The following is a 57,174-nucleotide window of genomic DNA, read 5'->3' as shown; positions in this document are numbered from 1 at the left end:
GTTCCGGGACTATCAGCATCCTTGCTAAACTTGAAGTATGACTGCCCGACGCCGCTTCACCGTGCCTGCCTCCACGCAGGTCCTGTCGGCGTACCTCAAGCGGCTGCTGCTGGCCAAGCGGGCCAGCGGCACCAACGGCTGGATGAGCTCCTGGGGCACCAATGCGCACGGCGAGATTGCCGGCTGCCCGCCGCCACGTATCTAGGAAGCACCTGCGTTCTTGGCCTTCTTTGCTGAGGACGGACAGGTGCACTTTGCCCTGCCCTGATACCACGCGCGAAAGAACCAGCCATGTCCCACTCTTCCCCTGCCCTACCCAAAAACCAGCAGCCGCACGCAATCTGGCGCGGCGTCCATCAAACCCTCGCCAAGGACACTACGGGCGGCGCCCTGCTGCTGGGTGCCACCATACTGGCTCTCATTCTTGCCAACTCCGCGCTCTCGGGCGTCTACGAAGATGTCCGGCAGTTCACCTTCGGGCCTGAAGCGCTGCACCTGAACCTCAGCGTGGCGTCCTGGGCAGCAGACGGCCTGCTCGCCGTGTTCTTCTTCGTCGTCGGGCTTGAGCTGAAGGAAGAGTTCGTCGCCGGCAAGCTCCGTGATCCGCGGACGGCACTCGTACCCATCGTGGCCGCGATCGGCGGCGTCGCCGTTCCTGCGCTGATCTTCGCGCTGATTAACCGGAACGCCGGCGGGGACGCGCTCAACGGCTGGGCGATCCCGGCGGCCACGGACATCGCCTTCGCCGTCGCCGTGATTGCCGTCGTTGGACGGTTCCTGCCACCGGCGCTGAGGACATTCCTGCTGACGCTCGCCGTGGTGGATGATTTGCTGGCGATCTCCATCATCGCAGTCTTCTACACCGACGGCATCGCCTTCCTTCCGCTGCTCGTCGCCCTCCTGCCGCTGGCAGTTTTCGCCGTTCTGGTCCAGCGGGGCATCCGCTCCTGGTGGATCCTGATTCCGCTCGGCGTCGCTGTCTGGACGCTCATCCATGCCTCGGGAATCCACGCGACAGTAGCCGGCGTCCTGCTTGGTTTCATGGTTCCCGTGATCGCCAAGGGCCGGGCCAAAGTCCGTGTTGGCGCCAAGGACGACGGGGAACCCCTCTTTGAAGGAATGGCCGCCCACTTCGCGGACAAGTGGTCCGTTTTCTCCAGCGCAGTCGCAGTGCCCGTGTTCGCGTTCTTCTCCGCCGGCGTTACCGTCGGCGGCTTTACCGGCCTGTTTGATGCGCTGGGCAGCAGTATCGCCCTCGGCATCATCGGCGGCCTCGTTCTGGGCAAGGCGGTCGGCATCACCGCGGGGACCTTCCTCGTTACCCGGTTCCGCGGCATCACCATCGACAAGTCCCTGGCCTGGATCGATATCCTGGGCATGTCCTTCATCGCCGGTATTGGCTTCACCGTTTCACTCCTGGTCGGTGAACTCTCCTACGACGCCGCAAGTGCTGCATCGGACCACATGAAGGTGGGCGTGATCGTGGGATCCATTATCTCCGCGACCATTGGTGCCGCAATCCTGACTGTGCGGAACCGGTATTACCGTGCCGCTGGATCCGCTGGCGCCGAAGCAGCTGAGTCCCGCCAGTGCTGAAGCTACGAGCCGGCGTCGAGGCCCGTCACCGGTTCCCCCGTGCGGTCATAGACCAGTCGGAGGACACCGGACGGAAAAACCTGCGGTGGCTCCGCGAGCGTGAACGCCGCCGGGACGCCGCCGTCGCCTGAGAATATCCGCTTCCCCGTGCCCAGCGTTATTGGATATACAAAGAGGTTCAGCCGATCCAGGATTCCAGCCGCAAGCAGTGATCCGGCGAGGTCTCCACTGCCCACAATATGGATCTCCTTGTAGTGATCCTTGAGCTGTGCAGCCTCCTCCCCGGCGGCCAGTACCGTGGTCCCGTCCCAGCTGGCATTGTCCAGCGTCCGGGAAACCACAAACTTGTCCATCGAATTGAACTTGTCCGCTATGGGGTTGGAGTCCTCGCGCAGCGGCCAGTAGCCCGCGAAGATGTCGTAGGTCCGCCGTCCCAGCAGCAGCGCGTCCATCCGGTTAATTCCTGACATGATCGCCGCGCCGGATTCGGCATCGGCGAAGGCGGCTTGCCAACCGCCGAAGGTAAACCCGCCGGAAGTGTCCTCATCGGCACCCCCAGGGCCCTGATAGACACCGTCCAAGGTCATAAACAGATCCAGCGAAATCGTTCCCATGATTCACTCCGCTTCGCCCGGGCTATGGGTGGCTGCGGGTCCGGTGCCGCGCGCGTCGTAAGCGGCGCGCTCCGCGAACACCTCATCCATGTGCTGCTCTGCCCATCCCTTGAACCCACAAAGCAGGTTGTGAAGGGAGAGCCCGAGGGCCGTGAGTTCGTAGGAAACAGTCACGGGGACAGTGGGCGTTACCGTACGGGTGAGCAGCCCATCGCGCTCCAGCGAACGCAGGGTCTGGGTCAGCATTTTCTGGCTCACTCCGGCCAGGACCCGGGACAGCTCAGAAAAGCGCATCGGCTGCGGACTCCCGTCACAACCGGGCCCGCTCCCCAGAGCTGAAAGAACCAGCATGACCCATTTGTCCGAAATACGGTCCAGCAGCTGGCGGCTGGGACATGCGGCCAAGAAGGCGTTATACCGGGCCTTGGATTCTTCCCTTTTCTCAGCCGCCGTCATCGTTGCCACTGCATGACTCCTGTTCCTTCCGGGTTACCTAGGCACCCTCAGGTGCCCTCTTCCACACGCAAAGTTCCCTGCCCATAGTGGAGTAACCCACCCCAGAACACCACCTTTCCCCAACGAAATGGCAGGACATGGAATCTTCGACAACAACCCTCCCAGGCGGCACCTGGACCCGCGGCGGCCTTGCACTCACCCGTTTCGGCTACGGTGCGATGCAGCTGGCCGGACCGGGAGTTATGGGCCCGCCAGCTGACCACGATGCCGCGCTCGGCGTGCTGCAGGAAGCTGCTGCAAGCGGCGTTACACACATCGACACCAGCGGAGCCTACGGACCGCGCATCACGAATCAGCTCATTCGCGAAGCGCTTTATCCTTACCCGGACGGACTCCACCTGGCCACGAAAGTCGGAGCCGAACGAGACGAACAGGGCGGGTGGCCGACTGCCCGGGAGCCGGAGCAGCTGCGCCGCGCCGTCGGCGAAAACCTTGAAACGCTAGGCCTTGACACCCTGGACCTGGTCTATTTTCGTGCTGGAGACGCGCAAGGTACTGTTCCCGGGCCCGTTGCGGCCGCCTTGGAGACACTGGCTGAGCTGCAGCAGGAAGGGCTGATTCGCCATCTGGGCGTCAGCAACGTCCTTCCCGAGCAGGTGGCCGAGGCGAGAAGCGTTGCATCCATCGTCGCTGTGCAGAATATGTACAATCTCGCCTTCCGCCGGGATGACGCACTCATCGATTCGCTGGCCCGGGACGGCATCGCGTATGTTCCGTTCTTCCCGCTGGGCGGGTTTAGTCCCCTGCAGTCAGCCGCGCTGTCTGCTGTGGCTGCAAGGCTCGGAACCACTCCGATGTCGGTGGCACTGGCCTGGCTGCTGCAGCGTTCCCCCAACATCCTGCTGATCCCGGGAACCTCGTCTGCAGCACATCTACGGGAGAACATTTCCGGTGCCTCGCTGGAGCTCTCCGCTGGCGACGTCACTGAGCTGGACAGCATCGGTGGCTAGGCGCCGTCGGCAGCTGCAGCCTTACTTCATATTCTGACGGCGGACCATTTCGGTAATCCAGATTGGTGCGTAGGGCGAGGTGCAGTTCGGCGGCGTGGGATAGTCCTTGAGCACTTCCAGACGTTCGCCGATGGCTATGGCCCGGGAGCGGAACTCGGGGTGCGCGATGCCGATCTGCGCCAGGCAGGTGTTCATGGCCCATTGCAGCCGGTCCGGAGCCTGCTGCATCTGAGACTCGATCGTGTCCAGCAGGGCCTTGAGGTCCAGCCCCTCAGGACTTTTGGACACCCGCTCGCTCGTCAGCGCCCAGCCGGCACTGGCCACCACAGGGTCACGGTCGCTGAACCATGCCTGACGCAGGTCGTCGGCGTGGGGACTCTTCTTGACCACGTAGTTCACCAGCCAGTCCTGGACCTTGGGACTGCGTGCCTCACGCATCATCGCATCCAGTTCGTCCTTGTCGAATGACTTGGGCCGGCAGATCAGAAGCGACAGCAGACGTGCCGCGGTGTCTCCGGTCTGCCAAAGCTTCAGGGACAGGTCCTGCTGTGTCTTGAGCTCCTTCGCGAGGGCGCGGAGCTTGCCGAGGTTCACGCCATGGTCATCGCCATGCTTCTCGTTGACGGCCCGCATCTTCGAGTCCTCGAGGGAAGCCAGCCGTTCCATCACCTCATCGACGGTGGTCCAGGTGCCTGTCGCAGCCATGCTGGAGTTTCCTTTCATGTCCAACGGTGGACCCCGGGGACTTCTGCGGAATCGCTGCCGGCTCGCAGTACCCTGTTCCGCAGCGCCACCGCAGCGGGGACGAGCGCCAGTCCGGCAAGAAGCCCCAGCAACATCGCAGGGCCGCCGATCGCTTCAACAAACCCGGCGTGGGCGCAGATCCCGGCGAGGGTTATGCCCGTCAGACCGAGCGAAAACGCCAGCACGTTTGCCCATTTACTCGCGCCGGGGGTCAGTGCACCGTCTGTCACCACCGATGTGAGCATCTGCCACGCGGCCAGCAGTGCCACCTCAAAGCAGGCAGTCGCCGCAATGACGGCGAGGGCGTATGGTGCCGCGAGGTTAGCAACTTCGGGGTAGGCCTCCGCGTACTCGCCGGCGATACGCGGCAGCAGCGCTGTCTGCGACAACAGGGCCAGGACCCCGAGGGCAGCAAGGACACATCGGAGAGGCAGCGCTTCCTGCTTGGTCATAGCGCAATGCTCGTCAGGTCCGTTGCTGCTGTCAACCCACACGTTTGCAGCCCTGTCTGCCTCTGTGCAGCATCCAGCCCCCTGCGGGCTGGATGCTCCGGGCAGCCCATCCGAACGCCCGTGGAACCGACGCCCCGAGGAGACTCCACCGACCCCGGTGACATGATCCTGGGGCGTCTATATGCTCGGTCCGTGACCAGCGACCAGAATGCATCCCGGAAACCCGGCCCAGGGCTCCTGACGTTGTTCTGCATCATGGTGGCCACCGTGGCGCTGTACTCGCTGTATAGCGTGCTGCCCTACCGTGAACCGTGGACCTGGCTGCTGCTGGGAGTGGTTGTACTGTCGGCGGCAGCCTTTCTGGTCTCGCTTGCCCGCTTTGTCCTGGCCCAGCGTGAAGACTACTGCCTCGAACGCGGCAGGGATCCTAAGAACCCAAAAGCTCCAAGCACGAACGATCCCGGCGCCTAACCATTCCCCGCATCTCACTGGACCGAGCCGCCAAAGCCCGGCCGACCCACGTCAGAACTCAGCGGACCCGCTTCAGTGCCTCAGACAAATACGGTGCCGTCCGCGACGTCTCGCACGCAGCCACGTCATCGGCTGTGCCGGAGCAGACAATCCGTCCGCCGTCGTCTCCACCGGCTGGCCCCATGTCGATCACCCAGTCCGCAGACGCCACCACATTCATCGAGTGCTCAACTACCACCACGGTATTTCCGGCCTCCACCAGCCGGTTCAGCTGGGCCAGCAGCAGCTGGACGTCCTGCGGGTGCAGGCCGGTGGTCGGCTCGTCCAGCAGGTAGAGGGTGTGTCCGCGCCTGGCGCGCTGAAGCTCAGTAGCGAGCTTGATGCGCTGTGCCTCGCCCCCGGAAAGTTCCGTGGCGGGCTGGCCGAGCCGCAGGTACCCGAGTCCGACGTCCAGCAAGGTGCTCAGGCTGCGGGCTGCCGCTGGAACGTCGGACAGGAACTCTGCCGCCGTCTCAACCCGCATGCCCAGGACATCCGCAATGGACTTGCCCCGGTAGGTGATCTCCAGGGTCTCCTCGTTGTACCGGGCGCCGTGACAGTCGGGGCAGGGACCGTATGTGCCTGGCAGGAACAGCAGTTCGACGGCGAGGAATCCCTCGCCCTGGCAGGTTTCACAGCGGCCGCCAGCCACGTTGAAGGAGAATCGTCCGGCGTTGTAACCGCGCGCACGTGCTTCGTCTGTCCCGGCGAAGAGCTTCCGGACGTGGTCGAAGAGACCCGTGTAGGTGGCGAGGTTGGACCGCGGTGTCCTCCCGATGGGACGCTGGTCCACTTTCACCAGGCGGTCCAGGTGTTCAAGGCCCTGTATGCGCCGCACCTGGACACCGGGGTCGGCGCTGCGCGCATCCGCCGCACCGTCGTCATCCTCGGCTTCCGGCGGAGCCCCGTTGACCTGGGTGCCCACGGCCTCTGCCAGGACCTGGCTGACCAGGGTGGACTTACCGGATCCGGATACCCCGGTGACTGCCGTGAGCACACCCAGCGGGATGTCGGCGTCGAGCTCCCGCAGGTTGTGCCGCGAAATGCCCTTCAGGGACAACCAGCGCTCGGCACGGCGACGCGCCGGGGAGATTTCTTCGGCTTCACCGAAGAGGAAGGGCCGGGTGGCGCTCTCCGTCACCCCAGCCAGACCCGCGACCGGGCCGCTGTAGAGCACGGTTCCGCCGCCGTCGCCGGCCTGCGGACCGACGTCGACAATCCATTCGGCGCTGCGCACCACGTCCATGTTGTGCTCAACCACGAACACCGAGTTCCCGGCGTCCTTCAGCTCCTGCAGGACGGCCAGCAGCGGTTCGGCGTCGGCCGGGTGCAGGCCAGCGGAGGGTTCATCCAGCACGTACACCACACCGAACAGGCCGGAGCGCAGCTGCGTGGCGATGCGCAGCCGCTGCATCTCGCCGGGCGAGAGCGTCGGCGTGGCGCGGGACAGGCTGAGGTAGCCCAGGCCCAAAGAAATCAGGATCTCCAGCCGGGAAAGCAGGTCCCGGGTGATGGTGACGGCAACCTCAGTGTCCTCATTCGACGCCGCGGACCGGGACGCCGTGCCCGCCGCCTTGAGTTCCGCCGTCGGCCGGATGATTTCTGCCAGCTCGCCGAGAGTCGCTCCGTTGAGTTCGGCGATGTTCCTCCCGGCGAAGGTGACGGCAAGCGCCTCCGGACGCAGGCCCGCCCCGCCGCAAACCGGGCAGGGGCCGGAGACCATGTACTCCAGGACACGTTCGCGCATCTTTGCGCTCCCGGAGTCAGCCAGGGTGTGCAGCACGTAGCTGCGTGCGCTCCAGAACCGGCCCTTGTAGGGCTTGGCTACGCGGTCGCGCTGCGGGGTTATGGTGACAACAGGCTGTTCTTCCGTGAAAAGGATCCAGTCGCGGTCCTTCTTCGGCAGTTTCCGCCAGGGCACATCGACGTCGTACCCAAGATGGATCAGGATGTCCCGCAGGTTCTTGCCCTGCCAGGCCCCGGGCCAGGCGGCAATGGCGCCCTCCCGGATGGTCAGGGACGGGTCCGGAACCAGGGACTCTTCCGTGACGGTGTGGGCAATGCCCAGTCCGGAGCACTCACGGCACGCACCGGCAGCGGTGTTGGGCGAAAAGGCATCGGAGTCCAGGCTGCCGGGCTGGGCATTGGCCGGGTAGGTACCGCCCCGGGAGAAGAGCATCCGCATTGAATTGGACAGTGTGGTGAGCGTGCCCACCGTCGAACGCGAACTGGCCGTACCGCGGCGCTGCTGGAGCGCGACGGCGGGAGGCAGGCCCGTGATGGCCTCCACCTTCGGATTGTGCCCCTGGGAAATCAGACGGCGGGCGTACGGGGCAACCGATTCGAAGTACCGTTTCTGTGCCTCCGCGTAGATGGTGCCGAACGCCAGTGAAGACTTGCCGGATCCCGAGATGCCGGTGAACGCGACAATCGAGTCCCGGGGAACATCAACGTCGACACTGCGCAGGTTGTTTTCCTGCGCACCGCGGACACGGACCATGCCGCGGCTGGCGGGATCGGGCGTGGGTCTGGGAGCGGACTGGACATCGGTTTTAGTGCTCACCCATCGACGCTAACAGGCAGTGTGCTTCCAAATCTGCGAATCCGGCTTGGTTTCACCAACGGCGTGATCGCCGCGCAAACGGATAGGTTGGAAACCATGAAGGACCAGATAAAGCAGATCCTGGCTCAGTGGACGGCGGAACGGCCGGATCTTGATGCTTCCCCCATGGCCGTAGTAGGCCGGATCTCCAGGGTGTCGCGGAAAGTGGATACCCGGCTGGCAGCGACCTTTGCCTCACACGGCCTCGACGCGGCTGCTTTCGATGTCCTTGCGACCCTGCGCCGCTCCGGCGCCCCATACACCCTGAGCCCGTCTGAGCTGACGGCCAGTACCATGGTGACCTCCGCCGCCATCGCACAGCGGCTGAACCGGCTGGAAGAACGCGGACTGGTATCCCGTACCAAGAACACATCCGACGGGCGGGCCAAGCGCGTGGCCCTCACAGCGGAAGGCCTCGCCCTGGTGGAGCGGGCCCTGCCGGACCATCTGAAGACTGAGGTAGGGATCCTCGGTGGGCTAAGCCCGCAGGAACGTGACCTCCTGGCCGGCCTGCTGGCCCGGATTGAGGCAACTCTGGACCAGCAGTAGTCTCCCCTCCGCGGCGGCACGGCAGTCTGCCGCCCCTTGGCCACATCGCCGGAGCTGTACAACCTCCGCCCGCGCTGGTTTAGTACCGGTCATGGCTTCACGAAGCAGCACTTCCGTCTGGCCCGCAGTGCACGAGGAACGCCGCGCACTGCTTGCGGACTTGGCGGACCTGCCCGCGGATGGCTGGCAAACGCCGTCGTTATGTCCGGGCTGGAGCGTCCACGACGTCCTGGCGCATCTCGTGGACACCGCACTCACCACCCGGCTGGGATTCCTGCGCGGCATGGTCACCGCCCGGTTCGATTTCGACCGCAGCAATGACGCCGGCATACGAAAGCACCGCGGAAACAGTCCGGCTGAAACGCTGGCAGCGTTTCGCTTGGTCCAGCAGCGGACGAGCGGACCCCCGGCGCCCCTCGCCACCCGCCTGGTGGAGGCAGTGGTCCACGGCGAGGACATCCGACGGCCTCTGGGAATCGACCGCACCTATCCCCTCGACGCCGTTACCGGGGCGCTAACTCACCAGACAGAAACATCAGTGAAGCTGGGCGGCGGCAGGGAGCTGGTGGAAGGCCTGAGCCTGACGGCGGACGACGGCGCCTTCCGGCACAGCAGCGGCGCTGAGGTCCGCGGTTCCTCCCTGGCACTGCTGCTCGCGGTCTCCGGGCGTCCAGTTGGGGATGATGAGCTTTCCGGACCGGGTGCGGGCACGTTCCAGGATCGCCTCTCAGCCAGGAGGAGCGCCTAGCCGTTCGGCGTCGGCCATGGCCTCGCAAACTTCCGGCCGGCCGCATCCTGTGTGGCAATAGCGCTGTTCCGAAGGCTTCCCGGAAATCCTGTGCTGCGATAACGCTGTCACGCCGCTCCGGGAAGGACGTTACTGCGACACAGGACGGTCAGACGGACCCCAACCGACGTTATTGCGACACAGGACGGCAGAGCAGGCCGGTTGCCAGGAAGGGGCCGCAGGTCTGTAAGGCCGGAGGGCTGGGAAAACGCCTCCGGCCTTACAGAAAGAACGCCTAGAACAAAGCAACCTTCGGCGTCTGCGGGAAAATCCGGTCCAGTTCTTCAAGGTCCTTCTCCGACGGCACCCAGGAGGCTGCCTCAGCGTTCTGCTTTACCTGCTCCGGCTTCGTGGCTCCGGCGATGACGGAGGAAACCGATGGCCGGGATGCCAGCCAGGAGAACGCCACCTGCACCTCGGTCAGACCGCGGTCCCGGGCAAAGTCGCCGAACTCGCGCAGCTGGTCGTAGTCGGCGTTCTCGAGCAGGTTGGTGCGCGAGTGCGTCAGGCGGCTTCCCTCGGGCGCCTGTCCGGAACTGTATTTGCCGGTGAGCAGTCCGTTGGCGAGCGGGAAGTACGGCAGTACGCCAAGCCCGTAGGCTTCGGCTGCAGGAGTGACTTCCAGTTCGGCGCGGCGGTCCAGCAGGTTGTAGTGGTTCTGCGCCGAGATGAAGCGGGTGCTGCCCTTCATGCGCGCCGTGAATTCTGCTTCGGCAATCTGCCAGCCGGTCCGGTTTGAGTGCCCGATGTAGCGGACCTTTCCGCTGGCCACGAGGTCTTCGAGCGCAGCGAGTGTTTCGTCGATGGGCGTCAGCGGGTCCGGGGTGTGGAACTGGTACAGGTCGATCCAGTCAGTACCGAGCCGGCGGAGGGAAGCCTCAACGGCGGTCACGATGTAGCGGCGGGAACCCCGTGCACCGAAGTCGGGGCCATTGGCGCCCTGCATGTCCATGCCGAACTTCGTAGCCAGGACAACGTCCCCGCGGCGGGAGCCCAGGGCCTTGCCCAGGCGGATTTCGCTCAGTCCGGGTTCTGCGCCGTAAATATCAGCCGTATCGAACAGGGTAATTCCCGCGTCAATCGCGGCATGAACGACGGCGTCCGTTCCCTCCTGGGATTCGGTTGCGGTGCCGCTTCGGCCCAGGTTGTTACAGCCCAGCCCAACCGCTGAAACGGTGAGGCCGGAATTGCCAAGTCTGTTGTAGGTGGTCATCCTGTAACGCTATCAATTGACGCTGCGCGGATTGGCTGCGACAGGCTAGGCCCCGAAGACGCTCATGGGGCCGTTGGGGCTGGGCGGCTTGTCCGTCTCGAGGATGTACTGGATGGGAATGGGGCCGGTGGGAAGCATCCCGGGGTAAATGCTCTCGTGGTTCCGGCGCCGCGGATGGTTGCCGTTCTGGCGCAGCTGGCGCGCAAACGCTGTTGATGAGACAGGATCCTGCTGGCCCTGCTCACACCAGATGATGTACATCCCATACAGGTCTGCGGCCGGGGTGGCTTCGCTCTCGCTGAGCCCGGTGATGGTGCATTCCTGGAGAAAGTCCGTAACGGGACCGGATTGTGCCTGTTCCATACCTCCGACACTAGCCACGCTCCCCCGCGGCTGGGAAGAGTCCCTAGGATGAACTCTTGCCTTCGCTGCGCAGGTAATCTTCAAGGCTCACCGGCGCTGTACCGGTGAGTTCCGCGACGTCGTCACTTACCCGGTCCATCTCACCGGTGGCGATGGCAGCGTAGCTGGTGGCCCAGGCAAGGGCCTGCCACTGCGAGGCTCCCGCCGCGAGGCGTGATTCAACGGCTTCGTCCAGGGATTCTGCGTAGTAGGTGATGCGCTGGCCCGTTACGCGGGAGAGAATCTCAGCTACCTCCGACATGGAGAGGGTCTGGGGCCCGGTAAGCGTATAGGTCCGGCGGGCATGCGGCACGGGGTCGGCCAGGATCCGGGCAGCCGCCTGCGCGACGTCGGTCCGCGCCACCGGGGCGAACCGCCCGTCGCCCGCGGGGCCGCGGATCACGCCGTCGCGCCCCGCGAAGGAGGGAAGGATGTCCTGGTAGAAGGCATCGCGCAGGAACGTGAACTCGAGGCCCCGTTCGCGGATGTACTGTTCGGTGTCCCAGTGGTCGCGGCCCAGGGTGAAGACATCGTTCTCCGAGGCCCCCATGAATGAGGTGTAGACAATGTGCCTCACCCCGGCGTCAACCGCAGCGTCGACGAAGGTACGCTGGTCCTGGGCGCGGTAGGGGTTCTCGGCCGCGGAGACCATAAAGAGGGTCTGCGTTCCCCTCAGTGCCCGCTCGGCATGTTCCTTGTCCGCGTAGGACACCGCGAAGGTGGGTGTGTCCGGCTGCTGCGTAACCCGGGCGGTATGCCGCGCCAGCAGGCGCAGGGGTATGCCCTGCTCCGCCAGCAGCTGCGCCACCATGCCGCCGAGCGCGCCGGTGGCTCCCGTAACGGCGAGGGGAGGTAGGTTGTTCGGCATTGGCGCCACCTGCTTTCCTTGCCCCGCCGGGCCTGCGGAGCTTACTTGATCTTGGGTATCTGTCCTGTCGGGGCCTGCTGTCCGGGTAGCGGCCGGGCGAAGGGAACCTTTGTTCCCAGCACCTGGGCCACGACGTCGTTGGCTACCTGGCGGGCCGTGAGGCCTACGCGCTCCATGACTTCGGCACGCGTCCCGTGATCCAGGAATTCCACCGGAAGCCCCACTTCGTTCAGGGCGGTGTCCACTCCCGCGGCGCGCATCTCCTGGCGGATCCTGGAGCCAACTCCCCCGGCGCGGACGCCGTCCTCGATGACGATGACGATCCGGTGTTCGGCCGCCATGCAGACGATCGAACGGGGAACGGGAAGGACCCAGCGCGGATCAACCACGGTGGAGCTGATTCCCTGGTCGCCGAGGCGGTCCGCCACTTCGAGCGCCATTTCTGCCATGGCACCCACGCTGACAATCAGGACGTCGTTGCTGGCATCGCCGGAGGGACGGCGGGCGAGGATGTCCACGCCGTCCTCGGTGCGTTCTTCAGCCTCGACGTCCGGGCCGACGGTTCCCTTGGAGAACCGGACAACGCTGGGGGCGTCGGAGATCGCAACGGCCTCGCGGAGTTCTTCCCGAAGGCGGGTGGCATCGCGGGGAGCTGCCAGGTGCAGTCCCGGGACGATCTGCAGCATGGACATATCCCACATGCCGTGGTGGCTGGCGCCGTCGGGCCCGGTGACGCCGGCACGGTCCAGGACGATGGTGACCCCGGCCTTGTGCAGGGCGACGTCCATCAGCAGCTGGTCGAAGGCGCGGTTCAGGAACGTTGCGTAGAGCGCGACGACGGGGTGCAGTCCCCCGTAGGCCATGCCCGCGGCCGAGGTGAGGGCGTGCTGCTCGGCGATGCCGACGTCGAACACCCGTTCCGGATGCTTCTCGGCCATGCGGTGCAGACCCACCGGGATCAGCATGGCACCGGTGATGCCCACAATATCCTTGCGCTCATCGGCGATGTCTGCGATCTCGCTGGCGAACACGGAGGTCCAGGACTGTTTTCCACCGGCCGACACCGGTGCGCCGGTCTCGGGATCAATGACGCCGACGGCGTGGAACTGGTCCTCCACGTGTGCGCGGGCCGGGGCGTAGCCGTGCCCCTTTTCGGTCATCGCGTGGACGATCACCGGTCCGGCGAAGTTCTTGGCCTTTTCCAGCGCCTGCTCCACGGCTTCGAGGTCATGGCCGTCGATCGGTCCGACGTACTTCATGCCGAGGTCTTCGAAGAGGCCCTGCGGCGCCCACCAGTCCTTGACGCCCTTCTTCGCCGCGTGGAGGCTGTGGTACGCGAACCGGCCTACCGGTCCCCCGTTCTGCAGCCGGCCCTTCCACCAGTCCATGGTGTTCTCATACATGTGGTGGGTTCGCACGGCGTCGATGGTCGGCCGCAGCGAAGCAAGGTAATCGGCGACGCCGCCGATTGTGGGCGCGTAGGAGCGTCCGTTGTCGTTGACCACGATCACCACGCGCCGCTTCTGGTCTGCGGCAATGTTGTTGAGCGCTTCCCAGGCCATGCCACCGGTGAGGGCGCCGTCGCCCACCATGACCACGGTGTAGCGGTCGCCTTCGCCATTCAGCTGGCGGGCGCGGGAGATGCCGTCGGCCCAGGAGAGGGAGGACGAAGCGTGGGAGCTCTCCACGATGTCGTGCACGGACTCAGCCCGGGACGGGTAGCCGGAAAGCCCGCCCTGCTGGCGCAGCGTGGAGAAGTCCTGCCGTCCGGTGAGGATCTTGTGCACGTAGGACTGGTGCCCCGTGTCGAAGACGATGCTGTCCCGCGGGGAATCGAAGACCCGGTGGATGCCCATGGTCAATTCAACGACGCCCAGGTTCGGTCCCAGGTGCCCGCCGGTCTGGGCCACATTCGTGATGAGGAAAGTGCGGATCTCTTCAGCCAGCGCTGAGAGCTGGGAGTTGCTCAGCTTGCTGAGGTCCCGTGGATCACGGATGGTTTCCAGAAGTCCCAAGAGGGCGCCTCCCTTGCGTCATAGGCAACGGGCAAACGCACCGTCACAGCTTTTAACTCTAACGCCTGCCCCGTGTCCCGGGTTTCCACCCCCACGCAAAACGCCCCGTTTCCTTCCATTCGAAAGGAAACGGGGCGCTGTGCCTTGGGGCTTTGCAGGCCTACTTTGCCGAAATCTGGCGAAGCACGTACTGCAGGATGCCGCCGTTGCGGTAGTAGTCGGCCTCACCCGGGGTGTCGATGCGCAGAACCGCATCAAAGGTGATGGCTTCACCGTTCTCCGGCACCGCGGTGACCTTGACGGTCTTCGGGGTGGTGCCGTTGTTCAGTTCAGTCACACCTTCAACGGAGAAGGTCTCGGTGCCGGTCAGGCCCAGGGACTCGGCGTTGGTGCCGGCCGGGTACTGCAGCGGGAGAACGCCCATGCCAATGAGGTTGGAGCGGTGGATACGCTCGTAGCTCTCGGCAATAACGGCCTTGACGCCCAGCAGTGCGGTGCCCTTGGCTGCCCAGTCACGGGAAGATCCGGAACCGTATTCCTTGCCGGCCAGGACCACCAGCGGGGTGCCGGCTGCCTGGTAATTGACCGATGCGTCGTACACGGTGTTCTGCGGGCCCTCGGGCTGCGTGAAGTCGCGGGTGAAGCCGCCCTCCACGCCGTCCAGGAGCTGGTTCTTGATGCGGATGTTCGCGAACGTACCGCGGATCATCACTTCGTGGTTGCCGCGGCGGGAACCGTAGGAGTTGAAGTCCTTGCGGGCCACGCCGTGCTCCAGCAGGTACTTGCCGGCCGGGGTGTCGGACTTGAAGGAACCTGCCGGGGAGATGTGGTCGGTGGTGACCGAATCGCCCAGCTTGAGCAGCACGCGGGCGCCTTCGATGTCCGAGACCGGCTCCGGCTGTGCCTTCATGCCCTCGAAGTACGGGGGCTTCCGGACGTACGTAGACTCCGAATCCCACTCGAAGGTTGCGCCTTCGGGGGTGGGCAGGGACTTCCAGCGGTCGTCACCCTCGAAGATGGTGGCGTAGGAATCTGTGAACATTTCCTGGCTGATGGACGCGTCGATGATCTCCTGGACCTCGGACGGGTTCGGCCAGATGTCCTTCAGGAAGATGTCGTTGCCCTCGGAGTCCTGGCCCAGCGGGTCGTTCTCGAAGTCGAAGTCCATGGAACCGGCCAGTGCGTAGGCGACTACCAGCGGCGGGGAGGCCAGGTAGTTCATCTTCACGTCCGGGTTGATGCGGCCTTCGAAGTTACGGTTGCCGGAGAGCACGGCAGTAACAGCGAGGTCCGCTTCGTTGATCGCGGTGGAGATTTCGTCCTCCAGCGGACCCGAGTTGCCGATGCAGGTGGCGCAGCCGTAGCCGACCACGAAGAAGCCGAGCTTCTCCAGGTACGGGATCAGGCCGGACTTCTCGTAGTAGTCGGTGACTACCTTGGAACCCGGAGCAATCGAGGTCTTGACCCACGGCTGGGCGACGAGGCCCTTTTCGACGGCGTTGCGTGCCAGTACGGCTGCGGCCATCATCACCGACGGGTTGGACGTGTTGGTGCAGGAGGTGATCGAGGCGATCGTCACGGCGCCGTGGTCCAGCTCGAAGCTGCGGCCGTCAGGCATGGTGACCGGAACCTTGTTCACCGAGCGCTCGGCGGGAGCGTCGGATTCCTTGACCAGGTCGTGCTCGGCGTCCTTGATCTGCGTGCTGCCCTCGGTGAAGGACGGGGCGTCGGAGGCCGGGAAGGTTTCTTCCAGCGCCTCGTCGACGGTGCCGTTCTGCGCTTCCACGGTCTCGTGGACGTAGTTCTTCAGGTCCGCGCGGAACTGCTGCTTTGCGCTGGTCAGCTCAACGCGGTCCTGCGGACGCTTCGGACCGGCGATCGAGGGAACCACGGTGGAAAGATCCAGCTCGAGGTACTCGGAGTACTTGACCTCGTTGGACGGATCGTGCCAGAGGCCCTGTTCCTTGGCGTAGGCCTCGACGAGGGCTACGTTCTCCTCGGAGCGGCCGGTGAGTCGCAGGTAGTCCAGGGTGACGTCGTCGATCGGGAAGATCGCGGCGGTGGAACCGAACTCGGGGCTCATGTTGCCGATGGTAGCGCGGTTGGCCAGCGGCACGGAGGCGACGCCTTCGCCGTAGAACTCCACGAACTTGCCCACAACGCCGTGCTTGCGCAGCATCTCGGTGATGGTGAGGACGACGTCCGTGGCGGTGGCGCCGGCCGGAATTTCACCGGTGAGCTTGAAGCCGACAACGCGCGGGATGAGCATGGAGACGGGCTGGCCGAGCATTGCAGCTTCGGCTTCGATGCCGCCAACGCCCCAGCCGAGCACGCCCAGGCCGTTGACCATGGTGGTGTGGGAGTCGGTACCGACGCAGGTGTCCGGGTAGGCACGCAGGACGCCGTCAACTTCACGGGTCATGACGGTGCGGGCCAGGTACTCAATATTGACCTGGTGGACGATGCCCATTCCCGGGGGAACAACCTTGAAGTCGTCGAATGCGGTCTGGCCCCAGCGCAGGAACTGGTAACGCTCGCCGTTGCGCTGGTACTCGATTTCCATGTTGCGCTCGAGGGCGCCGGCGTTGCCGAACGCGTCGATCTGCACGGAGTGGTCAATGACCATTTCGGCCGGTGCCAGCGGGTTGACGCGCTTGGGGTCGCCACCGAGGTCGGCGACAGCTTCACGCATGGTTGCCAGGTCCACGATGCAGGGAACACCGGTGAAGTCCTGCATGATCACGCGGGCAGGCGTGAACTGGATTTCGGTGCTGGGCTCTGCGTTTGCGTCCCACTTGGCCAGGGCACGGACGTGGTCCGCGGTGATGTTGGCACCATCTTCGGTGCGCAGCAGGTTTTCCAGCAGGACCTTGAGGCTGAACGGAAGGCTCTGGGCGCCTTCGACGGAATTCAGCCGGAAAATTTCATATTCGTTTCCGTTGACGTCAAGGACGCCTTTGGAACCGAAGCTGTCCACATTACTCATAACAGGACTCCTCTCGCCACCGTTTTATCTTTGTCCAGTGATCCGCCGCACGCTAGTTAGGATTTCCTAACCGGCACAGCTGTTGGGCCCGGCCGGGAAATGGTGGGTGATTTCCCGGGCTGGCAAGTCCCCCCTGCCGTGCAAACGTATGGCGGGAATCCCTTCGGCACGGAGCCGGACAACTGTTTCCATCCTAGCCGGATGCGCGTCCGCCGGACCGTTCACCGCGCCGGATACCGGTATATGGCCCGCCACACACCGGCCGGGCTGCCCGCTTCGGGCCGGTGTCAGGGGCGGCGCAGGACCGCGAAGGACTCCATGTGGTGGGTGTGCGGGTACAGGTCAAAGACGCGCAGCATCTCCAGCTCCCAGCCTGCTTCACCGAACCAGGCCAGGTCCCGCGCAAAGGAAGCCGGGTCGCAGGACACGTAGCCAACCACCCGCGGTGAGGCGGCACTGATCTGGTCGACAACCACCCGTCCGGCGCCGGTCCGCGGCGGGTCCAGGAGGACTGCGTCCAGGCGGCCTTCATGGTTGCGCAGCACGCGGTCCACGCGGCCCTGGACAACCTCCACCTGGGGCATGGCGAACAGGTTTTTGCGGGCATCGCGGCTGGTCCCGGGCGACCCCTCAACGGAAAGGACATGCCCCTCGGTTCCAACGGCCTCCGCGAGCGGAGCGGTGAACAGGCCCGCTCCGGCAAACAGGTCTGCGGCGCGCTCACCGGGCTGGAGGTCCAGGCCCTGCACCACGGCCTGCACCAGGGTCCCGGGGGCACTGCGGTGAATCTGCCAGAACCCCGCTCCGGTGACCCGGTAGTCATGCCCTTCGGCCTGTTCCCGGACCCAGGTCCGGCCGCGCAGCCGCGTCAGCTCATGGCTTTCCGGATCCCAGGCGGCCACCGATACGGTCTCACCGGCGGCCGGATCCGCAACGGTGCCGATTTCGGAGGCAATGCGAGCCAGCGTCCGCGGACGGGTTCCGCCGGCGGGGATAAGCAGGACCAGCGGCGGACCGCCTGCAGCGGGTGCGGCAACCTCGACGCGTTCGGCACCGGTGAAGTCCACCTCCCACAGCTTCAGTGCATTGATGGCGGTTGAAGCGAGCGGCATCTCCTGGACCGGTACGAGGTCTTCGGACCGGTGCGGATGCATGGCGAGGTGCCCGCCCGGAGCTACCGAAAAGCTGGCACGGGTTCGCCAGCCCAGCCCGTCAGGATTTTCTTCGGCAGCCGCTTCAACGGTAACTTCGCGTTCGATGCCGGCAAGGCGCCGAAGCTGCTCGGCAAAGATGCCGGCCTTCAGCCGGCGCTGTTCAGCCAGACCGATGTGCCCGAATTCTGCCCCACCCACCGGAAGCCTGCCGCGTGATCCTGCCTTGAGCGCGTCCGCCGGTGCCCAGAAGTGCGGAACGCGGGCCGGCGCAGGTTCCAGGACCTCCACGACGTCGGCACGCCAGAACTTGGCCTTCTCCCCCGCGTCCGTGAGCCTCGCCCGGACGCGCTCCCCCGGCAGGGCATGCCGGACGAAAACGACGCGGCCTTCGTGACGGGCAACGAAATGCCCGCCGTGGGCGGCCGGACCGATTGTCAGTTCAAGATCACCGGGGGCGGATGCACCCTGCGGGGTTTGGGGGGTCATAGTTGCGTTCGAACTTCCGTGTTGGAGCTAAAACACCATCACACCACGATTTCACCTGCGCACCGGACTATGCTTTCCTTTGGCCCGGAGCGGGATACGGCAGTACGCGGGAAATCCCGCCAGGAACATGAGGTAGGACACGGTGGCGCATTACGTGATCATGGGCTGCGGCAGGGTGGGAGCCATGCTGGCCCATACCCTGGACAACGCCGGACATACCGTGGCGGTCATTGACCAGGATCCGCGGGCGTTCCGGCGGCTGCGGCCGTCCTTCACCGGCTCCCGGGTCACCGGCGTCGGGTTCGACCGCACCACCCTGGAACAGGCCGGCATCGAGGATGCCTACGCATTCGCCGCGGTTTCCAGCGGCGACAACTCAAACATCCTTTCTACGCGCGTGGCGCGCGAGACTTTCCATGTGCCCCACGTCGTGGCACGGATCTATGATCCGGGACGCGCTGAGATCTACCAGCGGCTGGGCATTCCCACCGTCGCCGCCGTTCGCTGGAGTGCAGACCAGGTGCTGCGCCGCATCCTGCCCGAGCAGAGCATCAACGGCGACTTCCGGGAAGCATCGGGCCGGCTCATCCTGGGCGAGCTGTCGCTGGAGCCTTCGTGGCTGGGCCGTCCCCTGCACGAGGTGGAGTCCGCGGCCGGCGTGCGGATCGCGTACCTGACCCGCTTCGGCGAGGGCGTGCTTCCCCGCGCGGACACCAGCTACCAGCAGGGCGACGTCCTGCACGCAATGATGCAGGTAGGACGAACCGCGGAGATCAGCAGGATCCTCTCCGCTCCGCCAATGAAGGAGAACTCGTGAAGGTAGTGATTGCCGGAGCCGGCAGTGTTGGATCCTCGATTGCCCGCGAGCTGCTCTCCCACGGACATGACGTGCTCCTCATCGACGAAAAACCCGAAACTGAAAGCCGGAGCGAACTGACCGGTGCGGCGTGGCTGATCGGCGACGCCTGCGAACTGACCACCCTGAAGGATGCCGGGATGGACAGTGCCGACGTGGTGGTCTCCGCAACGGGCGATGACAAGGTGAACCTGGTGGTTTCGCTGCTCGCCAAGACGGAGTTCGGAGTGGCGCGGACCGTAGGCAGGGTCAACAACCCCAAGAATGACTGGATGTTCGACGACTCCTGGGGCGTAGACGTTGCCGTCAATACGCCCCGCCTCATGACGGCGCTGGTGGAGGAAGCAGTCGAGGTCGGTGACCTTGTACGGCTCCTGACCCTGCAGACCGGAGTCGCTTCGATGGTCGAGTTCACCGTCCCGGCCGCCTCGCCCATGCTGGGAGCGCGCGTGGGGTCCGTTCCGTGGCCGCAGGATTCAACCCTGGTTGCCATCCTGCGCGACGACGCTCCCATCACCCCCACCGGCGACGACGTCATAGAGGGCGGCGACGAGCTGTTCTTCGTCACGACCATTGCGGCGGAAGATGAGCTGCGGGCTCTGCTGGCCCCCAAGCCCTAGTTCCTGCGCCGGCTGCACTTCGCCGCCGGCGCAGGAACTAGGACGCGCGGACGGTTGCCGGCCGGGAAATGACCCAGGCCAGCCAGAGGCCCAGCGCGTACAGCGGCACGCCCATGGCCAGCCGCATGGTGCCCAGGGCCGCCACGTTGTCTGCCAGGTACAGGGGAAGCTGCACTGCGAGCCGCAGCGCAAACACGGAGATGATGATCCAGGTGGCCAGGGAGTAGGCGCGCAGGCGCTTTGGCTCACCGCGCCAGGACAGGTTCTCGCCCCGGATAAAGCCGAACAGGAGTCCGGCAACCGGCCACTTGACCAGAACTGAGACGGCAAAGGCAAGGATGTACACGGCGTTGAGGTAGAACCCCGGGAGGAAGAACGTGGTGCCGCTGCCGCTTCGCAGCGCAAACACGGCGCAGATTGCGACGCCGATGACGCCGGTCAGGGACTGGACCAGCGGCCGCTTCTGGATCAGGTTGGCTACGGCGAAGGCTCCGGCCGCGACCACTGCGGCCCCAAGGGACAGGTACAGTCCCGCGGTGATGGTGTAGATCAGCGTGAAGAGCAGCCCGGGGAGGATTGCCTCGGCGAGTCCACGCACGCCGCCGACGGATTTCAGCACGTCTATCTGCCCGTCATCGCCGCGTTCGACGCCGGATCGGGCTGCGTACTGTCCGGCCAGCTCGCTCATCGAAGGCTGGCCGTCGGGGCGGCCCTTGCCTTCGGGGTCTGGGCTGGTGCTCATATTTCGCCTTCCGGACGTCCGATGATTTCGTACCGCGGATTGAAGATGGTGGGCTGGCCGGCGACGCTGCTGACCATGCCCTCGAACGCTACCTGGGTTCCCGCCACTATGCCGGGAATCCGCCGCTGGCCGATCCAGACCAGGCGGACCCGCCGCCGGGCCTGCGCAGCCGCCGGATCCCGGTAGGCGCCCTGCAGGTCCGCCACAACCGCGGTGAACCGCGGCGCAGAATCCGTCGGAACCAGGGTGACTGATTCAACGTAGCCGGTGCTGTGTGCGCGTCCACGGCCCGGCAGATCGGCAATGCGGAGCCGGGCCGGTGCGCCGGCTGCGGCCGGAGTTGTCTGCTTAGCCAATGGTGGTAATTTCCGGCCCGCGCCGGGGCGGTTCCGGCTTGGCTGACTCTTCACCGCGCTTGGGCAGCGGAGAAGCGTCCCGGGGCAGGTTCAGCTGCAGCAGGTCCCGCGGAGGCAGCGGCGCATCGCCGCGGACCACCACAACGTTGCGGAAGACTTCTTCCAGCGGACCGGCTGCATCAGGGTTCATGGCCGCCGGGCCGCCGAAGACGCCGCGGAGGAACCAGCGGGGACCGTCGACTCCAACGAACCGTGCCACACGGTAGCCCTTGGAACCGTCCTGCGCCTGAGCGGGTACCCGGGCAAGCAGTTCGGTGCCCAGCCGTCCCTCAAGCTCGTCAGCCGTGCCGCCCTGGGAGGAGACCGATTGAACGATCTGTGCGCGGATTTCGTCCCAGAGGGTCTCCGACTTGGGTGCTGCGAAGGCCTGCAGCTGAAGACTGGAACCGTCCAGATCCAGGGTTACGGCCACAACGCGCTTGGTCTTTTCTTCTACTTCCAGGCGCAGCGCCAGCCCCTGTGTGGCAGCAATGCGCAGCGCACCCAGGTCCACGTAACCCTCCTCCGAAGGCCGGTCAGCGACGTCGTACGGGCCCTGGGCCGGTCCGTCCGCGGCACCGGCAGCTTCTTCTGCGGTGTCCTGCTCCCCGGGCACGTACCCGGATTCCGCCCGGTCTTTCCTGCGGCGTCCAAATGCCATCGCCTGGTCCTCTTTCCTTCTGTGGTTCCGGGCAGGTGAACCCGGGATGTGGCGGCCTAAGCCGTTGCTGTGCCGAATCCGCCGGTGGAACCGAATCCTCCGGCTCCCCGTACCGAGTCGGAGAGCTCTGCAACGGGTTCGAACTCCGCAATTTCAACGCGCTGGATCACCATCTGCGCAATCCGGTCCCCGCGCTTGAGCCGGATGGTCTCGGCGGCGTCCGTGTTTAACAGTGTGACGGAAATTTCACCGCGGTAACCCGCGTCAACGGTACCGGGTGCATTGACGATCGTGAGTCCGTGCCTGGTGGCCAGACCGGAGCGCGGGTGGATCAGGGCCACGTACCCAAACGGCAGGGCAATCGAGACGCCGGTGGGCACGAGGACGCGCTGGCCCGGAGCCAGTTCGACGTCGACGCGGGCCCGCAGGTCCGCGCCTGCGTCTCCGGGGTGGGCGTAAGACGGCGCTTCGAGGCCGTCGTCGAGCATTTTCAGCTGGACTTTCACGCTGGGTCCTGCTTGCTGCACAGCTGTCTCCGGGATCTTTCTGGAACGGTTTGGGAGCACCGGCAGCCAGGGACCGGCGGCGCCTTGATTACTTTAGCGCGTGCCGACTCCCCCGTGCCGTCCCGCCGCGCGGGCCGCACCAGGGGCCGGGAAGGCAAGATGAAAAGCCGGAACAAAGATGGAAAGCTAGGAGTATGTCAACACCCGCTGCCCACAGCCCCGCCCAGACCGTGCTCTACTCGGAGAGGCTGCTGCCGGCATTCTGGATCTGGCTGGTTGTGGCAGGCATGTCCGGGACCTTCGTCCTGGCCTTCATTCCCATCAGCCTGCTCGTGGGAATCCTGGTGGCCGCAGTGGCGGCCGTGGTACTGACCGTGCTTCTGCTGATGTCCACCCCGGTCATCAGGGTGACCGAAGAGACCGTCCAGGTGGGCCGTGCCCAGATTGAACGCAAGTGGATCGGCGCGGTGGAGGCATACCGCGGGGACGACGCGACACAGCAGCGCGGGCCCGCGCTCAACGGCACGGCGTACCTGTGCATCCGCGGCTGGATCAGCCCGGTGGTCAAGATGGAAATCACTGACCCGGCTGACCGGACCCCGTACTGGCTGACCTCCACGCGCAACCCGGAGAAGCTGGCAGCTGCACTGCAGGCGCCGCGCAGCTAACCCGCTCCGCCGCAGAATCGGACCGGGCCTACCCCTCGCACTCGATGCAGTAGTAGAGCCCGTCCTTTTCCTTGGCAATCTGCGAACGGTGCCGCACCAGGAAGCAGGACGCACACGTGAACTCATCCTGCTGGGCGGGAAGCACCCGAACCATGAGCTCTTCGCCGGAAAGGTCCGCGCCAGGCAGTTCGAAGCTGTCCGCTGCCTCCGCTTCGTCTTCATCCACCACGGCCGACTGGACGTTGGTCCGCCGTGTCTTCAATTCCTCGATTGACTCTTCACTGGCGTCCTCGTCGGCCTTGCGCGGCGCGTCGTAGTCTGTCGCCATATTTCTCATCCCACCATCGGTGTCAGTACTTCACGGGTAGATCCAGGCACGTACTCCGGCCCCGGGCACCTGTCCCGAAACCGCAGCGCGGCTCGGACTACACAACGCCGCGGCCCCTGCGTTTGTGCCCGCAGTAGAGAGATTTTTGTCCGCCCTGAACGAAATAGCCACGCCTGCGCGGCGTGCACCGTGCCCGCAGGCCAAGAATCCTTGCAGGCGCAGGCCCTGGATCCGCGCCACACCGGGCTAAACGGTAGGAAATCCGGTGCCCGGATGGCATTGTTTCAGGAAGGAGTTGCTATCGATAGCGAGGATTTTTTCATGCAGGATCTACGGCTCGTGGGTGTCCATGAGGGCGGCGAACATCTGCTGCTGAGCGGACGGGGCGGCGAAACATTCCGGCTCCGCATCGACGAAGCCCTGCGTGTTGCTGCTTCCCGCCCCGCGCGGCGTGCCGGACAGGCTGCCGAGCCCGAGGCGGGGCCCACCATGACTCCCCGCGATATCCAGGCACGGATCCGGTCCGGTGCCAGCGCCGAGGAGGTGGCTGAGCTCTCCGGCCACGACATCGCACACATCCGTCGGTACGAAGGACCCGTGCTCGCTGAACGCGAGTACATTGCCCGCCAGGCCCAGTCCGTCGAGGTGGCAGCTCCCATGAGCGCTGCACAGGACAGCCACCGCTCAGCCTTCGGGGATTCTCCGGTGAACCTGGGCGACATGGTCAACCACCGCCTCCGCGCCTTCGGCGTGGACCCGGAAACCGTCGTCTGGGATTCATGGCGCCGCCCCGAGGGTTCCTGGGATGTAGTCGCCAGCTTCAGCCTCGGTGAGAACTCCCGGGTATCCGTCGGCGAGGAGCCCCCCGCCCGCTGGACCTACAGCCCGCTCCGCCGCCAGGTGACCAACGCCAACCGCTGGGCACAGCTGCTCAGCGAACTCGCGCCGGTGGACTCCCCGGTCCCGGCACGCAGGCTCTCCGCCGTCGCGGACCGTGTCTTCGATTTCGAAACCGACACCGCCCCCGAGGAGCCCCTTCCGGTCTCGGACGAAGAGACGGATGAGCTGTTGAACGTCCTGCGGTCCCGGCGCGGCCAGCGCCTGGGCACGGATGAAGACGCCGACGACGCCCTGGCCGCCCTGCTTGCCAAGGGCAGCATCCCCGCAGCCCACCCGCGTGACGGGCAGGCCGAGCTTGAGGACGAGTCCTCGGTCCGTCCGCGCACCGGCAAGCTGAGCCTGGCACCCGTACTGCCCGAGGAGCCGGAAGCACCTGCCGAGCCGGAAGCGGAAGAGGATCCATCCGATCCGCTGCGCCTGGATGATGGCATCAGCACCTCAACGCGGGAAATCAGTATCCTCGCCCGGCCGGTTCGCGGTTCGCGCGGGACGGATGCCGGAAAGCCTCCGGCCGAGCCGGAGGAGCCTTCCGAGACCCCCGAGGCGAAGGAACCGGTGACCGAGCGGCGGATCAAACCCAAGCGTTCCTCGGTTCCCAGCTGGGACGAGATCGTCTTCGGTACCAAAGGCGACTAACGCCGAGGGCGGTCCGGAAGTATGGCGGACCGCCGGTGCAGCCTATTCCCGGACTGTGCCAACCGCGCAGATGTCCGGATCTTCGCCGGTTCCGGCGTACCGTGCGGCCTGCTGCGCACCCATGCGCCGCATGTAATGCCGCCGGCAGAGCGTTTCGTAGCCCACCACCGGCGGCGCGCCGGCTTCCTCGGGCTCAAAGAGCGCTTCGGGTCCGGGATCGGCCGGCCGCTTGTCCACGTCGCCCACCACAACCTGGTCACCGGTGACCACCATGACCCCGTCCACGGTGCGCGCGTTGTGCGTGGCGCGGCGCCCGCACCAACAGAGCGCGCGGACCTGCAGGACCTCGATTCGGTCGGCCAGTTCGATCAGCCGCTGCGAGCCCGGGAACAGCCGCGTACGGAAGTCCGTGGCGATGCCGAAGGCGAATACATCGACTTCCATCTCGTCCACGATCCGTGCGAGCTGCTCAATCTGCTCCTCGCTGTAGAACTGCGCCTCGTCGCAGATGAGGTAATCCACCCTGTCCCCCGCACCGCGGGTCCGGATCACCTCGTCCCAGAAGTCGGTGTGGTCCGTGACCTCAACGGCGCGGGTCTTCAGGCCCAGCCTGCTGGAGATCATCGCGTTGCCCGCGCGGTCATTGCGGCTGAAGAGAATTCCTCCGCGTCCGCGGGCGCTGTGGTTGTAGTCCATCTGCAGCGCCAGAGTGGACTTGCCGCAGTCCATGGTCCCGGAGAAGAACACGAGTTCAGCCATAACCTACTTCCGCCCGCCCTTTGCCGGACGGGCCAGCGTCAGGAGCGGGACTTCACGCTCGGCACGGGTTAGCGAGCCGTGCTGGCCCACCATCTGCAGGGCCGACGGGCTGGCCCGCCGGGTATCAAAGAGTGCAATCGGCTCACGTGCGGCAATCAGCAGGTCGCCGATGCGGGGCAGGATTTCCGGGCGGACGGGCCCAAACAAGCCTGCCGCAACGGCTTGGTCCCGGGTCAGGATCCATGCCCTGGTGCCCAGTGCCTGCTGCCACGAGGCCGTGAGCCGCTCCAGGGTGCCGGCCGGTGCATCCGTTTCAAGGTACAGCTGCACCATGCGCGGATCACCGGCGGTGTGCCGTACACCCTCGATTAGGTCCGGGTACGCCGAGTAGTCAATCCGGTGTTCCGGGGCGGTGTCCACCATGCCGTGGTCCGCGGTAAGGAGAACAAGGGTGTCCGGGGGAAGCTTGGCGGTGAAGCGCTTGAGTGCCGAATCCAGTTCCTCCAGCGCGCCTCCCCATTCCGGGGACTGGGCACCGTAGCGGTGTCCGGTCTTGTCCAGCTCATTGAAGTAGAAGTACATCAGCATGCGCTTTTCCGCGGCCAGCGCCCCCAGCGCGGCTTCTACGCGGGCATGGATGCCGGTGCCCGACGCATGGCTGCCGCCGCGAAGGGCGGCGCGGGTCATGGCTGAATCCGCAAACCGCGGCAGGCTGACCGTCGTGACGGGCAGATGCCCGGATGCCTGTTCAAGGACGGTCGGGAACGGCTGCCAGCTGCGTGGATCCACACCCGGGTCCCAGTTGCCCAGCATGTTGACCACTTTGTCCTGGGCGGGATCAAGCACGTCATAGCCAACCATTCCGTGCTGCCCCGGAGGGAGGCCGGTCCCCAGCGAGGCGAGGGACGCCGCCGTCGTGGTGGGGAAGGCAGCGGTGAGGGTGCGTCCGCCGTCCTGCAGCGACCGCAGGAAGGGAGCGTGTCCGGAGCGCTGTTTCAGCAGGCTCCGGCCGAGTCCGTCCACCATGACCACGCAGACCCGCTTCGCTGCGGGAAGCTCCAGGGTGTTGGTGAAGCCGGGGACCTGCAGGACAGCCGCGGCACTGGTGAGGACCTCAGCTACGGAACTGCGGCCATACCCGGGGGCCGGAGGAAGGGGTTCGGAGGCGGGTGCTGCGTCCATGCCCCTTACCGCTGGTGGTGGCCGCGGTTGAACCGGCTGCCGATGCCCGGCATCCGGTTCCGGTCGAGTGCCGGTTCCAGGGCGCGGACGTTCATGGTGTCGGTGTTGACCTTGCGCAGGGCGCGGGCGAAGGCCTTGGCGTTCTGCACTGCCTGGATTCCGTCAGCCTCCGCGGACACTCGCAGGACAATGTCTTCCTGCGCGATGGTTCCGGTGTAGCCGTGGTCAGCCTCGCACTGGGGATCGGCACAGCCTGCCGGGCCCATGTCCAGGCGCTGTCCGCCGGACCAGGCGATTGCCAGGGTCAGTTCACGGGCCTGGTCTGAGGGCTTGTAGTTCTGGGGCTGGGAGTACATGTAGCCAAGTACCACGGAGCGGATCTGGGCCACCGGAACAGATTCGGTGGAGACCTGCGCCATCATCTGCTCACCGGCTTCGTCGAGCTGCTGGTCGTCAACATGGGTGATCACCAGCATGTCCTCGGTCAGCACCAGGACAGTGATGTGGCGGTGCACCTCGGTCCGGTCGAAATGCGTTTCAAGGTGGATCAGATGGGAGAGGGGCTCACGCCCGTCCAGGGCGTCATGCACAACGTCTGCCAGCAGCGTGGGGTAGAAGCCTGCGCGCTCAATGGAGGCGTCAAGGCTGCGGCGTTCAGCGGAAAGTAGCGGCGACATAACACCAGTTTCCCCCAGATGCACCCTGAGCACCTAAAAAGGCGCGCTGGGGTTGCATAAGCATCCCCGGCTGGTGCCGTGGCTGTGGAAAAACTAGTCACGCAGCGCACGGCGGGCACTGTCGGTGCGCTGCTGCGGGTTGCCCAGCCGGATATCAGCGCTCAGCACCGTGACGCCCTGCACCGAGACCAGCACCGGATTGATTTCCAGCAGCGCAATCTCCGGGTGCTCGTCCTTCAGCAGCGCCACCCGGGCAATGAGGTCCTCCAGGGCAGCGACGTCGACCTTGGGCAGTCCCTGGTAACCGAAAAGCCGCCGTGAGGTTCGCGGCGTCCTCACCAGGTCCGCAATATCGACGCTCGTCAGCGGCGGAATGCCGTGGGCCCAGTCATCGAGCAGGTTCACCGCGTCCCCGGCAATCCCGAAGGAGAGGACTGGGCCAAGCAGGGGATCCTCGATGGCCCGCAGTACACAGCCCTGGCCCGACGGCGCCATTGACTGCACCTCGAGTTCGAACCGGCCGTAGGGCTCCAGGGCCGTGCGCATCTCGGAAATGTTGCTCCGCAGCGACTGCTCCGAGGAGATGTTCAGCCGCACACCGCCCAGGTCCAGCCGGTGCCGCAGGTGTTCATCCATGGTCTTGAGGACAACGGGCCAGCCCAGCTGGTCCGCTGCCGCGACGGCCTCGTCCTCGGTGCGGAACGGCAGGGACGGCAGGAGGCTGATCCCGTAGAAATCCAGGAGCCGTGCGGTTTCGTCCGGGCCCAGGCGCAGGAGTTCGGTGTTGGCTACCCGGGACATCTGCTCGTCGATGAACGTCTGTGCGGCCTCCGTGTCTACGCCCGCCGGCTCCGCATAGTGGCCGTGTTCCCTTCCTGCCCATTCGCTGTAGCGCACCAGCGCGGCCAATGCGCTGACTGCGGCACCGGGACTGGCGAAACACGGGAGGCCGGCCGGCAGTCCGGGCTCCGCGGCCTCACCTTCCGCGGCCGGCTCCGGCGGAACCTGTTCGCGGGAGCCCAGTATGCCTTCAGTGAGCTGGCTGGGGTCCATGATGCCGGTGAAGACCGCCACCACGGGCTTTCCGCCCTCGATCGCACAGTCCAACAACGTTTCTGCGACGGCGTTGTTGTCCAGTCCCGGTGCCGGCAGCAGCGTCACGACGGCGCTGTGTACGGCCTCATCCGCCAGGGCCTTCGCGACGGCTTCACGCAGTGCAGGCAGTGCCACGCTCTGGCCGCGGTCCAGGTCGAGGTCGATGCGCAGGTGCACGGCGTCCAGGTCCAGCGGCACGGCCGCGTCGGCCAGCACCCGGCCGAGTGCCGCGGAGTTGCTCAGCACAGCCAGCCCCCTGCCCTGCGGCAGCGGCTGGCTGCAGGCGATCTGGGCTACGTCCATGAGCTGTTCGTTCGTGGCCACCCGGATCACGCCGGACTGGCGGAGCATTGCGTCCAGGGCTCCCTGCGGGGCCTGGGTCAGCCGTACCGAGTGCCCCGGGGGAAGCTGCAGGCCGGTGACGTCCGATTTGGCCACGATCACCGGCTTGCCGGTGGCGAGGCGCCGGGCAATGCGGGAGAACTTTCGCGGGTTGCCCACCGATTCGAGGTACAGGCCCACCACCTTGGTGCCGGCGTCGTCTTCCCAGTACTGCATGACGTCGTTGCCGGAGACATCCGCCCGGTTGCCGGCCGAAATCGTGGAGGACAGTCCCAGGCGCCGGCGCTGGGCAGCTGCGTAGAGAAGGACGCCGATCGCTGCGGACTGGCTGAACAGGCCCAGTCCCCCACGGCGCGGCAGGGCCGGAGCCATGGAGGCATTCAGCGAAACCTCGGGACGGGTGTTGATCAGGCCCAGGGACGCCGGTCCCAGAACCCGCATGCCGTTGGCCCGGGCGTAGCGCACCAGCCGGCGCTGGCGCGCCAGGCCCGCTTCGCCGTCGTCGAATCCCGCGCTGACCACCAAAAGGTGCTTGACGCCCGCCGCGGCACATTCCTGGGCCACGCACTGGACCTGGTCATACGGGACGGCAATGACTGCCAGGGAAACCGGTTCGGGGATCTCGGAGATCTTGCCGTAGGAGACCATTCCGGCGAGCTCGAAGGCCTCCGGGTTCACGGCGTAGACACTGCCGGTGAACCCGCCTTCAACGATGTGTTCCATCAGCTGGTAGCCGACGCTGCCCCATTCGCGGCTGGCGCCGATGACGGCAATGGACGACGGCGCGAGCAGGTCCGCGACGCTGCGCGCCTCCGCGCGGTGTTCGCGGGCCTCCATGACGGCGCGGGACTTTTCCGTCGGGTCGATGTCGAAGTCGAGGGCGATCACGCCGTCGTCGAACGCGCGGCGAACCTCATAGCCGGCGTCCGCGAAAACGCTGAGCATCTTGCGGTTCTCCGGAAGGACCTCGGCACTGAAGCGGCGGATCCCGTTTTCCCGGGCGGCGGCGGCCAGGTGTTCCAGGAGGATCGAACCGATCCCCCGGCCCTGGTGCTCATCGGAAATGTTGAAGGCGACTTCGGCCTCGGTGGGATCATCCAGGCGGTCATAGCGGCCGATTCCCACGATCTCGGAGCCGAGTGTGATGACAAACGCAACCCTGTCCCGGTAGTCCACGTTCGTAAAGCGCTTCAGCTCGCGGCCGCTCAGCTTAGCCTTGTAAGTGAAGAAACGAAGATAGATGGAGCTCTGGGACTGCCGCATGTGGAATGCCTGCAGCGCCTCCGCATCCGCCGGGGAGACAGGCCTCAGGTGGCCGGTGCGCCCGTCCCGCAAAACGACATCAGCTTCCCAATATTCGGGGTATTGTCCCTGCTCCGCCATAGACTCAGACTAGTGGGCAATTTTTAGAACCCGCCACTGACCCTCCACAAAGCACCGAAACCGACCAAGTCAACACCAACCTCAAGGACGCAAGAACTACATGGCCCGGCGCTCTGCCTCCGCACCCACTCCCGGCGAACCCATCGCTGAGAACATCATCGATATTGATGTCACCACCGAGATGGAGGGGTCCTTCCTCGAATACGCCTACTCGGTGATCTATTCGCGTGCCCTGCCGGACGCGCGTGACGGGCTGAAGCCCGTGCAGCGGCGCATCCTGTACATGATGGCGGAGATGGGGCTGCGTCCGGACCGCGGACACGTCAAGAGTGCCCGCGTGGTCGGCGAGGTAATGGGCAAGCTCCACCCCCACGGTGACTCGGCAATCTATGACGCCATGGTCCGCATGGCCCAGGACTGGGCCCTGCGCCTGCCGCTGATCGACGGCCACGGCAACTTCGGCTCGCTGGATGACGGCCCCGCAGCTTCGCGCTACACAGAGGCAAGACTGGCGGCCGCCGCGCTGACCCTCACTGACCACCTCGACGAAGACGTGGTGGACTTCGTTCCCAACTACGACAACCAGCTGATGCAGCCGGAAGTACTGCCGGCTGCGTTCCCCAACCTGCTGGTCAACGGCGCCTCCGGCATCGCCGTCGGCATGGCCACCAACATGGCACCGCACAACCTCGGCGAGGTCATCGCGGCTACCCAGCACCTGATCCGGCATCCCGAGGCGACACTGGATGACCTGATGCGCTTCGTGCCGGGTCCGGACCTGCCCTCGGGCGGCCGCATTGTGGGCCTGGACGGCATCCGCGACGCCTACGCCACCGGCCGCGGTTCGTTCAAGACCCGGGCCAAGGTAGAGGTGGAGCAGCTCACCGCCCGCAGGACCGGGCTCGTGGTCACTGAACTGCCGTACATGGTGGGGCCGGAAAAGGTGATCGAGAAGATCAAGGACGCGGTCACCTCCAAGAAGCTCCAGGGAATTTCCGACGTCGTTGACCTCACGGACCGGCAGAACGGACTGCGCCTGGTGATTGAGCTGAAGAACGGCTTCAATCCCAAGGCCGTCCTGGCCCAGTTGTACCGCTACACCCCGATGGAAGATTCCTTCGGCATCAACAACGTGTCCCTGGTGGACGGCCAGCCGCGCACCCTGGGCCTGGTGGAGCTGCTCCAGGTCTACGCTTCCCACAGGCTCGGCGTGGTCCGCCGCCGCACCGCGTACCGGCTGGGCCGCAGGAAGGACCGCCTGCACCTGGTTGAGGGCCTCCTGATCGCGATCGTGGACATTGACGAGGTCATCCAGGTCATCCGCTCCTCGGAAGAGACCGCGGAGGCACGGACCCGCCTGATGTCCATCTACGACCTCACCGAGATCCAGGCCAACCACATCCTTGAACTCCGGCTTCGCCAGCTGACGAAGTATTCGCGGCTGGAACTCGAGAAGGAGCAGGAAGAACTGCGCGCAGCCATCGAGGAACTGCAGGCCATCCTGGATTCCGAGGAGCGCCTGCGGGAGCTCGTGTGCGAGGAACTCGGCGAGGTTGCCGCGAAGTACGCCACCCCGCGGCGCACAGTACTCCTCGAATCCGAGGCCGTGGCACCGGTGGCGTCCGAGACCGTTGCCGTCAAGGCGGGCAAGGGTGCCAAGGCCGTGCTCCCGCTGCAGATTCCGGACGATCCCTGCTGGGTGATCCTCTCGTCCTCAGGGCAGCTGGCACGCACCTCCAACCAGGAGCCGCTGGCCGAAGGCGGGCAGCGGACCCGGCATGATGTGTTCCGCAGCGTGGTGGCAACGACGGCCCGCGGCGAGATCGGAGCGGTGACCTCCTCCGGCCGGATGATCCGCGTCCAGGTCATGGACATGCCCGCCCTGCCTCCAACCAACGGGCTGCCCAACCTCGCCGGCGGCGTGGCCGCCAAGGACTTCATGACGCTGACGAAGGGCGAGAAACTCGTTGGCCTGGTGCCGCTGAACGCCGTCCTGGCGCTCGGCACCCGCAACGGCGTCGTCAAGCGGGTCAATCCCGAGTATCCGCTGAACCGGGACGACTGGGAAGCGATCACGCTCAAGCCGCGCGATGAAGTGATTGGTGCCGCTGTCGCTGCGAACGACGACGACGAACTCGTCTTCGCGACCAGGGGCGCCCAGCTGCTTCGCTTCCCCGCTTCGGCCGTGCGGCCGCAGGGCCGGACCGCCGGCGGCGTGGCGGGCATGAAGCTCGGTGAAGGTGACGAGGTGATCTTCTTCGGCGTGGTCGCGGCGGGAGACCCCGACGCCGTCGTCGTCACCGTTGCTTCCGGCACCGAAACGATCCCCGGTACGCCCGGCGGCTCGGTGAAGGTGACGGACTTCGCCGAATACCCGGCGAAGGGCCGCGCCACGGCAGGTGTGCGGGCGCACCGGTTCCTCAAGGGTGAAGATGCACTGACAGTAGCCTGGGTCGGGCACGGACCCGCCAAGGCCGCGGCCGCGAACGGCGTGGCGCGGGCACTGCCCACCGAACACGGGCGCCGGGACGGCTCCGGAGTTCCGCTGGCCAGCCCGGTGGAACATGTCGGTCCCAGCATGACTGCTCCGTAGCCCCCACCGCTCAACCGCGAAGGGCCGGACCTGGTTTTCCAGGTCCGGCCCTTCACCGTTTCAACTCTTCCGCTGCTAGGTGCCGAAGCGCCGCAGCCGCAGCGAGTTGGCGACCACCAGGACCGAGCTGGCGGCCATCGCCGCGCCGGCGATCATCGGGTTCAGCAGGCCAAAGGCTGCCACCGGGATGCCCACGGTGTTATAGAAGAACGCCCAGAACAGGTTCACCTTGATCGTCCGCAGGGTCCGTCGCGAAAGCTCGATCGCCGTGGCGACCTGCCCCAGCGAACTGCCCATCACGGTCAGGTCTGCCGCAGCCATCGCGGCGTCCGTTCCCGAGCCCATGGCGATGCCGAGGTCCGCCTGGGCCAGCGCTGCGGCGTCGTTCACGCCGTCGCCGGCCATGGCTACCGTTGCACCCTGCTCCTGGAACCTGCGTACCGCGTCCACCTTGCCCTCCGGACGGACGTCGGCCAGCACGTCCTCGGGGGCGATTCCTACTTCCCGCGCCACGGCGGCGGCCACTACGGCGTTGTCACCGGTCAGCAGGACCGGACGAAGCCCCAGTTCGCGCAGCCGTGCCACCGCTTGCCGGGAACCGTCCTTGATGGTGTCCTGCAGGCTGATGATGCCTGCCGGCGTCCCGTCAAGCGCCACGACGACGGCGGTGGCACCGGTTTCCTGTTCGCGGCGAAGCGTGTCCGCCGCAGTTGAATCGAGCGGGATCCCGTTCTCTTCCAGCCAGCCCGGCCGGCCGGCCACGATGCTGCGTCCCTCAACCACTCCGCGGACCCCGCCTCCCGGCGAGGAAAGGAACCCGCTGACGGGCGCCAGCCCCGGCCCCTGCCCGGCAGCTGCCGCGATGGCACGGGCAATCGGGTGCTCTCCGGCATTCTCCAGGGAACCGGCCAGCCGGAGCAGCCCGTCCTCATCTTCGGATCCTGCACCCGGCAGCAGTACCGTCCGTGCCACCGAGAGCTTGCCGCTGGTGACCGTGCCGGTCTTGTCCAGCAGGATGGTGTCCACGGTGCGGGTGTCCTCCAGCACCTGCGGGCCCTTGATCAGGATGCCCAGCTGGGCACCGCGTCCGGTGCCGGTCAGCAGCCCTACCGGAGTAGCCAGTCCCAGGGCACAGGGGCAGGCAATGACCAGGACAGCGACGGCGGCGGTGAAGGCGCTTTGCAGGTCCCCGGTGAACACCAGCCAGAGCAGGAAAGTGACTACGGCGATGGCAAGCACAACGGGAACGAACACCGCGCTGATCCTGTCCGCGAGCCGCGCGATCGGTGCCTTGCCGGACTGGGCCGCGCTGACCAGCGCACCCATCTGGGCCAGGGTGGTTTCGCTGCCAACCCGGGTTGCCCGGACCAGCAGCCTGCCGGAGGTGTTGACGGTGGCGCCGGTGACGGGATCGCCGGGATGCACCTCCACCGGCAGTGACTCACCGGTGATGAGGGCTGCATCAATGGCAGACTCGCCCTCCACAACGGTTCCGTCCGTGGCGACCTTTTCCCCCGGACGCACCACGAACACGTCCCCGGGCACCAGCTCGGACGCAGGAATGAGCACTTCGCGCCCGTCCCGGAGCACCACTGCGTCCTTGGCTCCCAGGCTCAGCAGGGAGGTCAGGGCATCCGCAGCGCTGGTCTTGGCCCTGGCCTCGAGGTACCGGCCGAGCAGCAGGAACGTCGTGACCACCGCAGCCACCTCGAAGTAGAGGTGGGCTTCGCCCATGCCCGGATCAGCCGTCAGTCCCGGATCAGCTATCAGCTGGGCCAGGGAGAACAGGTACGCAGCGCTGACCCCGATCGAGACCAGGGTGTCCATGGTTGATGCCAGGTGGCGGGCATTGACCGCCGCCGCCCGGTGGAAAGGCCAGGCGGACCACAGGACCACCGGCAGCGAGAGTGCTGCTGCAACCCAGCCCCAGTTGGGGAACGCAAAAGCCGGCACCATCGAAACGAGCAGCACCGGCACGGTCAGGATAGCGGCGGTCATCAGGCGGGGGCGCAGCTCTGCCGCGGTGCCGCCGTGTGCCATGTGGTCCTCGTGCCCGCCGTGGCCCGCGGGCACCGCCAGCTTCGCCTGGTAGCCGGCCGCTTCCACGGACGCGACCAGCTGGTCATCGGTCACGCCGGCAGGAACCCGGACCGATGCCGAGTTGAGCGGAAGGTTGACGGTGGCCTGGACTCCCTCGATCTTGCCGAGCTTGCGTTCAACGCGGTTGACGCAGGAAGCGCAGGTCATGCCCTGAATATCCAGCGACACCTCGCGCTCTGCCAGGTGCTGCTGTTCATGGGTTGCCATGATTCTCCTTTCAGCCCACTACGGTGTAGCCGGCTTCTGCAACGGCCTCACCGAGCAGCTCCGGCGCGATGGCTTCACTGGAAGTGACCACGGCGGTCGAAACGCCGTCGGCCACCAGGTCCACCTGGACATCCTGGACGCCTTCGACGGCGCTGAGTTCCTCGGTGACAGAAGCGACGCAGTGCCCGCAGGTCATTCCGGAAATGCTGAGTTTTGTTTCCATGGGTTGTTCCTCCTCTGGCGGGGCGGGGCCCCGCCGGTTCTCCGGCAGCCCGCTGCTAGCGCAGCAGCCGGCCAATGGCGTCTGTTGCTTCCTGGACCTTCGTGTCCACGATCGACGGATCCCCTGCTGCCTCCGCTTCCCTGGCGGCCGTAACCACGCAGTGTCCAATGTGGTCCTGGACCAGGCCGAGGCTGACGGCATGCAGCGCCTTGGTGACGGCAGAAACCTGGGTCAGGACGTCAATGCAGTACTTGTCCTCGTCCACCATCCGGGCAATCCCCCGGACCTGCCCCTCAATGCGCTTCAGCCGCCGCAGGTAGGCCTCTTTGTCGCTGGCGTAACCGCGCTCTTCTTCCACCACTTTGATGGCGTCAAGTGCATTCGTGTCCACGATCCGACCTCCCGGTAAATTCTGGCAACACCAGGAAATCTATACCCCCTATGGGTATCCGTCAAGTACCCCCAGGGGGTACCGCTGCGCCGGGTGGCGGACTGCCCGCCGGGCGCTGGCGTAAGGTTGGACGCGTGGGAAAGAAAGCACTGACCAGCGCGGCGGAGGACTACCTCAAGGTCATCTGGACGGCACAGGAGTGGACCGATGCGCCGGTGACGGTATCAGCCCTCTCGGCGCATCTGGGATTCTCTGCGTCCTCGGTTTCGGAGGCAGTGAAGAAACTGTCCGCCCAGGGGTTCCTGACCCATGCCCGCTACGGCTCAGTAGCCCTGACTGCCGCCGGTGAGCAGGCTGCGGTGAACATGGTCCGCAGGCACCGGCTCATCGAAACGTTCCTCGTTGAGTATCTTGGGTATGGCTGGGATGAAGTCCATGACGAGGCGGAGAACCTGGAACATGCCGTTTCGGACAAGATGGTGGAGGCCCTGGCCGTGCGGTTGGGTCACCCGGTCCGCGATCCGCACGGAGACCCCATTCCCGCCCCGGACGGCAGCCTGCCTCCGCTGGATGCTTCACGGCTGAGCCACAGTGAACCGGGAGAAATCCTGCGCATCGCGAGGGTCTCGGACACCAGCCCCGAGCTGCTGCGCTACCTGGGCGGCATGGGGCTGGGCCTGGACACCGAGATCAGCATCCTGGAGCGGCAGGCCTACGCCGGCACCCTCACACTGGAACGGGGCGGCGGACGCGTCGAGCTTGGACTGCCCGCCGCCGAAGCAATCTGGGTTGTGCGGGCCTAAGCCGGTTCCGTGTCCAGCGGCAGGTCATACACCACCTGCCGGCTGACCGGCCGGTAGCCCAGGTTCTCGTAGATCCTCAGGGCACCGGACGGATTCTCGGTATCCACGCCCAGTCCGGCGTTCTGCATTCCCGAGTCCCTGAAACGCCGCATGGCTTCAGCGAGCATGGCTGGGGCAATCCCCATGCCTCGCCACGGCCGCAGCACACCCAGGAGCTCGGTATACCCCTCGGAGTAGCCGAAGATTGCCGGGGACTCGGGGTCATAGCTGGCCAGCTGGTAGGCGCCAATCGCTCCGGTGTCGTTATCGACCACCACGAAGCTCCAGTCAGGGCGGAACTGAGGATGGCCCACCGTAAACTTCCAGCTCTCGGCGTCACGGGGCTCACTCCCCCAGTGATCCCGGAAGGCTTCGTTGTGGGCCTGGCGCAGCTCCTCCGAAATCCCCTCCGAGAAGGTCCGGAACTCCAGGCCGGCCGGAAGCTGCGCATCCGGCAGGTCTCCGTCAAGCGGACGCGTCATCTCAGTGAAGTACCGGACCACGCGGGCTCCCACTGATTCAAGCAGGGCCAGATGCGATGGATTGTTGGCTTCTGCATAGCTGCGCAGCACCGGGTTCGCGCCGTTCCGTTCCCGGACCCGTTCCCGCGCCCGGGCGGCCTGCCAGCGGTAGACCGCGGTACCAATGCCCTGCCTCCGCCAGGCCGGGTCCACTCCGCCGAATCCGGTGGCCCGGACTGACCCGGGATTGAGGCTGACAAGACCAAACGCCCGCGGCACACCGTCCGCGTCCACCCCCAGCAGCGAGTCAGCTGCCGGATCATCACCCTGCCGCTGCAGCGCATGCTCCAGGTCAGCGCGGTCTTCCGCCCAGCCAGGCTTGTCCGCCTCCACCATGCGGCGGATCAGGGCATGCCAGTCATCGACGTCGGCGGCTGTAATGGCACGCCACGCCAGCTGGGTCTGCGGTCCGGGCAGCTGCACGGGATGTGTTGGGGCCATGGCTCCTAGCGTAGGGCAAGGCTGCTTTTCGCTGCACCCAGTTCGAGCCTGCGGCTGCACCAGGCGGCGTCGGCCGGGTTGTGGGTCACAACCACCACTGTCTTTCCGGCCAGTCCGGTGGCGAGGTCCGCCATCAGCTGGTGCCCGGCAGCAGCATCCAGGTGCGCGGTGGGCTCGTCAAGCAGAACGATTCCGGCTTCCGTGAGGAGGGCGCGTGCCACTGCGAGGCGCTGGCGCTGGCCGCCGGAGAGCCGGTGCCCGCCGTTGCCGATTCGGGTGTCGATGCCTTCTTCCAGCTCGCCAACCAATCCGCCCAGCCCGACCGCCTCAAGGGCAGCCAGCATTTCGGTTTCGCTGGGGGCCCGGGAACGGTCGCGGGCAATCAGCAGGTTTCCGCGCAGGGTGGAGTCAAAGAGATGCGCCTCCTGCGGGCACCAGGCCATGCCGCGGGCGTCGCGGCTGAAGTCCGACGCCGGACGCCCGCCAATGCGGAACGTCCCGGCCTGCGGCTGCAGGAACCCGAGCAGGACTCCCAGCAGGGTTGACTTGCCGCTGCCGGAGGGGCCGGTGACGGCGAGCCAGTCGCCCGGCTCCAGGCTGAGGTCGACGCCGCTGAGTACGTCCCGTGATCCGCCCGGGTACCGGTACCGGACACCGGCCAGTTCGATGCTGCCCGGGCGGGGCGCCGAGGGAATTCCCGCACTGGATTCCGGCTCCGTACCGGGATCCACCGAATCCGAGCCGAGGTCCGGGAGCACCTTGTCTCCGAGGACACGCCAGGCGGTGAACTGCTGGACGGATCCGTTGACTGCAGCGAAGCACTCGAGCAGGGCCAGCTGCATGAGCACGATCACTGCGGCGACTGTCGCGGGGACTCCCTGGGCCAGGCCCAGGATCCAGAGCGCGGAACCGGCGCAGGCCAGTGCCGTCAGAGCATTGGCCAGACCCTGTGCCCAGGCGCTGCGCCGTGCGGCTCCGGCAGCGGCAGCGTCCAGCAGCCGCTGGCGCGTCAGCACGGGCGTTGCGGAACTGTTGGCTTCCAGGTCCCTGGCCGCCCCGAGCAGCTTGGCCATGGAGGCCATGGCCTTCGACTGCAGCGTCACCGTACGGGCACGCGCTGCGGCGTCGGCCCAAAGAGCCACGGCCGGAGCCGCGATGAGCCCAATCAGGCATAGGCCAATCTGCACCCAGATGGCTTCAGGGATCAGGACCCAGGTGGCAATGCAGGCGGCGACCGCGGTAACGAACGCCGTCAGCGGGGCGAAGACCACGCGCGGGGCGATGTCCCGCAGTTCATCCACGTCTCCCACGAGGCGTTCCAGCGCTCCCCCGCCGCGGGCCAGCCGGCGCCATCCTTCGGGGCGGTTCAGCAGCCCGTTCCAGAGCCGGATGCGGATCGAGTTCGTGGCGCGGAAGACGGCGTCGTGCAGGTGGAGGCGTTCGCGGTAGCGCAGGACAGCGCGGCCAATGCCGAAGAACCGCACGCCCACAATGGCGGTCAGGAGGTACAGGATGGGAGGCTGTTCAGAGGCGCGGACAATCAGCCACCCGGACAGGGCACTGAGTGCGACGGCGAAGATGGTTGCGCCCGTGCCGTAGGCCAGTGCCTTCAGGAACTGCGGGCTCCAGGGGCGAAGCACCAGGAGGTTTTTCCACAATGGCTGGTGCACGTAGCCGGCCTGTGCGGTTGAACCGCTGAACTCGGGCTGCACCTCCGGAACGGCCGGGGCAGCCGCCGGCCGTGCATCCGGCAGCGGGAGGTCAGCCCCGGCGCCGATCCTGACCACGGTCTGTGCAAGAGCAGCCGTCCGCCGGTCATGGGCGGCCAGCAGGATGGTGTATTCGGGGCTGAGGCGGGCCAGTGCGGACCGGACTGCAGCGGCACTTGATTCATCCAGGTGCGCGGTGGGTTCATCGGCGAGCAGCACACGCACGCCGGGCACGCTGCGCACGCGGGCGATGGCCCGTGCCACGGCTACCCGGCGCTGTTCGCCGGGGCTGAGGTCTGCGGTGTGGGCATCAAGCAGGTGCAGTGAGCGGATCTCTGCCAGCGCCTGCTCCGCTGCGGTGCGCTGCTCGCCGGGGTCCGCCAGGCCGGAGTAGAGGCCGATCTCCGCCGCCACGGTTTCTTCCATCAGCACCGGATGCTGCGGGATCCAGGCCACCTGGGCCCGGTTCACGCCGGAGGCTCGGCCGCTGATCCGTACTCCTGCTCCGTCCCGGCGAAGGCCGGCCAGAACTTCAAGGACGGTGGTCTTGCCGCTGCCGCTGGGGCCGGTCAATGAGGCTATCGCCCCGGCCGGCACGGCGAAGGACAGGTCTTCGACCACCGGTTCGGAGCGGCCGTCATAGGTGACGGTCAGCCCGCGAACCCTTAGGCCGGCGTCGTTGTCTTCCGGTTCCAGGGCGAGCGGCTGGGCGGAGGGCGCCTCGAGCACGGCGCTGGAGCGCTTCAGCGCCTCCAGCCCGTCTTCGCTGGAATGGTGCGCGGTACCGAGGTCACGCAGCGGCTGGTAGCACTCGGGAGCCAGGATCAGGGCCAGGAGTCCCATCTCCAGGGACATGTCCCCGTGCACCAGGCGCACACCGATGAACACGGCGACCACTGCCACAGAGATCGTGGCGATCAGCTCGAGCGCCAAGGAGGACATAAAGGCGACCCGGAGCGTTTCCAGGGTGGTGACGCGGTAGCGGTCGGCAACATCGCGCAGCGCCCGGGTCTGGGCACGCGCCCGGCCCAGGCCCACCAGCACCGGCAGCCCCTTGGCCAGTTCAAGCATGTTGTCTGAGAGCCGGTTCAGTGCCTCGATGGCCTTTGCCGTCTTGTCTCCGGTGTGCAGGCCAATGAGGATCATGAACACCGGCACCAGCGGAACGGTCAGCACCACTACGACGGCGCTGACCCAGTCCGCGGTGAGGATCCGGACACCCACCAGCAGCGGCAGGACCGCGCAGGTAACCAGTGCGGGAAGGTACTTGGCGTAGTAGTTGTCCAGGCCGTCCAGGCCGCGGGTCAAAAGAACACTGAGCGCCCCCGGGCCCATGCCGGGCACGCTGCCGCCGTCGGCCAGAACCCGCTGCGTGAGCTGGCCCCGCAGTTCGTCCTTAACACCGGCCGCGGCCCGCTGTGCCACGGTTTCCTGGGCCCAGATGGCCAGGGACCGCAGCACTGCACCGCTGATACCCGTCGCTGCCACGTATCCCCAGTCCGGGCTGCCGGCGGCGAGGCCGGCGATTCCAGCGGCCACGCCGGTTGCCAGCAGCACCAGGGCCAGGGCCTTGGCCGCGGCCACGACCCCCAGCAGATACAGCGCCCGGCGGCTGGTGGCGCTGACCGGAAGGACCGGCTTCACTGGACCTTCACTTTGTGGACAGCGGGGATGGATTCAGCCGTGACGCGCTTGCGGAAGACCCAGTACGTCCAACCCTGGTAGAGCAGGACGACCGGCAGGCCGAACACGGAGACCCAGGTCATGACCTTCAGCGTGTAGGGGCTGGAGGACGCATTCTCGATGGTCAGGTTCCAGGCGGCATCAAGCGAGGACGGAAGGACCACGGGGTACATGGCAGCGAAGATCGACACCGCCCCAAAGAGCAGGAATGCACCCAGCGCCGCGAAGGAGAGCGCTTCCCTGCCCCGGTACGCCATGACCCAGGCGACCACCAGGGCAACCACCGCAACGGCCAGCGGAATCAGGGACATCAGTTCACCGCTGGTGAACTGCACGCCGATGGCCCAGACAGCCAGCGGCAGCACTCCCACGGGCAGCCAGCGCACGACGGCGCCGCGTGCGCGGGCACGGATCTCGCCGTCGGTCTTCAACATCAGGAAGGCGCAGGCGTGGACCAGGGCAAAGCCGACGACGGCGAGGCCGCCAAGCACTGCCCACGGAGTGAGCCAGGCGAAGGCTCCGCCCACACGGTCGCCGTTCTCGTTCAGCGGCAGGCCGGTGGAGGTCAGGGCCAGGGCGGCACCCACGCCGAAGGCGCTGACAAAGGATCCCAGCGCCATGGCCCAGTCCCAGCGGTTGCGCCAGCGGTCATTGTCCCGCTTCCCGCGGTACTCGATGGAGACAGCACGGAAGATGAGTCCGAGCAGTACCAGGGTCAGCGGCAGGTAGAGCGCGGAGAACAACGCCGCGTACCAGAACGGGAAGGCTGCGAAGGTCATCGCGCCTGCGGTGATGAGCCATACTTCGTTGCCGTCCCAGACGGGACCAATGGTGTTGAGCAGGACGCGCCGCTCCCGCTCATCGCGGGCGAAGAGCTTCATGAGCATGCCCACGCCCAGGTCGAATCCTTCCAGGAAGAGGTATCCAACCCACAGGAAGGCAATAACTATGAACCAGAATGTTGTGAGCTCCATGGTCTTCCGTTCCTGCTAGTAGGCGAAATCGAGGACATCGTCGGACTTGCGTCCGCCGGGCTTGCCGTCACCGGCGGGTCCGCCCTGCCCGTCGGAGCCGTCACCGCTGTGTCCGTTGCCGGGCACCAGTTCAGGCATGGCGGATGGAACGCCGCCGCGGACGTACTTCGCCAGCAAGCCGACTTCCACCACCAGCAGGGCCAGGTAGATGACCGTGAAGGAGATGACGGAGAAGAGCAGTTCCGCCCTGCTGACGCCAGGGGAAACCGCCGCGGCGGTGAACATGAACACGTTGTCTATGCCGGTGAAGCTGGGGTTGGGTACCACAACGAACGGCTGGCGGCCCATTTCGGTAAAGATCCACCCGGCGCTGTTGGCACCGAACGGCGCGAGGATGCCGAACACGGCCAGGCGCATCAGCCCCTTGGACTGCGGCACGGTGCCCTTGCGGGTAACCCAGAGGGCCACTGCGGCGGCGATTGCGGCAATACCGCCGAAGCCGATCATGATGCGGAAGCCCCAGTAGGTCACGGCCATGACGGGCAGGTAATCGATCTCCTGGCCGGCCTGCTCGCCGTACATTGGGTCATCCGGCAGGTGGGTGCCGTACTTCTCCTGGTATTCCGGGATCAGGGTGTTCACGCCGTCGACCGGGGTGTTGAAGTCACCGTTCGCCAGGAAGGACAGGACTCCTGGTACCTCGATCAGCGTCTTGACGTCGTCGCAGTTACGGGCACCGACGTCTCCGACGGAAAGGATGGAGAAGGAAGTGCCGTTGTGGCAGGCAGCTTCCGCGGCAGCCATCTTCATGGGCTGCTGCTCGAACATCAGCTTCCCTTGCAGGTCGCCGGTGATTGCGGTGCCGGCGAACGCGACCACGGCGACGGCGGCACCAATGCGCAGGGCCTTGATCCAGACGGCGTGGTCCGTCTTGTCGCGTCCGATCGCGGCGTCTTCGCCCACGATCACGCGGCCGTTCTCGTCCACCGTGTCGATCCCGTCGCGGCGCCGCTTCCACAGGTGGTACCAGGAGATGCCCAGCAGGAAACCGCCGGCGACGGCGAACGCGCCCGTGATGGTGTGCGGGAAGGCGACCAGGAGGGTGTTGTTCGTCAGTACGGCCCAAATGTCCGTCATGACGGCACGGCCGTCCACAAGCTCAACGCCAACCGGGTGCTGCATCCAGGAGTTCGCGGCGAGGATGAAGTAGGCCGAGAGGGCCGAGGCTCCGGTTGCCAGCCAGATGGTGGCAAGGTGGAGTTTCTTGGGCAGCCGGTTCCAGCCAAAGATCCACAGGCCCAGGAATACCGATTCGGTGAAGAACGCCAGGAGCGATTCGAGTGCCAGCGGGGCGCCGAAGACGTCGCCGACGAACCGGCTGTACTCGCTCCACGCCATACCGAACTGGAACTCCTGGACCAGCCCGGTAGCCACGCCCATGATGAAGTTGATCAGGAACAGCTTGCCCCAGAACTTGGTGAGGCGCAGGTACTCTTCCTTGCCCGTGCGGACCCATGCGGTCTGCAGGGCGGCCACAACCAGGCCCAGTCCGATGGTCAGCGGGACCATCAGGAAGTGATACACCGTCGTAATGCCGAATTGCCAGCGGGCAATGTCCAATGCTTCCACGTGCAGGTCCTTAGTCATGTCATGTTCTACAAGCGGTAGAAAACCCTTCTTCTACGCATCGTAGAACACTTGGCCGCAATGTTTCTACGTGATGTAGAGAACTACGTTGAAAGTCGGTATTGTTAAGCATCCCGACGCGGCGCGCCAAGGCGCAAGCGTCCATGGAAAACCAGGCCGGGGCGAACTCCCGGACCAGGGACCGAAAACAAAGGAAGATGCGGACTATGGCGACACTCGGAGAGCTCGAGCGGGCGATGATGGATCTCCTCTGGGAAGCACCCGAGGCGTTAACCGCCAACGAACTCCGCGAACGGCTGGCCCAGAATGATGCCGGCCGCCCAGATGCCAAAGGCCTTGCCGTAACCACGGTCCTCACCGTCCTGTCCCGGCTCGAAAAGAAGGCCCTCGTGGCGCGTGAGCGCGACATCCGGCCCCACCGCTACCGTGCGGTGACCACCCGCGCTGAACACACCGCAGAGCTCATGCACGAGGTCCTCGGCTCTGCCAACGACCGCGAAGCGGTCCTGGCCCGCTTCGTCGGTTCCGTCTCGGCAACCGAAGCGCAAACCCTGCGCAGGCTGCTCGACGGCGCCTAGGCCCCCGGTCTGCGCCCCGCATGTTCTGGGCCTCCTACTTTCTCGCTGCACTGGCAGTAATCCTCGCCTGGCCGGTTCCGGTCCTGCTCTCGCGCGCGAAATGGCCCGCGAGGTCGCCATTCACCGCGATGGTGCTCTGGCAGTCGATCGCCCTGGCCGGCGGGCTGTCCATGATCGGCGCCATGCTGACCTGGGGCCTGGAACCGATTGGCGACAACCTAGCGCAGGGGCTTTCGGGTCTCTGGAACATCCTCCTGCAGCGGCAGTCCGTGGAGGCACTGGGCCTGGTCCACGTCTTTGCCATCAGCGCCGCCGTGTTGCTGACCGTGCATCTGGTCTTCACCCTGCTGCTCACCTACTACCGCATTGTCTCCGGCAGGCGCCGCCACCGGGACATGCTGAACCTGCTCAGCTCTCCGTCCCTCAACACCCCGGCGACCCTCGTCATCCCGCACCCCTCCCCCGTTGCCTACTGCCTTCCGGGAGGAGCCCACTCGGTTACCGTCCTCTCGGACGGACTGATGGACATCCTCTCCGAGAAGGAGCTTTCGGGTGTACTCACCCATGAGAGGGCGCACCTGAGCCAGCACCACCATCTGCTGCTCTGGGCCTTTGCCGCGTGGCGCGCGGCCCTGCCGTGGCTGCCCACCTCGCAGCTCGCCCAGCGCTCTGTCAACGAACTGATCGAGATGCTGGCAGATGACGAGGCGCTGAAAAAGGTCGACCGCCCCACGTTGATCCGCGCCGTCGCGATTGTTGGTTCGGCCTCAGGTGCGGGCGCTGATTCCGCGGCCGCTCTTCCCGGCTCCTCGGTTCCCGCCGTAGCCGGCGGCGGCCGGGAGGACGAGACCGGCATGGCGGCACGGCTAAGCCGCCTGCTGACGCCCCAGCCGCCGCTGCAGCGCTGGGCCAGCATCCTGATCCAGGCCGCTGCCGTGCTGCTCCTGGCCGTCCCGACCGTCCTGCTGTTTGCCCCCGGCCTCATTCACGCGTAACCGGCAGGGGGCGGTCCCCTATGCGTCGATGCGGTCCCGGTCCAGCATCGCGGCGCCGGCGATGATGAACTCCTTGCGCGGGGCAACGTCGCTGCCCATCAGCAGTTCGAACGTCGCCTCATCCACATGCCGGTCGGCTTCCTCCGCCTCGCTGAGGCGGATCCGGCGCAGGGTGCGGTGGCGGGGATCCATGGTGGTTTCAGCGAGCTGGTCCGCATCCATTTCGCCCAGGCCCTTGTAGCGCTGGATGGGCTCCTTGTAGCGCTTGCCTTCTTTCTCCAGCCGGTCCAGCAGCTGGTGGAGTTCCTTCTCGCTGTACGTGTAGACCATCTCGTTGGCTTTGGAGCCGTGGTTGATCACTTCCACGCGGTGCAGGGGCGGAACAGCGGCATAGACACGCCCGGCCTCCACCAGCGGGCGCATGTAACGGAAGAAGAGGGTCAGCAGCAGCGTGCGGATGTGGGCGCCGTCCACGTCCGCATCGGTCATGAAAATGACCTTGCCGTAGCGCGCGGCGTCAAGCTGGAAGCTGCGGCCGGAACCTGCCCCGACTACCTGGATCAGGGCTGCACACTCGGCGTTGGAGAGCATGTCCGAGACGGAGGCCTTCTGCACATTGAGGATCTTGCCCCGAATCGGCAGCAGCGCCTGGAAATCCGAAGACCGCGCCAGCTTGGCAGTACCCAGGGCGGAATCACCCTCCACGATGAACAGTTCAGACCGTTCGTTGTCATCAATCCGGCAGTCGGCGAGCTTAACGGGCATTGAGGATGTTTCCAGCGCGTTCTTTCGCCGCTGGGTCTCCTTGTGCACTCGCGCAGAGATACGGGATTTCATCTCCGACACGACTTTTTCCAGCAGCAGCGCGGTCTGGGCTTTGTCCCCGCGGGCCGTTGAGTTGAGCCTGGCCGTGATTTCCTTTTCGACGACCTTGGACACAATCGACCGGACGGCGGACGTGCCGAGGATCTCCTTGGTCTGGCCTTCGAACTGCGGTTCGGCGAGCCGCACCGTCAGCACGGCAGTGAGCCCGGCAAAGACGTCGTCTTTCTCGATCTTGTCGTTGCCGGCCTTCAGCTTGCGGGCGTTGCTTTCGATGACCTTGCGGAAGGTCTTCAGCAGCGCCTGCTCGAAGCCGGCCTGGTGGGTACCGCCCTTGGGCGTGGCGATGATGTTGACGAAGCTGCGGATGCTGGTTTCGTAGCCAATCCCCCAGCGCAGCGCGATGTCCACCTCGCACTCGCGTTCAACCTCGGTGATCTTGCTGTGCCCGCGTTCATCCAGGACCGGAACGGACTCCTTGAACTTTCCTGCACCGTGCAGGCGCCAGATGTCGGTTACGGGCGCATCCGCAGCGAGGAACTCAACGAATTCTGAGATGCCGCCGTCGTGGTGGAAGACCTCCTCAACCGGTCCGTCTTCTCCGGGAGTTCCGGGCAGGCGCCGTTCGTCCCGCAGCGTGATTCGCAGGCCGGGCACCAGGAAGGAGGTTTGGCGGGCCCGGGCCTCAAGCTCCGCGTAGGAGAACTTGGCATCCGGGGTGAAAATCTGCCGGTCGGCCCAGTACCGGATCCGGGTGCCGGTGACGCCGCGCTTTGCCTTGCCAACTACCTCGAGCTTGCTGCTGTCCAGGAACGGCGTGAACTTGGCGTCGGGGGTTGGCTTGGAGCCGCTGTCCGCAAAGACGCCGGGCTCTCCGCGGCGGAAAGTCATCTGGTACGTCTTGCCGGCGCGGTCCACTTGCACGTCCAGGCGTGATGACAGTGCGTTCACCACGGAGGCGCCCACACCGTGCAGGCCGCCGGACGCGGCGTACGAGCCGCCGCCGAACTTGCCGCCGGCATGGAGTTTGGTGAAAACCACCTCGACGCCGGAGAGTCCGGTCTTGGGTTCGATGTCCACCGGAATGCCGCGGCCGTCGTCATGGATCTCTACGGAGTTGTCCGCGTGCAGGATGATCCGGATGCTCTGTCCGTAGCCGGCCAGGGCCTCGTCGACGGAGTTGTCGATGATCTCCCAGAGGCAGTGCATCAGCCCCCGGGAGTCAGTGGACCCGATGTACATGCCGGGGCGTTTCCGGACAGCCTCGAGGCCTTCCAGGACGGAAAGGTGCCGGGCGTTGTACTCAGTATCCAGGGGGACCACGGTGCTGAACTCCTAGGGCCGGAAGGGCCTTGATATGCGTAGGGATGCCTTGCGGCGGGGCAGCCGGAGGCAACCGGCCTTCTATAAGGTTAATGCCCGCCGGTGACAGTGCCCTGCAGCGACTCAGGGGCCGCGCCCCAGCGAAGGGACTGGCGGGCGGCAAAAGTGAACAGTGCCACTGCCCGCTGGCTTGGATGTGACCTACCCGTTGGTACGCGCAGAGCGAAAGGCGGGCCTTAATCGAAAGGCCCGGCCGGCAAAGATGGTTATATGAAGTATCAACACCCTTAAGGAGGCACTCATGACAGCAGCAGTTGCTACACGTCAACTCAATGCGCTGGACCGCTGTGACCGCTGCGGCGCTCAGGCTTACGTGCGCGCGGTACTGGAATCCTCCGGTGGGGAACTTCTTTTCTGCGCTCACCATGCACGGACAGTGGAGGCGAACCTTCGCCCCCTGACCTCTGAGTGGCAGGACGAGAGTGCTCGTCTGCACCAGAAGGCAGCTTCTCCGGAAGATTAATTCCGAAGACCAGCAGTCCCAGACCTCGCGAAGGCCCCTCCGGTGTGGAGGGGCCTTTGTTCTGTCCGGGCATGTTTCCCCGGACTGCCGGTCCCGGTGGCCCGCCCCGTCGAGGGACCGGGACCGGCCGGCATCCACCCGCCGGGATGAGGCAGTAGTGGAGAACTAAAAGGCTGTGCCCCCGCGATGTTCGCGGGGGCACAGCCTTTTAGTTCTGCCGGTTCTGCAGTGTCCTAGTCGAGGTAGTCCCGCAGGACCTGCGACCGCGAGGGGTGGCGCAGCTTCGACATGGTCTTGGATTCGATCTGGCGGATCCGCTCGCGGGTCACGCCGTAGACCTTGCCGATCTCGTCCAGGGTCTTCGGCTGGCCGTCAGTGAGCCCGAAGCGCATGGCTACGACGCCCGCTTCACGTTCGGACAGGGTGTCCAGGACGGAGTGGAGCTGTTCCTGCAGCAGGGTGAAGCTCACTGCGTCAGCCGGAACAACTGCCTCGGAGTCTTCAATGAGGTCGCCGAACTCGGAGTCGCCGTCCTCACCCAGCGGGGTGTGAAGGGAGATGGGCTCGCGGCCGTACTTCTGGACCTCTACGACCTTTTCAGGGGTCATGTCCAGTTCAAGCGCCAGTTCTTCGGGAGCGGGCTCGCGGCCAAGGTCCTGGAGCATCTGGCGCTGGACACGGGCCAGCTTGTTGATGACTTCCACCATGTGCACCGGGATACGGATGGTGCGGGCCTGGTCCGCCATGGCGCGGGTGATCGCCTGGCGGATCCACCAGGTGGCGTAGGTCGAGAACTTGAAGCCCTTGGTGTAGTCGAACTTCTCCACCGCACGGATCAGGCCCAGGTTGCCTTCCTGGATCAGGTCCAGGAAGAGCATGCCGCGGCCCGTGTACCGCTTGGCCAGCGAGACAACGAGCCGGAGGTTGGCTTCCAGCAGGTGGTTCTTGGCACGCTTGCCGTCGTGGATGATCTGCTGGAGGTCCCGCTTGAGCTTGGGATCCATGTCCGGATCCGCAGCGATCTTCTCTTCGGCGTACAGGCCCGCTTCAATGCGCAGGGCCAGGTCCACTTCCTGCTCAGCGTTCAGCAGGGCGACCTTACCGATCTGCTTCAGGTAGTCCTTGACGGGATCCGCGGTGGCGCCTGCGGAGACGACCTGCTGGGCAGGTGCGTCGTCGTCGTCGGCGTCGGAGTAAACGAAGCCGGAGCCGGTGGGGGCTGCCTCGGGGGCGTCAGCCTCGACGACCTCCACGTCCGCTTCGGTAGGCTCTGCCTCTGCCTCGTCGGTGTTGACGTCAGCGTCTTCGGCGGGAGCGGCTGCCTTCTTTGCGGTGGTCTTTGCCGCGGAGGCCTTTGCCGGTGCCTTGCGGGTGGAAGGCTTGCGGGCAGATTTGGCAGCCGTCTTGGTGGCTGCGGCAGGTGCCGCCTCAGCAACCTCGGCAGTCACAGTGTCAGTCTCTTTGACAGCAGTTGTCTTTCTCGCGGACACAGAAAACCTTTCAATACGGCGGGCTGCGGCGCCGCCATGGGGGCAACACCACTATGACCCTGTCAAGTCCGTGCCATAACCAGTGCTTTGTACGCGGTGCAGTTCCATATGCAAACACACCGCACCCTGTTCCTATTCCCCGCGTGAGCGGAAAGCCGGAACGACACTAGGTACACGAACCCAACCGGGTCTCGGTTCCCATTGTCGCATGCTTTGGCGCGCTGCCACCACCGGACACGGAGAGTCGGCGGTCTCCCGTGCCTGCCGCGGGCTGATCAGGCGCCTGGACCGCCGTGCCAGGCGGTCAGCGGGGAGAGCGCCCATTGCGGCAGCTCGCCCCTGCGCAGCAGTTCGCGCAGCAGCGCCGCGAGCCGGTATCCGGGTACCTCGCGAAGGGCGGCGGAGAGGCTCAGCTCCGCCCGGGAGCTGCGCCCCCGCGCCCATTCGACCCAGCCCAGGAGAGTCAGCAGGGCAGCGGCCGGCTCGCCTGCCGCGCGCAGGAGGAGATTACAGACGACGGAATGGGCAGCGTCCAGGCGCTCCCAGTCCGGGGCGCTGCGGCTGCGTCCAATGAGCATGGACCTAAACTGCTGCCCGGCCAGCGCTGACGGCTCCTGGCCTGCGTTTGGCGTGTCCGGTACCAGGTCCGGGTGCAGCAGATGACGTATCCCCTGTGCGGCAGCAGCCATTCCGGAGGCGGCGAGAACCAGGACGGTGTCCCGCACCGGCTTGGATTCAAGGCTCGCAAGCAGCAGGGCGTCGCCCTCGCGCCCGTTCCGCCCGGGATTCGGGTCCACGGGCTCGGACGGCGGCAGCCGGGTCGCTGAACAGATCCTGTGGTCCCAGGCGGCGAGCACTTCGTCGAAGACATCCGGTGAGCCCCACCTCCCCTCCATCCGGCGGCGCACTTTATCGATGCGTGCGTCCATTGCCGCGGTACGCAGTGTTCCTGCACGGCGCAGCGTTCCCTCCAGCGATCCTTCCAGCGAAGGTGCGAAGGCGCTGCCCCGGTACACGAGCTCTGCGCCCAGCCTGCTCCCGGCAATACCGTCTGTCGGGTGTCCGGGCCAGGGGCAGCAGCCAGGGTCCGTGCAGAAGTAGGCACGCCACGTTCCGTTTCCAGTCAGCCATGCGTCACGGACTATCAGCCCGTGCCTCTCCAGTTCGCTGCACAGTATGTCCATCAAGGCGCTGTACGGCGGAGGGGTGCCTTCCTCCGGCACCAGATCGGTATACAGCACGGCCAATACTCCATCGGTGTCTTCGTCGTTGGAGAGCAGGCTGGTGATCCGGTCTGCGTAGCCGGAGATCAGTTCCAGGCTGTCCAGCCCGGGGCTGTCCCCGGCGCAGGACGCACCGGGCAAATCCAGCCGAAGCGTTGCCCCGAGCCGTGCACCGCGCAGGCCGAGAAGCACCAGCGATTCCTGCGGCGTAAAACCGAGGCAGTGCGGCACGAACGCCAGGATGTCCTGCGGGGTGCCAGCGTGCAGCACCTCGGTGGTTCCGGGCCCGGCGCCGTCAGCACCGGGACCCCCGTCTGCGGTCTCCGCTGCGGGATGGTGCCGGTGGGGTGCGGACCGGCGGGCGGCGTCCGGGCGTCCTGTGTTCTGGAATTCGCTCATGGGCCCCAGACTGTCCGTTCAGTCCGCCCAGCGGTGCCGGAACGTGCCCGCGGAGGGATAACGGCCCGCAGTTCGAGCGTCCAGCACCACTGGGGAGGGAAAGACTGGAAGGAACTCCCGCCTTCAACCCCAGCGGTGTTTAGTCGGACGCCGGTTCCTGCACGGGCTTCCCCTCTTCTTCCGGCCCGGCGCCGCGCCGGAAATCCCTGCGGCGGCGCCGTTCGCGGGCCAGCGCTTCGCGCAGCGGCGGCAGGCGCAGCCCTTCGTCTGCCAGGGCAGTGCGTACCCTCCTGCGGTTGACCAGGATCCCTGCCACACCCACGCCCATCACGAGGAACTGCACGGACAGCGCGATGCGGAAGGCCGCAAGGTCATAGAGGTCACCGCCGGAGAACCCGGTGCTGAGCAGGAGGTCGAGGACCAGGCCTATGAGGTACATCGAAATCAGCGACGCGCCAAACCCGCCAATGTTCACAATTCCGGTGGCAGTGCCCAGGCGTGTGCTGGGGTTGTACGTCCGCGCGAAGTCGAAACCAATCATGGAACCGGGGCCGCCAATGGCGAGTACCGCTACAAGCCCGGCAAGGACCCACACCGGAGCCGGGCCCGGCCAGAGCATGGCCACCAGCCAGCCGCAGGCCATGGCGGCGGCTATCAGCAGCACCATGGTTGACCGGCGCAGGGGATGCCGGCCTACCCAGGAACCGAGCCACGGTCCGCACACGATGGCAACCGCCACAAAGAAGGTCATCAGCGCCGAGGCCGCGGCAGGGGAAACCTGTTCCGCGCTGACGAGATAGGGGTACCCCCACATCAGCACGAAGACGGTCCCCGGAAACTGGATGGTGAAGTGCGTCCACATGCCCAGCCGGGTGCCGGGCTGGCGCCAGGCTGCCGAGAGGGAGCCGCCGTCGTGCGCTGGGCGCGGGGAACGCGCGGCGGCGCCTGGCTGGTTGCGGACGAAAGCCAGCGCCAGCACGAAGGCAAGGACTGAGAGCGCCGCGGCCGAGATGAACGCCGTGTTCCAGCCAAGTTCATGCAGCGCGAAGGCGAACGGGATGGCACTGGCAATCTGGCCCAGCTGTCCGATAATTCCGGTCCACTGGGTCAGGACGGGGATTCTCGGCGCCGGAAACCACGCCGGCAGCAGCCGCAGTACCGAGATGAAGGTCAGGGCATCGCCGGCGCCAACCAGGGACCGGCCCACGATTCCGGCGCCGACAGACTCCGCGGCGGCAAGCTGGAACTGACCGGCGAACATCAGCGCAGCCCCGCAGGTAATCAGGAGCCGGGGACCGAACCGGTCCACCAGCATGCCTACGGGGATCTGCAGGCCTGCGTAAACGACCAGCTGCACCACCGTAAAGATGGACAGGACGGATGCTGTGGCGGAGAACCGTTCTGTCGCTTCCACCCCCGCAACACCAAAAGCCGTCCGCTGGGTGACGGCGACCATGTAGGCAAAGACACCGGCGCCCCAGACCAGCCAAGCACTCCGGTTTTTCATGCCGCACCGCCCGGCGCGGCGGCCAGGATACGGGAGGCTCTAGGCCTTGCCGTCGCCTCCGGGTGTTCCGGGCCGGTCGTCGCCGCCTGATAGGCGCTCGGGGCCGTTCGGTTCAACGCTTTCCTCATCCTCGTCTGCCGCAGGGCCTTCGCCGTCCGGACCTGGTTCCTGCTCGTCCTGTGCAACAAGCAGTGCTTCGGTCTCTTCCTCGGCCTGCGGGCTGGCCAGGTACGCTTCGACGGCGGCACCGAGCTCTTCGGCGTCGGGCAGCTCATCATTGTTCTTGACCAGCAGTGAACGCCGGACCGTGCTGCCGTTGTACTCGTCGTACCGGCTTTCCAGCGTGGCCACGACGCCGCGTACCTCTGCCGAGGCATCCACCTGCTGCGCAATCTGCTTTTCAACCTCCCGGCCGGCCTCACGCAGCCGGTCGGTCGGCAGGACCAGATTAGCCGCCGCACCGAGGTATTCCAGCGCCGCCACGGCGGCAGGAGGAAATTCGGCATCCGAAAGGTAATGCGGTACGTGAACCACATGGCCCACGACGTCGACTCCGGCCTCAGAGAGCCGCAGTTCCAGCAGGTGCCCTACGGCAGCCTGGATCTGCGCCGTCGGCTTCCATGAACTGATGCCCTCGATCAGGTCCGGGCGGTTGCCGTGCGCGGTCACACCGATGGGGCGCGTGTGCGGCACCGGCATCGGTATTGAATGGACCCAGGCGACGAGCGAGACGTCGAGGGCCTGAACGAGGCTCAGCACTGCGGCGGTAAAGCGTTCCCACTGGAAATCGGGTTCGAAGCCGGTCAGGAACAGGAAAGGTTCCCCGAGGCCGTCATGGAAGCGGTGTAGTTCGATGCGCGGGGCCTCGTAGCCCGTGAAGTGGTCCTCCACGAACGTCAGCTGCGGACGGCGGGCACGGTAATCGATGAGCTGGTCGGCATCGAAGGTGGCCACCAGGTCGTGTTCCAGGTTTTCGAAAAGCTCGTCACGGATCTGGGACACCACGTGGCCTGCCTCGCCGAAACCCGTGAATCCGGCAAGCAGCGGCAGTCCGCGCACTTCGGCGGAAGCGGCCAGTTCCGGATCCAGGTTGAACAGGGTCAGCGGATCAAGCATGTTGTACCTTCCTGCCACTCGTCCCGTTGGTTTGCGGGGGCGCTTTAGAAACCAAGCGCTTGGTTGTCAATCCCTTACTCAAGGGTAAACGCCATGCACCGGCGGATTCATTCCACACCCGCAGCGGAGCCGGTCCGCGTGGGCAGCGGCGGAAGAGACTACGATCGGAAGAGCAAAGCACCAAGAACACACAAAAACGTGAGGATGAAGCTTCGTGAGCAAAGCCAGTGAGCCAGACCTGCAGGTAATTTCCCGGGACGTCCGCAAGGTCCAAACGCAGGCTCTGGTAGTGGGCGTCGGCCAGACCCCTGACGGCCCCGTCCTGGTGGACAGCCCGCTCTCACAGAAGTCTTCCTCGGCAGTGGCCGGATCCTTCGCACTGCTGGGCGTCACCGGTGCCGCAGACCAGGTGGTACGCCTTCCCGGCCTGCCGGAGCTGGATGCCGAGATGCTGGTGCTGGCAGGACTTGGCCCCGTTGCCGCCGGCGAGCAGCTGGGCACCGAAGCACTGCGCCGGGCCGCCGGCTCCGCAGTACGGCAGCTCGCAGGCACCTCGACGGTAGCCCTGGCGCTTCCCGCCTCCACCGTGGAAGATGCAGCCGCGGTTGCCGAAGGCGCCCTGCTTGGCGCATACAGCTTCACGGAACACCGCAGCACGCACTCCACCAAGGTTCCCGCGCCCGTCTCCTCGATCACTGTGGTCACCTCCACCGCAGGCGACGCCGCACTGAAGCCGGCCCTCGAGCGCGCCCGCGTCGTTGCGCGCGCCGTGAACGCCACCCGCACGCTGGTGAACCAGCCGCCCAGCCACCTCTACCCCGAGACGTTCGCTGCCGCAGCCCGCGACGCCGCACGTCCGCTGCCCGTCAAGGTCACCGTCTGGGACGAGAAGAAGCTTGAACGCGAAGGCTTCGGCGGCATCCTCGGCGTCGGCAAGGGATCCGCCCGCCCGCCGCGCCTGGTCAAGGTGGAATACTCCCCCGCCCGTGCCAAGGCCAAGCTCGCCCTCGTCGGCAAGGGAATTACCTTCGATTCAGGCGGACTGTCCCTGAAGCCGGCCGCCGGCATGCAGGCCATGAAGTCGGACATGGGCGGCGCCGCCGTCGTCCTCAACGCCCTCCTGGCCGTTGCGGAACTGGGCCTGCCGCTCAAGGTGACCGCCTGGCTCTGCCTGGCCGAAAACATGCCTTCCGGCACCGCCCAGCGCCCCTCTGACGTCCTGACCACGTACGGCGGACGCACCGTGGAGGTCCTGAACACCGACGCCGAGGGCCGCCTGGTCATGGCCGACGGCCTGGCGATCGCCAGCGAGGAAAACCCGGACGTCATCATCGACGTCGCCACGCTGACCGGCGCGCAGATGGTCGCGCTGGGCAACCGCGTCTCCGCCGTCATGGGCGAGGACGGTGTGCGCGATGCCGTCAAGGCTGCCGCAGACCGCGCCGGGGAACTGTTCTGGCCCATGCCGCTGCCGGAAGAGCTGCGGGCGAGCCTGGACTCCCCCACCGCGGACCTGGCGAACATCGGTGAGCGCTTCGGCGGCATGATGACCGCGGCAGTGTTCCTGCGCGAGTTCGTCGGCGAAGTGGACGGCGTAAAGATTCCGTGGGCCCACCTGGACATCGCCGGACCGGCGTTCAACGAAGGCGCACCCTACGGTTACACCCCCAAGGAGGGCACCGGCGTTGCGGTACGCACGCTGGTCTCCTACGCGGAGGACGTGCTGGCCCGCGCGGTATAGCACCCCAACATGTTATGCGTGCAACTTAAAGGGGCATTTGTTGCGCGTGTTTCTGGTTACATTCGCCTTCCGGCCCACTTAACCGAGTGGATGCCGGGGAAACTGGGCGATAGTGTGAAACCTATTCACAACCGCCCGAATCACTAACCGACGCGCCATCAGTGCGTCAACAGATTACGCGAGGGAGCGTCCACGTGGCCGAAGAGGCAACTGCGCAAGAGTTCGACATCCTGATCCTCGGTGGAGGCAGCGGCGGCTACGCCGCGGCACTCCGCTCCGTGGAGCTGGGCTTTTCCGTTGGGCTGATCGAAAAGGGGAAGCTGGGCGGCACCTGCCTGCACAACGGCTGCATCCCCACCAAGGCACTGCTGCACTCAGCCGAAATTGCTGAAAACGCCAAGACTGCGGAGAAGTACGGCATCAAGGCCACCTTCGACTCCGTGGACATGAACGCCGTCAACTCCTACAAGGACAACATCATTGCGGGCAAGTTCCGCGGCCTGCAGGGCCTGATCAAGTCCAAGGGCATCACCGTCATCGAGGGTGAAGGCCGCCTGACCAGCGAGAAGACCATTGAGGTCAACGGCCGGACCTACACCGGCTCCAACATCATCCTGGCCACCGGCTCCTACTCCCGCTCCCTGCCGGGCCTGGAAATCGGCGGACGCGTCATCACCTCCGACCAGGCACTGACCCTGGACTACGTCCCCAAGAGCGCCGTGATCCTCGGCGGCGGCGTAATCGGCGTCGAGTTCGCGTCCGTCTGGAACTCCTTCGGTGTCGACGTCACCATCGTGGAGGGCCTGCCGTCGCTGGTCCCCAACGAAGACGCCGCCATCATCAAGAACCTTGAGCGTGCCTACAAGAAGCGCGGCATCAAGTTCAGCACGGGCATCTTCTTCGAGAAGGTGGAGCAGAATGACGACGGCGTCGTCGTCACCCTCGCCGACGGCAAGACCTTCGAAGCCGAGCTGCTGCTCGTCGCCGTCGGCCGCGGACCGGTTACCGCCAACCTTGGTTACGAGGAGGCCGGCCTGACCATGGACCGCGGCTTCGTTATCACCAACGAGCGGCTGCACACCGGCGTCGGCAACGTCTACGCCGTGGGCGACATCGTTCCCGGCCTGCAGCTGGCACACCGCGGCTTCCAGCAGGGCATCTTCGTCGCCGAGGAAATCGCCGGCCTCAAGCCGGTCGTCGTCGAAGACGTCAACATCCCCAAGGTCACCTACTGCGAGCCCGAAATCGCTTCCGTGGGCCTGACCGAGGCCAAGGCAAAGGAAAAGCTGGGTGCCGAGAATGTCCAGGTCCAGGAATACAACCTGGCCGGCAACGGCAAGACCTCCATCCTGGGCAGCTCCGGCCTGATCAAGATGGTGCGCGAGAAGGACGGCCCCATCATTGGCGTCCACATGATCGGCGGCCGCATCGGCGAGCAGATCGGTGAGGCACAGCTGATCGTGAACTGGGAAGCCTACCCGGAAGACCTGGCCGGCCTGCTGCACGCGCACCCCACCCAGAACGAAGCCCTTGGCGAAGCCGCGATGGCACTCGCCGGCAAGCCGCTGCACGGCTAGAGCGAAGAGTTTCCCGGTGCATCCGGCGCCTGCGGCGCCGGGTGCACTAGGCTTCAAACCAACCAGCACCAGCGGCACGGCTGGTCAAAGAACTAACAAGGAGAAACGGGGACAATATGTCTGAAACCGTGAACTTACCCGCCCTTGGTGAAAGCGTCACCGAAGGCACCGTAACCCGCTGGCTGAAGCAGGTAGGCGATACCGTCGCCGTTGACGAGCCCCTGCTGGAGGTGTCCACCGACAAGGTAGACACCGAAATCCCGTCTCCGGTTGCAGGCGTCATCGAGGAGATCCTCGTGGCCGAGGATGAGACCGCCGAGGTCGGCGAAGCGCTGGTGCGCATTGGCGACGGCTC

Annotated in this window: 49 protein-coding genes and 1 pseudogene (1 of these 50 only partly in view); 18 read left to right on the top strand and 32 right to left on the bottom strand. The window is 65.9% G+C overall.

Annotation, left to right across the window (positions count from 1 at the left end; all coding sequences use genetic code 11):
• Positions 1–37 precede the first annotated feature (37 nt).
• Together GD628_RS16465 and nhaA are read left to right on the top strand one after the other, a co-directional pair.
• The gene (locus GD628_RS16465; protein WP_193313241.1) at positions 38–205 is read left to right on the top strand and encodes a hypothetical protein; all 168 of its coding nucleotides are present in this window, start codon (positions 38–40) and stop codon (positions 203–205) included.
• Positions 206–291: 86 nt separating this feature from the next.
• A complete protein-coding gene (nhaA, locus tag GD628_RS07720; RefSeq protein ID WP_152274333.1) occupies positions 292–1,596 on the top strand; it encodes a Na+/H+ antiporter NhaA in 1,305 nt (434 codons plus the stop codon).
• 2 nt (positions 1,597–1,598) lie between these two features.
• On the opposite strand, the gene GD628_RS07715 is transcribed toward nhaA, so the two are convergent.
• The gene (locus tag GD628_RS07715) at positions 1,599–2,210 is read right to left on the bottom strand and encodes a dihydrofolate reductase family protein (RefSeq protein ID WP_152274332.1); all 612 of its coding nucleotides are present in this window, start codon (positions 2,208–2,210) and stop codon (positions 1,599–1,601) included.
• Positions 2,211–2,213: 3 nt separating this feature from the next.
• Positions 2,214–2,666: a winged helix-turn-helix transcriptional regulator gene (locus GD628_RS07710; RefSeq protein WP_226802470.1), complete on the bottom strand. Its 453-nt coding sequence runs from the start codon at positions 2,664–2,666 to the stop codon at positions 2,214–2,216.
• Between the two features lie 137 nt (positions 2,667–2,803).
• Between GD628_RS07710 and GD628_RS07705 the strand changes: the two genes are divergently transcribed.
• Positions 2,804–3,676, top strand: a complete 873-nt coding sequence (locus GD628_RS07705) for an oxidoreductase (RefSeq protein ID WP_091605439.1) — start codon at positions 2,804–2,806, stop codon at positions 3,674–3,676.
• Positions 3,677–3,697: 21 nt separating this feature from the next.
• On the opposite strand, the gene GD628_RS07700 is transcribed toward GD628_RS07705, so the two are convergent.
• Both GD628_RS07700 and GD628_RS07695 read right to left on the bottom strand, forming a co-directional pair.
• Positions 3,698–4,381 carry a DNA alkylation repair protein gene (locus GD628_RS07700; protein WP_091605442.1) on the bottom strand — a complete coding sequence of 228 codons (684 nt, stop codon included), beginning with the start codon at positions 4,379–4,381 and terminating at the stop codon, positions 3,698–3,700.
• A gap of 14 nt (positions 4,382–4,395) precedes the next feature.
• Positions 4,396–4,872: a DUF2975 domain-containing protein gene (locus tag GD628_RS07695; RefSeq protein ID WP_152274330.1), complete on the bottom strand. Its 477-nt coding sequence runs from the start codon at positions 4,870–4,872 to the stop codon at positions 4,396–4,398.
• Between the two features lie 192 nt (positions 4,873–5,064).
• Here GD628_RS07695 and GD628_RS07690 point away from each other — a divergent pair, with 192 nt between their 5' ends.
• Positions 5,065–5,343, top strand: coding sequence for a hypothetical protein (locus tag GD628_RS07690; protein WP_152274329.1), 279 nt, complete (start codon positions 5,065–5,067; stop codon positions 5,341–5,343).
• Between the two features lie 58 nt (positions 5,344–5,401).
• Here GD628_RS07690 and uvrA read toward each other — a convergent pair whose 3' ends face one another.
• Positions 5,402–7,882: an excinuclease ABC subunit UvrA gene (gene uvrA / locus GD628_RS07685; protein ID WP_091605451.1), complete on the bottom strand. Its 2,481-nt coding sequence runs from the start codon at positions 7,880–7,882 to the stop codon at positions 5,402–5,404.
• Between the two features lie 159 nt (positions 7,883–8,041).
• Here uvrA and GD628_RS07680 point away from each other — a divergent pair, with 159 nt between their 5' ends.
• Entirely contained in the window at positions 8,042–8,533 is a 492-nt protein-coding gene (locus tag GD628_RS07680) for a MarR family winged helix-turn-helix transcriptional regulator (protein WP_152274328.1), read from the top strand.
• A gap of 91 nt (positions 8,534–8,624) precedes the next feature.
• A complete protein-coding gene (locus GD628_RS07675; RefSeq protein ID WP_152274327.1) occupies positions 8,625–9,281 on the top strand; it encodes a maleylpyruvate isomerase family mycothiol-dependent enzyme in 657 nt (218 codons plus the stop codon).
• 274 nt (positions 9,282–9,555) lie between these two features.
• On the opposite strand, the gene GD628_RS07670 is transcribed toward GD628_RS07675, so the two are convergent.
• From GD628_RS07670 to GD628_RS07645, 6 genes are all read right to left on the bottom strand, one after another.
• Positions 9,556–10,533 carry an aldo/keto reductase gene (locus GD628_RS07670; protein ID WP_091605460.1) on the bottom strand — a complete coding sequence of 326 codons (978 nt, stop codon included), beginning with the start codon at positions 10,531–10,533 and terminating at the stop codon, positions 9,556–9,558.
• A gap of 45 nt (positions 10,534–10,578) precedes the next feature.
• Positions 10,579–10,896 (bottom strand): primase-like DNA-binding domain-containing protein, encoded by a 318-nt coding sequence (locus tag GD628_RS07665; RefSeq protein ID WP_091605463.1) that lies wholly within the window; start codon positions 10,894–10,896, stop codon positions 10,579–10,581.
• 43 nt (positions 10,897–10,939) lie between these two features.
• Positions 10,940–11,803: an SDR family oxidoreductase gene (locus tag GD628_RS07660; RefSeq protein WP_152274326.1), complete on the bottom strand. Its 864-nt coding sequence runs from the start codon at positions 11,801–11,803 to the stop codon at positions 10,940–10,942.
• Positions 11,804–11,844: 41 nt separating this feature from the next.
• Entirely contained in the window at positions 11,845–13,818 is a 1,974-nt protein-coding gene (gene dxs / locus GD628_RS07655; RefSeq protein WP_091605469.1) for a 1-deoxy-D-xylulose-5-phosphate synthase, read from the bottom strand.
• A 160-nt stretch (positions 13,819–13,978) separates the two neighbouring features.
• A complete protein-coding gene (gene acnA, locus GD628_RS07650; RefSeq protein WP_152274325.1) occupies positions 13,979–16,804 on the bottom strand; it encodes an aconitate hydratase AcnA in 2,826 nt (941 codons plus the stop codon).
• A 287-nt stretch (positions 16,805–17,091) separates the two neighbouring features.
• Positions 17,092–18,444, bottom strand: a complete 1,353-nt coding sequence (locus GD628_RS07645; protein WP_152274324.1) for a class I SAM-dependent RNA methyltransferase — start codon at positions 18,442–18,444, stop codon at positions 17,092–17,094.
• Between the two features lie 142 nt (positions 18,445–18,586).
• On the opposite strand from GD628_RS07645, the gene GD628_RS07640 reads away from it, so the two are divergent.
• Both GD628_RS07640 and GD628_RS07635 read left to right on the top strand, forming a co-directional pair.
• Positions 18,587–19,261, top strand: coding sequence for a potassium channel family protein (locus GD628_RS07640; RefSeq protein ID WP_152274323.1), 675 nt, complete (start codon positions 18,587–18,589; stop codon positions 19,259–19,261).
• Entirely contained in the window at positions 19,258–19,920 is a 663-nt protein-coding gene (locus GD628_RS07635; protein ID WP_091605480.1) for a potassium channel family protein, read from the top strand. The genes GD628_RS07640 and GD628_RS07635 overlap by 4 nt, the downstream gene beginning before the upstream one ends.
• Before the next feature lie 37 nt (positions 19,921–19,957).
• Here the strand turns inward: GD628_RS07635 and GD628_RS07630 are convergent, their stop codons facing one another.
• The 4 genes from GD628_RS07630 to dut are packed head-to-tail and all read right to left on the bottom strand — an operon-like array spanning position 19,958 to position 22,284.
• Positions 19,958–20,662: a DUF3159 domain-containing protein gene (locus tag GD628_RS07630; protein WP_226802408.1), complete on the bottom strand. Its 705-nt coding sequence runs from the start codon at positions 20,660–20,662 to the stop codon at positions 19,958–19,960.
• A complete protein-coding gene (locus GD628_RS07625; RefSeq protein ID WP_152274322.1) occupies positions 20,659–21,018 on the bottom strand; it encodes a single stranded DNA-binding domain-containing protein in 360 nt (119 codons plus the stop codon). The genes GD628_RS07630 and GD628_RS07625 overlap by 4 nt, the downstream gene beginning before the upstream one ends.
• On the bottom strand, positions 21,011–21,718 hold the full coding sequence (locus tag GD628_RS07620; protein ID WP_091605486.1) for a DUF3710 domain-containing protein: 708 nt from the start codon (positions 21,716–21,718) through the stop codon (positions 21,011–21,013). The genes GD628_RS07625 and GD628_RS07620 overlap by 8 nt, the downstream gene beginning before the upstream one ends.
• Before the next feature lie 56 nt (positions 21,719–21,774).
• Positions 21,775–22,284 (bottom strand): dUTP diphosphatase, encoded by a 510-nt coding sequence (gene dut / locus GD628_RS07615; RefSeq protein ID WP_226802406.1) that lies wholly within the window; start codon positions 22,282–22,284, stop codon positions 21,775–21,777.
• A 134-nt stretch (positions 22,285–22,418) separates the two neighbouring features.
• Here dut and GD628_RS07610 point away from each other — a divergent pair, with 134 nt between their 5' ends.
• The gene (locus tag GD628_RS07610) at positions 22,419–22,892 is read left to right on the top strand and encodes a DUF3093 domain-containing protein (RefSeq protein WP_091605491.1); all 474 of its coding nucleotides are present in this window, start codon (positions 22,419–22,421) and stop codon (positions 22,890–22,892) included.
• Between the two features lie 28 nt (positions 22,893–22,920).
• Here GD628_RS07610 and GD628_RS07605 read toward each other — a convergent pair whose 3' ends face one another.
• Entirely contained in the window at positions 22,921–23,220 is a 300-nt protein-coding gene (locus GD628_RS07605; RefSeq protein WP_091605493.1) for a DUF4193 domain-containing protein, read from the bottom strand.
• Between the two features lie 321 nt (positions 23,221–23,541).
• Here GD628_RS07605 and sepH point away from each other — a divergent pair, with 321 nt between their 5' ends.
• Positions 23,542–24,756 (top strand): septation protein SepH, encoded by a 1,215-nt coding sequence (sepH, locus tag GD628_RS07600; protein WP_152274320.1) that lies wholly within the window; start codon positions 23,542–23,544, stop codon positions 24,754–24,756.
• Between the two features lie 42 nt (positions 24,757–24,798).
• Here sepH and GD628_RS07595 read toward each other — a convergent pair whose 3' ends face one another.
• The 4 genes from GD628_RS07595 to GD628_RS07580 all read right to left on the bottom strand — a co-directional run bounded on the left by GD628_RS07595 (position 24,799) and on the right by GD628_RS07580 (position 30,194).
• On the bottom strand, positions 24,799–25,515 hold the full coding sequence (locus GD628_RS07595; protein WP_091605500.1) for a thymidine kinase: 717 nt from the start codon (positions 25,513–25,515) through the stop codon (positions 24,799–24,801).
• A 3-nt stretch (positions 25,516–25,518) separates the two neighbouring features.
• The gene (locus GD628_RS07590) at positions 25,519–26,697 is read right to left on the bottom strand and encodes an alkaline phosphatase family protein (RefSeq protein WP_152274319.1); all 1,179 of its coding nucleotides are present in this window, start codon (positions 26,695–26,697) and stop codon (positions 25,519–25,521) included.
• A 5-nt stretch (positions 26,698–26,702) separates the two neighbouring features.
• Positions 26,703–27,374, bottom strand: a complete 672-nt coding sequence (locus GD628_RS07585; RefSeq protein WP_091605506.1) for a DUF5998 family protein — start codon at positions 27,372–27,374, stop codon at positions 26,703–26,705.
• 93 nt (positions 27,375–27,467) lie between these two features.
• A complete protein-coding gene (locus GD628_RS07580) occupies positions 27,468–30,194 on the bottom strand; it encodes a bifunctional acetate--CoA ligase family protein/GNAT family N-acetyltransferase (RefSeq protein ID WP_091605509.1) in 2,727 nt (908 codons plus the stop codon).
• 100 nt (positions 30,195–30,294) lie between these two features.
• Here GD628_RS07580 and GD628_RS07575 point away from each other — a divergent pair, with 100 nt between their 5' ends.
• Positions 30,295–32,787: a DNA gyrase/topoisomerase IV subunit A gene (locus GD628_RS07575; protein WP_152274318.1), complete on the top strand. Its 2,493-nt coding sequence runs from the start codon at positions 30,295–30,297 to the stop codon at positions 32,785–32,787.
• A 75-nt stretch (positions 32,788–32,862) separates the two neighbouring features.
• On the opposite strand, the gene GD628_RS07570 is transcribed toward GD628_RS07575, so the two are convergent.
• Genes GD628_RS07570 through GD628_RS07560 form a run of 3 tightly spaced genes read right to left on the bottom strand, consistent with a single transcriptional unit; the run spans position 32,863 to position 35,708 of the window.
• Complete coding sequence (locus tag GD628_RS07570) at positions 32,863–35,094, bottom strand: heavy metal translocating P-type ATPase (protein ID WP_152274317.1); 2,232 nt, start codon at positions 35,092–35,094, stop codon at positions 32,863–32,865.
• Positions 35,095–35,104: 10 nt separating this feature from the next.
• Positions 35,105–35,317 carry a heavy-metal-associated domain-containing protein gene (locus tag GD628_RS07565; protein WP_152274316.1) on the bottom strand — a complete coding sequence of 71 codons (213 nt, stop codon included), beginning with the start codon at positions 35,315–35,317 and terminating at the stop codon, positions 35,105–35,107.
• A gap of 55 nt (positions 35,318–35,372) precedes the next feature.
• Positions 35,373–35,708, bottom strand: coding sequence for a metal-sensitive transcriptional regulator (locus GD628_RS07560; RefSeq protein ID WP_276529350.1), 336 nt, complete (start codon positions 35,706–35,708; stop codon positions 35,373–35,375).
• Positions 35,709–35,842: 134 nt separating this feature from the next.
• Here GD628_RS07560 and GD628_RS07555 point away from each other — a divergent pair, with 134 nt between their 5' ends.
• Positions 35,843–36,511: a metal-dependent transcriptional regulator gene (locus tag GD628_RS07555; RefSeq protein ID WP_226802404.1), complete on the top strand. Its 669-nt coding sequence runs from the start codon at positions 35,843–35,845 to the stop codon at positions 36,509–36,511.
• On the opposite strand, the gene GD628_RS07550 is transcribed toward GD628_RS07555, so the two are convergent.
• The 4 genes from GD628_RS07550 to GD628_RS07535 are packed head-to-tail and all read right to left on the bottom strand — an operon-like array spanning position 36,508 to position 43,507.
• Positions 36,508–37,512: a GNAT family N-acetyltransferase gene (locus tag GD628_RS07550; protein ID WP_226802400.1), complete on the bottom strand. Its 1,005-nt coding sequence runs from the start codon at positions 37,510–37,512 to the stop codon at positions 36,508–36,510. The two genes, GD628_RS07555 and GD628_RS07550, sit on opposite strands and share 4 nt — an antisense overlap.
• Positions 37,513–37,517: 5 nt before the next feature.
• On the bottom strand, positions 37,518–40,865 hold the full coding sequence (gene cydD, locus GD628_RS07545; RefSeq protein ID WP_152274314.1) for a thiol reductant ABC exporter subunit CydD: 3,348 nt from the start codon (positions 40,863–40,865) through the stop codon (positions 37,518–37,520).
• Positions 40,862–41,878, bottom strand: coding sequence for a cytochrome d ubiquinol oxidase subunit II (gene cydB / locus GD628_RS07540; RefSeq protein ID WP_091605529.1), 1,017 nt, complete (start codon positions 41,876–41,878; stop codon positions 40,862–40,864). Before cydB ends, cydD begins: the two co-directional genes overlap by 4 nt.
• A gap of 15 nt (positions 41,879–41,893) precedes the next feature.
• Entirely contained in the window at positions 41,894–43,507 is a 1,614-nt protein-coding gene (locus GD628_RS07535) for a cytochrome ubiquinol oxidase subunit I (protein WP_152274587.1), read from the bottom strand.
• 224 nt (positions 43,508–43,731) lie between these two features.
• Between GD628_RS07535 and GD628_RS07530 the strand changes: the two genes are divergently transcribed.
• Together GD628_RS07530 and GD628_RS07525 are read left to right on the top strand one after the other, a co-directional pair.
• Entirely contained in the window at positions 43,732–44,103 is a 372-nt protein-coding gene (locus tag GD628_RS07530) for a BlaI/MecI/CopY family transcriptional regulator (RefSeq protein WP_091605534.1), read from the top strand.
• A 20-nt stretch (positions 44,104–44,123) separates the two neighbouring features.
• Positions 44,124–45,098, top strand: a complete 975-nt coding sequence (locus GD628_RS07525; protein WP_091605537.1) for a M56 family metallopeptidase — start codon at positions 44,124–44,126, stop codon at positions 45,096–45,098.
• 18 nt (positions 45,099–45,116) lie between these two features.
• On the opposite strand, the gene GD628_RS07520 is transcribed toward GD628_RS07525, so the two are convergent.
• Positions 45,117–47,243 (bottom strand): DNA gyrase/topoisomerase IV subunit B, encoded by a 2,127-nt coding sequence (locus tag GD628_RS07520; RefSeq protein WP_152274313.1) that lies wholly within the window; start codon positions 47,241–47,243, stop codon positions 45,117–45,119.
• 301 nt (positions 47,244–47,544) lie between these two features.
• Here GD628_RS07520 and GD628_RS16655 point away from each other — a divergent pair, with 301 nt between their 5' ends.
• A complete protein-coding gene (locus GD628_RS16655; protein WP_091605542.1) occupies positions 47,545–47,766 on the top strand; it encodes a DUF7455 domain-containing protein in 222 nt (73 codons plus the stop codon).
• Positions 47,767–47,999: 233 nt separating this feature from the next.
• Here GD628_RS16655 and GD628_RS07510 read toward each other — a convergent pair whose 3' ends face one another.
• The 4 genes and pseudogenes from GD628_RS07510 to GD628_RS07495 form a co-directional block, all read right to left on the bottom strand.
• Entirely contained in the window at positions 48,000–49,256 is a 1,257-nt protein-coding gene (locus tag GD628_RS07510) for an RNA polymerase sigma factor (protein ID WP_152274312.1), read from the bottom strand.
• 275 nt (positions 49,257–49,531) lie between these two features.
• Positions 49,532–50,878, bottom strand: coding sequence for a DUF4192 domain-containing protein (locus GD628_RS07505; protein ID WP_152274311.1), 1,347 nt, complete (start codon positions 50,876–50,878; stop codon positions 49,532–49,534).
• Positions 50,879–51,017: 139 nt separating this feature from the next.
• Positions 51,018–52,385, bottom strand: coding sequence for an MFS transporter (locus GD628_RS07500; protein WP_152274310.1), 1,368 nt, complete (start codon positions 52,383–52,385; stop codon positions 51,018–51,020).
• Positions 52,386–52,607: 222 nt separating this feature from the next.
• Positions 52,608–53,501: pseudogene (locus tag GD628_RS07495) on the bottom strand (proteasome assembly chaperone family protein); the annotation flags it as partial.
• 214 nt (positions 53,502–53,715) lie between these two features.
• Between GD628_RS07495 and GD628_RS07490 the strand changes: the two are divergent.
• From GD628_RS07490 to sucB, 3 genes are all read left to right on the top strand, one after another.
• On the top strand, positions 53,716–55,242 hold the full coding sequence (locus GD628_RS07490; protein ID WP_091605555.1) for a leucyl aminopeptidase: 1,527 nt from the start codon (positions 53,716–53,718) through the stop codon (positions 55,240–55,242).
• A 194-nt stretch (positions 55,243–55,436) separates the two neighbouring features.
• Positions 55,437–56,819, top strand: coding sequence for a dihydrolipoyl dehydrogenase (gene lpdA / locus GD628_RS07485; RefSeq protein ID WP_091605558.1), 1,383 nt, complete (start codon positions 55,437–55,439; stop codon positions 56,817–56,819).
• A gap of 116 nt (positions 56,820–56,935) precedes the next feature.
• A protein-coding gene (gene sucB / locus GD628_RS07480) for a 2-oxoglutarate dehydrogenase, E2 component, dihydrolipoamide succinyltransferase (protein ID WP_152274308.1) crosses the window boundary here: on the top strand, positions 56,936–57,174 show its 5' portion. 1,510 nt of this gene lie beyond the right edge of the window; 239 of the gene's 1,749 nt are visible here — the first part of the coding sequence; it begins with the start codon at positions 56,936–56,938; the stop codon falls past the right edge of the window.

Source organism: Arthrobacter koreensis, from assembly GCF_009193255.1.
In the GTDB taxonomy this organism is placed as follows: domain Bacteria; phylum Actinomycetota; class Actinomycetes; order Actinomycetales; family Micrococcaceae; genus Arthrobacter_B; species Arthrobacter_B koreensis.
This window is presented reverse-complemented; position numbering and strand designations above follow the sequence as displayed.

Bases quoted from the DNA above. Each gene is read 5' to 3' on its own strand.
- GD628_RS16465 (WP_193313241.1), top strand. From the start codon at position 38: ATGACTGCCCGACGCCGCTTCACCGTGCCTGCCTCCACGCAGGTCCTG.
- nhaA (WP_152274333.1), top strand. From the start codon at position 292: ATGTCCCACTCTTCCCCTGCCCTACCCAAAAACCAGCAGCCGCACGCA.
- GD628_RS07715 (WP_152274332.1), bottom strand. From the start codon at position 2,210: ATGGGAACGATTTCGCTGGATCTGTTTATGACCTTGGACGGTGTCTAT.
- GD628_RS07710 (WP_226802470.1), bottom strand. From the start codon at position 2,666: ATGACGGCGGCTGAGAAAAGGGAAGAATCCAAGGCCCGGTATAACGCC.
- GD628_RS07705 (WP_091605439.1), top strand. From the start codon at position 2,804: ATGGAATCTTCGACAACAACCCTCCCAGGCGGCACCTGGACCCGCGGC.
- GD628_RS07700 (WP_091605442.1), bottom strand. From the start codon at position 4,381: ATGGCTGCGACAGGCACCTGGACCACCGTCGATGAGGTGATGGAACGG.
- GD628_RS07695 (WP_152274330.1), bottom strand. From the start codon at position 4,872: ATGACCAAGCAGGAAGCGCTGCCTCTCCGATGTGTCCTTGCTGCCCTC.
- uvrA (WP_091605451.1), bottom strand. From the start codon at position 7,882: ATGGTCCGTGTCCGCGGTGCGCAGGAAAACAACCTGCGCAGTGTCGAC.
- GD628_RS07680 (WP_152274328.1), top strand. From the start codon at position 8,042: ATGAAGGACCAGATAAAGCAGATCCTGGCTCAGTGGACGGCGGAACGG.
- GD628_RS07675 (WP_152274327.1), top strand. From the start codon at position 8,625: ATGGCTTCACGAAGCAGCACTTCCGTCTGGCCCGCAGTGCACGAGGAA.
- GD628_RS07670 (WP_091605460.1), bottom strand. From the start codon at position 10,533: ATGACCACCTACAACAGACTTGGCAATTCCGGCCTCACCGTTTCAGCG.
- GD628_RS07665 (WP_091605463.1), bottom strand. From the start codon at position 10,896: ATGGAACAGGCACAATCCGGTCCCGTTACGGACTTTCTCCAGGAATGC.
- GD628_RS07660 (WP_152274326.1), bottom strand. From the start codon at position 11,803: ATGCCGAACAACCTACCTCCCCTCGCCGTTACGGGAGCCACCGGCGCG.
- acnA (WP_152274325.1), bottom strand. From the start codon at position 16,804: ATGAGTAATGTGGACAGCTTCGGTTCCAAAGGCGTCCTTGACGTCAAC.
- GD628_RS07645 (WP_152274324.1), bottom strand. From the start codon at position 18,444: ATGACCCCCCAAACCCCGCAGGGTGCATCCGCCCCCGGTGATCTTGAA.
- GD628_RS07630 (WP_226802408.1), bottom strand. From the start codon at position 20,662: ATGAGCACCAGCCCAGACCCCGAAGGCAAGGGCCGCCCCGACGGCCAG.
- GD628_RS07620 (WP_091605486.1), bottom strand. From the start codon at position 21,718: ATGGCATTTGGACGCCGCAGGAAAGACCGGGCGGAATCCGGGTACGTG.
- GD628_RS07610 (WP_091605491.1), top strand. From the start codon at position 22,419: ATGTCAACACCCGCTGCCCACAGCCCCGCCCAGACCGTGCTCTACTCG.
- GD628_RS07605 (WP_091605493.1), bottom strand. From the start codon at position 23,220: ATGGCGACAGACTACGACGCGCCGCGCAAGGCCGACGAGGACGCCAGT.
- sepH (WP_152274320.1), top strand. From the start codon at position 23,542: ATGCAGGATCTACGGCTCGTGGGTGTCCATGAGGGCGGCGAACATCTG.
- GD628_RS07595 (WP_091605500.1), bottom strand. From the start codon at position 25,515: ATGGCTGAACTCGTGTTCTTCTCCGGGACCATGGACTGCGGCAAGTCC.
- GD628_RS07590 (WP_152274319.1), bottom strand. From the start codon at position 26,697: ATGGACGCAGCACCCGCCTCCGAACCCCTTCCTCCGGCCCCCGGGTAT.
- GD628_RS07585 (WP_091605506.1), bottom strand. From the start codon at position 27,374: ATGTCGCCGCTACTTTCCGCTGAACGCCGCAGCCTTGACGCCTCCATT.
- GD628_RS07580 (WP_091605509.1), bottom strand. From the start codon at position 30,194: ATGGCGGAGCAGGGACAATACCCCGAATATTGGGAAGCTGATGTCGTT.
- GD628_RS07575 (WP_152274318.1), top strand. From the start codon at position 30,295: ATGGCCCGGCGCTCTGCCTCCGCACCCACTCCCGGCGAACCCATCGCT.
- GD628_RS07570 (WP_152274317.1), bottom strand. From the start codon at position 35,094: ATGGCAACCCATGAACAGCAGCACCTGGCAGAGCGCGAGGTGTCGCTG.
- GD628_RS07565 (WP_152274316.1), bottom strand. From the start codon at position 35,317: ATGGAAACAAAACTCAGCATTTCCGGAATGACCTGCGGGCACTGCGTC.
- GD628_RS07550 (WP_226802400.1), bottom strand. From the start codon at position 37,512: ATGGCCCCAACACATCCCGTGCAGCTGCCCGGACCGCAGACCCAGCTG.
- cydB (WP_091605529.1), bottom strand. From the start codon at position 41,878: ATGGAGCTCACAACATTCTGGTTCATAGTTATTGCCTTCCTGTGGGTT.
- GD628_RS07530 (WP_091605534.1), top strand. From the start codon at position 43,732: ATGGCGACACTCGGAGAGCTCGAGCGGGCGATGATGGATCTCCTCTGG.
- GD628_RS07525 (WP_091605537.1), top strand. From the start codon at position 44,124: ATGTTCTGGGCCTCCTACTTTCTCGCTGCACTGGCAGTAATCCTCGCC.
- GD628_RS16655 (WP_091605542.1), top strand. From the start codon at position 47,545: ATGACAGCAGCAGTTGCTACACGTCAACTCAATGCGCTGGACCGCTGT.
- GD628_RS07505 (WP_152274311.1), bottom strand. From the start codon at position 50,878: ATGAGCGAATTCCAGAACACAGGACGCCCGGACGCCGCCCGCCGGTCC.
- GD628_RS07500 (WP_152274310.1), bottom strand. From the start codon at position 52,385: ATGAAAAACCGGAGTGCTTGGCTGGTCTGGGGCGCCGGTGTCTTTGCC.